General features: G+C 70.3%; 46 protein-coding genes (2 of these 46 cut by a window edge). 25 read left to right on the plus strand and 21 right to left on the minus strand.

Features of this window, described 5'->3' with window-relative positions; all coding sequences use genetic code 11:
* The 3 genes from D457_RS0122560 to D457_RS0122570 form a co-directional block, all read right to left on the minus strand.
* Nucleotides 1-314: the 5' portion of a TetR/AcrR family transcriptional regulator gene (locus D457_RS0122560; protein WP_017582943.1), read on the minus strand. The gene continues 361 nt to the left of window position 1, outside the view; the window shows 314 of its 675 coding nt (coding positions 1-314); its start codon is at nucleotides 312-314; its stop codon lies beyond the left edge, outside the window.
* A gap of 43 nt (nucleotides 315-357) precedes the next feature.
* Complete coding sequence (locus D457_RS0122565; protein ID WP_017582944.1) at nucleotides 358-1,203, minus strand: hypothetical protein; 846 nt, start codon at nucleotides 1,201-1,203, stop codon at nucleotides 358-360.
* A gap of 79 nt (nucleotides 1,204-1,282) precedes the next feature.
* Entirely contained in the window at nucleotides 1,283-1,804 is a 522-nt protein-coding gene (locus D457_RS0122570) for an HAD domain-containing protein (RefSeq protein WP_039831753.1), read from the minus strand.
* Nucleotides 1,805-2,021: 217 nt separating this feature from the next.
* Between D457_RS0122570 and D457_RS0122575 the strand changes: the two genes are divergently transcribed.
* From D457_RS0122575 to D457_RS37740, 7 genes are all read left to right on the plus strand, one after another.
* Entirely contained in the window at nucleotides 2,022-2,510 is a 489-nt protein-coding gene (locus D457_RS0122575; protein WP_017582946.1) for a hypothetical protein, read from the plus strand.
* Nucleotides 2,507-2,926, plus strand: coding sequence for a hypothetical protein (locus tag D457_RS0122580; protein ID WP_017582947.1), 420 nt, complete (start codon nucleotides 2,507-2,509; stop codon nucleotides 2,924-2,926). The genes D457_RS0122575 and D457_RS0122580 overlap by 4 nt, the downstream gene beginning before the upstream one ends.
* Before the next feature lie 461 nt (nucleotides 2,927-3,387).
* Nucleotides 3,388-5,115: an ABC transporter family substrate-binding protein gene (locus D457_RS0122585; RefSeq protein WP_017582948.1), complete on the plus strand. Its 1,728-nt coding sequence runs from the start codon at nucleotides 3,388-3,390 to the stop codon at nucleotides 5,113-5,115.
* 149 nt (nucleotides 5,116-5,264) lie between these two features.
* Complete coding sequence (locus tag D457_RS0122590) at nucleotides 5,265-6,776, plus strand: ABC transporter permease (RefSeq protein ID WP_017582949.1); 1,512 nt, start codon at nucleotides 5,265-5,267, stop codon at nucleotides 6,774-6,776.
* A 16-nt stretch (nucleotides 6,777-6,792) separates the two neighbouring features.
* The gene (locus D457_RS0122595; RefSeq protein WP_017582950.1) at nucleotides 6,793-7,830 is read left to right on the plus strand and encodes an ABC transporter permease; all 1,038 of its coding nucleotides are present in this window, start codon (nucleotides 6,793-6,795) and stop codon (nucleotides 7,828-7,830) included.
* Nucleotides 7,830-9,032: an oligopeptide/dipeptide ABC transporter ATP-binding protein gene (locus D457_RS37735; RefSeq protein ID WP_017582951.1), complete on the plus strand. Its 1,203-nt coding sequence runs from the start codon at nucleotides 7,830-7,832 to the stop codon at nucleotides 9,030-9,032. Before D457_RS0122595 ends, D457_RS37735 begins: the two co-directional genes overlap by 1 nt.
* Nucleotides 9,029-10,042 carry an oligopeptide/dipeptide ABC transporter ATP-binding protein gene (locus D457_RS37740; protein WP_017582952.1) on the plus strand — a complete coding sequence of 338 codons (1,014 nt, stop codon included), beginning with the start codon at nucleotides 9,029-9,031 and terminating at the stop codon, nucleotides 10,040-10,042. Before D457_RS37735 ends, D457_RS37740 begins: the two co-directional genes overlap by 4 nt.
* Before the next feature lie 100 nt (nucleotides 10,043-10,142).
* Here D457_RS37740 and D457_RS0122610 read toward each other — a convergent pair whose 3' ends face one another.
* From D457_RS0122610 to D457_RS0122625, 4 genes are all read right to left on the minus strand, one after another.
* Nucleotides 10,143-11,129, minus strand: coding sequence for a hypothetical protein (locus D457_RS0122610; protein WP_239646187.1), 987 nt, complete (start codon nucleotides 11,127-11,129; stop codon nucleotides 10,143-10,145).
* Nucleotides 11,130-11,390: 261 nt separating this feature from the next.
* A complete protein-coding gene (locus tag D457_RS0122615; RefSeq protein ID WP_017582954.1) occupies nucleotides 11,391-12,620 on the minus strand; it encodes an acyl-CoA dehydrogenase family protein in 1,230 nt (409 codons plus the stop codon).
* A 101-nt stretch (nucleotides 12,621-12,721) separates the two neighbouring features.
* A complete protein-coding gene (locus D457_RS37575) occupies nucleotides 12,722-13,681 on the minus strand; it encodes a helix-turn-helix domain-containing protein (RefSeq protein ID WP_275041016.1) in 960 nt (319 codons plus the stop codon).
* A 283-nt stretch (nucleotides 13,682-13,964) separates the two neighbouring features.
* On the minus strand, nucleotides 13,965-16,589 hold the full coding sequence (locus tag D457_RS0122625) for a S8 family serine peptidase (RefSeq protein WP_017582956.1): 2,625 nt from the start codon (nucleotides 16,587-16,589) through the stop codon (nucleotides 13,965-13,967).
* 223 nt (nucleotides 16,590-16,812) lie between these two features.
* Here D457_RS0122625 and D457_RS0122630 point away from each other — a divergent pair, with 223 nt between their 5' ends.
* From D457_RS0122630 to D457_RS0122640, 3 genes are all read left to right on the plus strand, one after another.
* Nucleotides 16,813-17,454: a TetR/AcrR family transcriptional regulator gene (locus D457_RS0122630; protein ID WP_017582957.1), complete on the plus strand. Its 642-nt coding sequence runs from the start codon at nucleotides 16,813-16,815 to the stop codon at nucleotides 17,452-17,454.
* A 61-nt stretch (nucleotides 17,455-17,515) separates the two neighbouring features.
* Complete coding sequence (locus tag D457_RS0122635) at nucleotides 17,516-18,676, plus strand: alpha-hydroxy-acid oxidizing protein (protein WP_017582958.1); 1,161 nt, start codon at nucleotides 17,516-17,518, stop codon at nucleotides 18,674-18,676.
* A 98-nt stretch (nucleotides 18,677-18,774) separates the two neighbouring features.
* The gene (locus D457_RS0122640; RefSeq protein ID WP_017582959.1) at nucleotides 18,775-19,335 is read left to right on the plus strand and encodes a hypothetical protein; all 561 of its coding nucleotides are present in this window, start codon (nucleotides 18,775-18,777) and stop codon (nucleotides 19,333-19,335) included.
* A 109-nt stretch (nucleotides 19,336-19,444) separates the two neighbouring features.
* On the opposite strand, the gene D457_RS0122645 is transcribed toward D457_RS0122640, so the two are convergent.
* The gene (locus D457_RS0122645) at nucleotides 19,445-20,899 is read right to left on the minus strand and encodes a helix-turn-helix domain-containing protein (RefSeq protein ID WP_026116919.1); all 1,455 of its coding nucleotides are present in this window, start codon (nucleotides 20,897-20,899) and stop codon (nucleotides 19,445-19,447) included.
* Between the two features lie 217 nt (nucleotides 20,900-21,116).
* Here D457_RS0122645 and aceA point away from each other — a divergent pair, with 217 nt between their 5' ends.
* The 3 genes from aceA to D457_RS0122660 all read left to right on the plus strand — a co-directional run bounded on the left by aceA (nucleotide 21,117) and on the right by D457_RS0122660 (nucleotide 24,142).
* Complete coding sequence (gene aceA / locus D457_RS0122650) at nucleotides 21,117-22,415, plus strand: isocitrate lyase (protein ID WP_017582961.1); 1,299 nt, start codon at nucleotides 21,117-21,119, stop codon at nucleotides 22,413-22,415.
* 543 nt (nucleotides 22,416-22,958) lie between these two features.
* On the plus strand, nucleotides 22,959-23,180 hold the full coding sequence (locus D457_RS0122655) for a hypothetical protein (RefSeq protein ID WP_017582962.1): 222 nt from the start codon (nucleotides 22,959-22,961) through the stop codon (nucleotides 23,178-23,180).
* A 95-nt stretch (nucleotides 23,181-23,275) separates the two neighbouring features.
* On the plus strand, nucleotides 23,276-24,142 hold the full coding sequence (locus D457_RS0122660) for a CPBP family intramembrane glutamic endopeptidase (protein ID WP_017582963.1): 867 nt from the start codon (nucleotides 23,276-23,278) through the stop codon (nucleotides 24,140-24,142).
* A gap of 65 nt (nucleotides 24,143-24,207) precedes the next feature.
* Here the strand turns inward: D457_RS0122660 and D457_RS0122665 are convergent, their stop codons facing one another.
* Complete coding sequence (locus D457_RS0122665) at nucleotides 24,208-25,476, minus strand: CynX/NimT family MFS transporter (RefSeq protein WP_026116920.1); 1,269 nt, start codon at nucleotides 25,474-25,476, stop codon at nucleotides 24,208-24,210.
* Nucleotides 25,477-25,644: 168 nt separating this feature from the next.
* Between D457_RS0122665 and D457_RS0122670 the strand changes: the two genes are divergently transcribed.
* Nucleotides 25,645-26,346, plus strand: coding sequence for a FadR/GntR family transcriptional regulator (locus tag D457_RS0122670; RefSeq protein ID WP_017582965.1), 702 nt, complete (start codon nucleotides 25,645-25,647; stop codon nucleotides 26,344-26,346).
* Between the two features lie 136 nt (nucleotides 26,347-26,482).
* On the opposite strand, the gene D457_RS0122675 is transcribed toward D457_RS0122670, so the two are convergent.
* The 3 genes from D457_RS0122675 to D457_RS0122685 all read right to left on the minus strand — a co-directional run bounded on the left by D457_RS0122675 (nucleotide 26,483) and on the right by D457_RS0122685 (nucleotide 29,303).
* Entirely contained in the window at nucleotides 26,483-27,226 is a 744-nt protein-coding gene (locus tag D457_RS0122675) for an RraA family protein (protein ID WP_017582966.1), read from the minus strand.
* Between the two features lie 174 nt (nucleotides 27,227-27,400).
* Nucleotides 27,401-28,294 carry a dihydropteroate synthase gene (gene folP, locus D457_RS0122680; RefSeq protein ID WP_017582967.1) on the minus strand — a complete coding sequence of 298 codons (894 nt, stop codon included), beginning with the start codon at nucleotides 28,292-28,294 and terminating at the stop codon, nucleotides 27,401-27,403.
* Nucleotides 28,295-28,394: 100 nt separating this feature from the next.
* The gene (locus tag D457_RS0122685; protein ID WP_017582968.1) at nucleotides 28,395-29,303 is read right to left on the minus strand and encodes an Lrp/AsnC family transcriptional regulator; all 909 of its coding nucleotides are present in this window, start codon (nucleotides 29,301-29,303) and stop codon (nucleotides 28,395-28,397) included.
* Between the two features lie 504 nt (nucleotides 29,304-29,807).
* On the opposite strand from D457_RS0122685, the gene D457_RS0122690 reads away from it, so the two are divergent.
* From D457_RS0122690 to D457_RS0122700, 3 genes are all read left to right on the plus strand, one after another.
* The gene (locus D457_RS0122690) at nucleotides 29,808-31,376 is read left to right on the plus strand and encodes an LCP family protein (protein ID WP_017582969.1); all 1,569 of its coding nucleotides are present in this window, start codon (nucleotides 29,808-29,810) and stop codon (nucleotides 31,374-31,376) included.
* A 199-nt stretch (nucleotides 31,377-31,575) separates the two neighbouring features.
* Nucleotides 31,576-32,379 (plus strand): hypothetical protein, encoded by an 804-nt coding sequence (locus D457_RS0122695; RefSeq protein WP_026116922.1) that lies wholly within the window; start codon nucleotides 31,576-31,578, stop codon nucleotides 32,377-32,379.
* 180 nt (nucleotides 32,380-32,559) lie between these two features.
* A complete protein-coding gene (locus D457_RS0122700) occupies nucleotides 32,560-33,354 on the plus strand; it encodes a hypothetical protein (RefSeq protein WP_017582971.1) in 795 nt (264 codons plus the stop codon).
* A 115-nt stretch (nucleotides 33,355-33,469) separates the two neighbouring features.
* Here D457_RS0122700 and D457_RS0122705 read toward each other — a convergent pair whose 3' ends face one another.
* A complete protein-coding gene (locus D457_RS0122705) occupies nucleotides 33,470-33,679 on the minus strand; it encodes a dodecin (protein ID WP_017582972.1) in 210 nt (69 codons plus the stop codon).
* Nucleotides 33,680-34,227: 548 nt separating this feature from the next.
* Between D457_RS0122705 and D457_RS0122710 the strand changes: the two genes are divergently transcribed.
* The gene (locus D457_RS0122710) at nucleotides 34,228-34,440 is read left to right on the plus strand and encodes a hypothetical protein (protein WP_017582973.1); all 213 of its coding nucleotides are present in this window, start codon (nucleotides 34,228-34,230) and stop codon (nucleotides 34,438-34,440) included.
* A 33-nt stretch (nucleotides 34,441-34,473) separates the two neighbouring features.
* Here the strand turns inward: D457_RS0122710 and D457_RS33165 are convergent, their stop codons facing one another.
* From D457_RS33165 to moaA, 5 genes are all read right to left on the minus strand, one after another.
* On the minus strand, nucleotides 34,474-37,863 hold the full coding sequence (locus tag D457_RS33165; protein ID WP_152514328.1) for a hypothetical protein: 3,390 nt from the start codon (nucleotides 37,861-37,863) through the stop codon (nucleotides 34,474-34,476).
* 86 nt (nucleotides 37,864-37,949) lie between these two features.
* Complete coding sequence (locus D457_RS37580; RefSeq protein WP_026116923.1) at nucleotides 37,950-41,573, minus strand: HEAT repeat domain-containing protein; 3,624 nt, start codon at nucleotides 41,571-41,573, stop codon at nucleotides 37,950-37,952.
* 277 nt (nucleotides 41,574-41,850) lie between these two features.
* Nucleotides 41,851-42,414: a molybdenum cofactor guanylyltransferase gene (gene mobA, locus D457_RS0122725; RefSeq protein ID WP_017582976.1), complete on the minus strand. Its 564-nt coding sequence runs from the start codon at nucleotides 42,412-42,414 to the stop codon at nucleotides 41,851-41,853.
* A 25-nt stretch (nucleotides 42,415-42,439) separates the two neighbouring features.
* Nucleotides 42,440-43,627, minus strand: coding sequence for an RtcB family protein (locus tag D457_RS0122730; RefSeq protein ID WP_017582977.1), 1,188 nt, complete (start codon nucleotides 43,625-43,627; stop codon nucleotides 42,440-42,442).
* 149 nt (nucleotides 43,628-43,776) lie between these two features.
* Nucleotides 43,777-44,784 carry a GTP 3',8-cyclase MoaA gene (gene moaA / locus D457_RS0122735; RefSeq protein WP_017582978.1) on the minus strand — a complete coding sequence of 336 codons (1,008 nt, stop codon included), beginning with the start codon at nucleotides 44,782-44,784 and terminating at the stop codon, nucleotides 43,777-43,779.
* Between the two features lie 310 nt (nucleotides 44,785-45,094).
* Here moaA and D457_RS0122740 point away from each other — a divergent pair, with 310 nt between their 5' ends.
* The gene (locus D457_RS0122740; protein ID WP_017582979.1) at nucleotides 45,095-45,916 is read left to right on the plus strand and encodes an alpha/beta hydrolase; all 822 of its coding nucleotides are present in this window, start codon (nucleotides 45,095-45,097) and stop codon (nucleotides 45,914-45,916) included.
* A 108-nt stretch (nucleotides 45,917-46,024) separates the two neighbouring features.
* On the opposite strand, the gene yczR is transcribed toward D457_RS0122740, so the two are convergent.
* On the minus strand, nucleotides 46,025-47,485 hold the full coding sequence (yczR, locus tag D457_RS0122745; protein ID WP_017582980.1) for a MocR-like transcription factor YczR: 1,461 nt from the start codon (nucleotides 47,483-47,485) through the stop codon (nucleotides 46,025-46,027).
* Between the two features lie 173 nt (nucleotides 47,486-47,658).
* On the opposite strand from yczR, the gene yczE reads away from it, so the two are divergent.
* The 5 genes from yczE (at nucleotide 47,659) to D457_RS0122770 (ending at nucleotide 54,915) form a co-directional block, all read left to right on the plus strand.
* Complete coding sequence (gene yczE / locus D457_RS0122750) at nucleotides 47,659-48,339, plus strand: membrane protein YczE (protein WP_017582981.1); 681 nt, start codon at nucleotides 47,659-47,661, stop codon at nucleotides 48,337-48,339.
* A gap of 418 nt (nucleotides 48,340-48,757) precedes the next feature.
* Nucleotides 48,758-50,563, plus strand: a complete 1,806-nt coding sequence (locus tag D457_RS0122755; protein ID WP_239646189.1) for a glycoside hydrolase family 15 protein — start codon at nucleotides 48,758-48,760, stop codon at nucleotides 50,561-50,563.
* A gap of 101 nt (nucleotides 50,564-50,664) precedes the next feature.
* Complete coding sequence (locus D457_RS35010) at nucleotides 50,665-50,832, plus strand: excisionase family DNA-binding protein (protein ID WP_017582983.1); 168 nt, start codon at nucleotides 50,665-50,667, stop codon at nucleotides 50,830-50,832.
* Nucleotides 50,833-50,895: 63 nt separating this feature from the next.
* A complete protein-coding gene (locus D457_RS0122765) occupies nucleotides 50,896-51,570 on the plus strand; it encodes a uracil-DNA glycosylase (protein WP_017582984.1) in 675 nt (224 codons plus the stop codon).
* Between the two features lie 117 nt (nucleotides 51,571-51,687).
* The gene (locus tag D457_RS0122770) at nucleotides 51,688-54,915 is read left to right on the plus strand and encodes an NACHT domain-containing protein (RefSeq protein WP_017582985.1); all 3,228 of its coding nucleotides are present in this window, start codon (nucleotides 51,688-51,690) and stop codon (nucleotides 54,913-54,915) included.
* A 397-nt stretch (nucleotides 54,916-55,312) separates the two neighbouring features.
* On the opposite strand, the gene D457_RS0122780 is transcribed toward D457_RS0122770, so the two are convergent.
* On the minus strand, nucleotides 55,313-56,110 hold the full coding sequence (locus tag D457_RS0122780; RefSeq protein WP_017582986.1) for an SIR2 family NAD-dependent protein deacylase: 798 nt from the start codon (nucleotides 56,108-56,110) through the stop codon (nucleotides 55,313-55,315).
* Between the two features lie 166 nt (nucleotides 56,111-56,276).
* On the opposite strand from D457_RS0122780, the gene D457_RS0122785 reads away from it, so the two are divergent.
* Nucleotides 56,277-57,161, plus strand: coding sequence for a sulfotransferase family protein (locus D457_RS0122785; RefSeq protein WP_017582987.1), 885 nt, complete (start codon nucleotides 56,277-56,279; stop codon nucleotides 57,159-57,161).
* 9 nt (nucleotides 57,162-57,170) lie between these two features.
* Here D457_RS0122785 and D457_RS0122790 read toward each other — a convergent pair whose 3' ends face one another.
* On the minus strand, nucleotides 57,171-57,671 hold the 3' portion of the coding sequence (locus D457_RS0122790) for a TetR/AcrR family transcriptional regulator (RefSeq protein WP_017582988.1). Its footprint extends 90 nt past the window's final position; 501 of the gene's 591 nt are visible here — the last part of the coding sequence; the start codon falls outside the window, past its right edge; it ends in the stop codon at nucleotides 57,171-57,173.

A 57,671-nucleotide genomic window follows, 5' to 3' on the forward strand; every position in this document is an offset into this window, starting at 1 on the left:
AGCTCGGCGCGGATGACCTCGATGAGCGGGTCCACGTGGCGCTTGGCCAGCGCCTGGTAGAGGCCGCTCTTGTCACCGAAGTGCCGGTAGAGGATCGGTTTGCTGATCCCCGCCTCGGTGGCGATGGCGAGCATGGAGGCGTCGGGACCGTCGCGCTGGATCACCCGGTCGGCGGCGTCCAGGATGGTCCGCCGCCGTTCGGGGTCGCGTCCGCGCCCGCTCCGTCCCCGCCGAGGCCCCGGGGTCTGGGCGGCGGGCTCGGCGGAGGCGCCGTTGTCGTTCGGCGCGGTCTGCTGTGTGTTTTCGAAGGCCACAAGGGTTCACCGTACTGGAGGGGCAGGCAGGTCGGTCCGCTCCTCAGCGGCGGATCGCGATCCAGGTCGCCCGGGCCAACGCGAGCAGTCCGCCGTCCTGGTCGTAAAGGGCGCTGCCGGTGTGCACCTTGCGGCCGTCGACCGCCTCCAGGTGACCCATGACGACCTGGGTGGAGCCGACCGGCGGGGCCGCGAGGACCTGGGCGGTCATCCGACCCAGGACGATCGGACGGCCGGAGATGTCACTCGACCAGCCGCCGGGGCAGTCGAGCGCGGCCCAGACCTGGGCGAGGGCGGCCGTGCCGTCGCCGCCGTCCACCGCCGGGAGCACGTCCCAGGTGCAGGCAACGGTGTTGCCGACTCCGTCGGGGCCCTGCCCGGGGCGGACCGATCCCGGGAACAGCAGCAGGCCGTCGCCCTCGGCGCGTTCGGGGCCACAGCTGTAGCAGCGCGGGAAGGGGTGCTGGTCCAGGCCCGCGTAGCGCTTGCGGGCGGCCTCGGCCTCGCCGACGCCGACCGGGCCGCCGGGGATCACCGCGAGCCCACGGGGTTCGGCGCCGGCAGCCGGTCCGGCAGCGGATCCGTTACCGGATTCGGTGTCGAGAGGGCCAGTGATCACGGCTTCGGCGACCAGGCGGGCGGAGTCCTCAGCGGCGGGATCGCTCAGCCGGAGCCCCTCCCCCGGGGTGCCCTCCACCGTCAGCGGCCGGTCCAGCGGCGGCGGGGTGCGCAGGGTGACCTGGACGGCCGGACCTCCCGGGTCGGTGAGCCACCCGGCGAGCAACCCCGCACTGTAGCCGCCGTTGCCGGAGCCGTCGGGGCCGTTGAAGGCCCCCGGGATGGTGAGGGTGGTGGCGCCGTTGCCCGACCCCCCGAGTCCTGGTGTCATGGGTCACAGGGTAGCGGGAGTGGCCTGAGGGGTTTCGCCCGCCCCGTCCCGTTGACCGGAGCCGCTCCCTGGCGGAGCGTCAGTGGGGGAAGTCGACGGCGGCCAGGGCCGGGGGCCAGTCGGCGAGCAGGTCGAAGTCCTTCTCCCGCAGCCCCACCGCGGGGTCGATCCGGCGCGGGAGGACGTCGGCGATGTGGTTGCGGGCCAGCCACACCCGGTCCTGTTCGGTGATCCCGTCGTCGATCCACGCGAAGGGGCGGCCCTGGGCGTACTCGGCGAGGACGGGCGTCTTGAAGAACAGCCCGTGGCGGGCGTCGAGCGGGCCGGGGAGCTTGACCACGGGGAGCTCGGGCAGTCCCAGGACCGGACCGATCATCGTGTTGGCCTCGTCCTCCCAGGTGGTGGCCCACACCAGTTCGTAGGGCAGGGCGAGCAGTTCCTCGCCGTGGTCCGGGTTGAGCCACACGTCCAGGGGCCGGGCCGGGGGTTCCCAGCCGGTGGGGCGCATGCGGTGGACGGTGTGGCCCTCCAGATCCGAGGGCCCGGCGCGGAACGGGTTCAGGGGGCCGTCGACGTCGATGAACAACAAGGGTCGGGGCACAGCGGGCTCTCCTCCGGGGGTGGGTCCCACAGACTAGGGCGCTCCTGGGCAGCGGTCCACGGATCATCCCCTCAACCCTTCGGAAGCGGAGCCGGATCGAGGCGGCCGAGCCGGTTGGGGGCTCGGGCGAACACGGGCGCGGCCACCGGCCCACCCCGCCGAACCACAGCGGGCACTATGGCATCGACACATGTACAGCCCCAGCCGGAAGGTGCTCATGGATCAGTCCGAGTTCGAGTGGATCGGCCCCTCAGGGCCGATCGTGCGCGCCGTCTGCCGCCCGCAGCTGGAGTGGCTGCTGGAGTCGCTGCGCGAAGGTGAGCGCCCGGTCGCCGCCGCGTACGAGGACCCCCAGACCGAGGAGGGTTACTCCTACCTGCACCTGTTGACCGGGGAGCGGCTGTTCAGCTGCCTCAACACACACCCCGGCAACGAGGTGCGCTCGTGGGAGCTGGCGGAGATCGAGGCGGTGGAGGTGACCAGGAAGCGGTTCGGGCTGGGCGCCGCCGAGCTCACGGTCACCGCGCGGGAGACCTCCTGGGCCGGGCGTTCCCACACGTTCTCCTTCGCGCGGGGACGCAGGGAAGCCGACCGCTTCGCCGGGCTCCTGGAGTCCCTGCGTTCCCCGTCTCCCCTCGGTTCCACCGACAAACCCACCGCCGGGATCGCCGACGAATCCCCCGACTCCCCCGACGGAGCATCGTGACCACAGATCCCAAGCCCGTGTCCTGGGTGAACCCGCCGTCCCGGTGGGTGGCCGGACCACACCACGCGCAGTCGCTGGACTGGTTGGAGCAGGCCGTCCACCCCGGGGAGGAACGGATCGCCGGGCTCTTCACCCACCCCAAGGGGACCGGGATGCTCGTGGCGCTGACCGACCGGCGCCTGTTCGTGCTCAACACCCTGGCCACCCCGCCGAACATGACGTGGGTGTGGCGGTGGGAGGAACTCGCCGCGGTGCGGCTGCGCAGGGGCGTCATGCAGCGGCCGCAGGTGGTGGTCGACCCGGTCGCGCCGAGCCGTCCCCGTCTGCCCGCGTTGACCGTCCTCGCCTCCCGTCAGCAGGTGGAGAGGTTCGTCGGGATCGCTCAGGGGCTGGTGGAGGTCCACCCGGGCGGCTGATCCGCGGCTCGGGAGGGCCACGGAAAGAATTACGGAGAGTCACCGGACTTCCCGTTTTTAGGGTGCCCTTCATTCTTGCGGTTCTTTTTCGGAGCCTTTACGACAGAGTGAAGAACCCCAGGCCCTCCCGGGCTTCCACGCAAAAGAAAAGTAGTAAACGCCGATTACCTCCGAATATCCACTCATAGGATGTTCGGATGTTTGTCCGCGAGAACCCGGCACCAGCGGCACCACCTGTCACTCCGCCAGCAACGGAGTCAAGATCGGACCCTACGACCTCAAGAGTCGATCTGTCATGTTTTTGCCCTCTTAGTTCTGTTTTTGGCTAGATTTAGGCACCAAGTACGTATCAGGTGTGCAACACCCCCCAATCGCCTATTGCCCAAACTTTGAACCATGCCCAGAATCCGTTCTATTCCGTACCACGGACACAATCCCCTGATCGGTAGAGGAAACCCTCTGTGACTAAGACCAGAACCATCACCAAGGCCACAGCCGTGGTCGCCGCGGGAGCGCTGGTGCTCTCCGCGTGCTCGAGCAACGGCGGTGACGGCGATGCGAGCAGCGCCGGCGACAGCACCACCATCACCCTGGCCTGGGACCAGGAGTACGACAGCTACAACAACACCACCGCCGGAGCCAACTCCAGCAAGAACGCCATCGTCAACCACGGCGTGACCAGCGGTTTCTGGTACTTCGGCGAAGGCGGGGCGGTCACCGCCAACCCCGAGTTCGGCAGCTACGAGCTGGTCTCCGAGGACCCGCAGATCGTCGAGTACTCGATCAACCCGGACGCCGTCTGGTCCGACGGCGAGGAGATCGACTGCGCCGACGTGATGCTGTGGTGGGCGCAGCAGACCGGCAGGTACGACTTCTCCGTCATCGGCACCGGCGGTATCGAGGACACCGTCATGCCCGAGTGCGAACTCGGCGACAAGGACTTCGCCCTCGAGTACGAGGTGCCCTACGCCGACTGGGCCAGCAACGGCCCCAGCCAGGGCAACGCCACCCTGATGCCCGCGCACGTGGTGGCGGAGCAGGGCGGCCTGACCACCGAGGAACTGGTCGAGGCCATCCGCGACGAGGACACCGACGCGCTCGCCGACGCCGCCGAGTTCTTCAACGACGGCTGGACCATCAGCGGTGCGCTGCCCGACGAGGAGCTCATCCCCTCCTCCGGCCCCTACAAGCTCGCCAACTACGACGCCGGGCAGTCACTGACCCTGGAGCCGAACGAGAACTGGTGGGGTGAGGAGCCGGCCACCGACAACATCGTCATCCGCTGGATCGCCTCCGACGAGCAGACCCAGGCGCTGGAGAACCTCGAGATCAACATCATGCGGCCGCAGCCCTCGGTCGACCTGATCAACCAGCTCGACGGCCTCGCCGGGGTCGAGTACGAGGTCTACGACGAGTACATCTACGAGCACCTCGACTTCAACTTCGACTCCAGCCCCTTCGAGGACTACGAGCTGCGCGAGGCCTTCGCGCACTGCGTGCCCCGGCAGCTGATCGTGGACAACCTGATCAAGCCGGTCCAAGAGGACGCCGAGACCATGGACGTGCGCAACATCTCGCCGTTCGACCCGGGCTATGACGAGGCCGTCGCGGCCAGCGGCGGCGACCAGTGGGCCGAGGTGGACCTGGACCGCTCCAGCGAGATCCTCGAAGAGGCCGACGCGGTCGGCCAGGAGGTGCGCCTGGGCTTCATCGGCGGCAACCCCCGCCGCCTGCAGACCGCCGAGCTGATCAAGGACTCCTGTGACGAGGCCGGCTTCGACGTGCAGATCAACGCCGAGGACACCTTCTTCGACACCGACGGCGGCCTGTCGCAGAACACCTACGACGTCGCCATGTTCGCCTGGTCCGGTTCGGCCGAGGTGAGCGGCTGGAACTCCACCTACCGCACCCCCGCCGAGTGCACCGCCGACGGCAAGGGCAACAACAACGGCTGCTACTCCAACGACGAGATGGACGAGCTGCTCAGCGACCTCCTGCAGGAGTTCGACACCGACGCCCAGCTGGAGATCATCAACGAGATCGAGACGATCCTGTGGGACGACCTGGTGACCATCCCGCTCTTCAGCCACCCGGGCACCGCCGCCTGGACTGACAACCTGGAGAACGTGGTCCCCAACCCCGCGCAGACCGACATCGTCTGGAACATGTGGGAGTGGACGGCCCAGTAGGCCGCACCACCCCGTTCACGCAGAACCGACCGCGCTGACCGATGGGACCCACCGGTCAGCGCGCTCCGACCAGGGACCGGAGGCGAACACGTCCTCCGGTCCCTTCGTCTGCGCGTGAACGTTCCCCTGAACTTCAGGAGTCAGCACTCGTGCTCGTCTTCATCGCACGAAGACTGGTCGTCTCGGCCTTCGTGCTCTTCGCAGCAAGCTTCGTGATGTTCGCGCTCGCGGCCAACGTCGGTGACCCCCTGGCTGACCTCAGGGAACTCCCGGAGGACGCCCAGGAGTCCGCGATGGCCGAGCGGATCGAACGCATGCACCTCGATCTACCCGTCTACGCCCGCTACTTCCTGTGGCTGGGCGCGGCCTTCACCGGCGACCTGGGGACGAACCGCCAGGGGCAGGACGTCAACATCCTGCTCGCGGACGCGATCTCGGCCACCATGCAGCTCGTGGTGGCGGCGACCGTCCTGGCGATCGTCATCGGCATCGCCATCGGCATCATCTCGGCGCTGCGCCAGTACAGCGGCTTCGACCACTCCGTGACCTTCGGCGCGTTCGTCGCCTTCTCCCTGCCCATCTTCTGGGTCGGTGTGCTCCTCAAGCAGTACGGCGCGATCGAGTTCAACAACTGGCTGGCGCAGCCAGTCATCCCTCCCCTGGTCATCGGCGTGGTCGCGCTGCTCGCCGGCTTGGCCTGGAGCTCGCTGATGGTGGGTGACCGACGCACCCGGCTGATCGCCTTCGCCGGGGCCACAGCCGTCACCGGAGCGCTGCTGGCGTTCATCTCGCTCACCCGGTGGTTCGCCGACCCCGGACTGGGTCCGGTCACGGTCGCGATCAGCGCCCTGGGCGCCGCCGTCGGCTTCTCCGTGCTGATCTCCGGACCCAAACCGAACCGGCCGATGTACGCGGCGCTGACCGCGGCCGGGGTCGGCACGGTGATGTACTTCGTGCTCTCACCGGTCCTGGACGCACCCAACCTGGCGATCATCGCAGGGCTGGCCCTGACGACGGTGGTCGTGTGCGTGGCGATCGGCTACGGCGTCGGCGGCGTACTGCACCGGCGCAACGCGATCGCGACGGCGGTGTGGACGGGCCTGTTCACCGGCGGCGTGATCTTCGTGGACCGCATGCTCCAGTCCTTCGCCTCCTACAGCAGCTCGGTGCAGGGCCGCCCCATCTCCACCGTCGGGGCGAGCACCCCCAACTACGAGGGCACCTTCTGGGAACTGTCACTGGACTCGGCAGGCCACCTGGCACTGCCGACCATGGCGCTGATCCTGGTCTCCCTGGCCACCTACACCCGGTACAGCCGCGCCAGCATGCTGGAGGTGATGAACCAGGACTACGTGCGCACGGCGCGTGCCAAGGGACTGCCCGAACGCACGGTCATGACCCGGCACGCCTTCCGCAACGGGCTCATCCCCATCACCACCCTGGCCGCCTACGACTTCGGCACCGTGATCGGCGGTGCCGTGGTCACCGAGACGGTCTTCGGCTGGCGGGCCATGGGCCACCTGCTGATCACCGGGCTGAACGAGGCCGACCCGACCCCGGTGATGGCGTTCTTCGTGGTCGCGAGCGGCGCGATCGTCATCTTCAACATGATCGCCGACATCACCTACGCCTACCTCGACCCGCGGATCCGGCTGTCGTGACGGAGGGAGAATCACCATGAGCACAAACGAGAACACTCCGTCCGGGGCGACCGGCCCCGAACACGAGGACGATCCGAACCGGATCGGGACCGCTGATCCCGCGGCCTCCGACGCGGCCCAGGGCATGAACATCGCCGCCCGCACCCAGTGGCAGCTGGTCCGGGCCCGCTTCTTCCGGCACCGGGCCGCCCTGGTCGGCATGTTCATGCTGATCAGCGTCATCCTGCTGGCCTTCACCTCGATCGGGTACGGCCCCATCCCGGGCTGGTGGGACAAGTCGCCCACCGCGACCGGGCCGCTCAGCGAGGGCGGCAACCCCACCCTCAGCCTGGTCCCGCAGTTCCTCGGCGGCTCCGGCCTGGCCCTGGGCGAACACCCCTTCGGCCAGGACAACGTCGGCAAGGACTACTTCGCTCTGACCATGCAGGGCACCCAGGTGTCCCTGATCATCGCCTTCGTGGTGGGGATCGTGGCCACCGTCGTGGGTACGGTGCTCGGCGCCTGCGCGGGGTACTTCCGTGGCTGGACCGAGAGCACCCTCATGCGGGTCACCGACGTCCTCATCGCGATCCCGCTGCTGGCCATCGCCGCGGCGGCGGCCAAGATCGCCGGTCAGGCGGGCATCTTCTACCTCGGCATGGTCCTGGGCCTGGTCACCTGGACCCAGACGGCCCGCCTGGTGCGCAGCTCCGTGCTGTCGCTGCGCGAGAAGGAGTTCGTCGAGGCCGCCAGATCCGTGGGCACCTCCTCGGCCCGCATCATCTTCAAGCACATCCTGCCGAACACGGTGGGGGTGATCATCGTCAGCGTCACCCTGGCCATCGCGGCGGCGGTTCTGCTGGAGTCCGCGCTGTCCTTCCTGGGGATGGGCGTGCAACCGCCCGACACCTCGCTGGGACGGCTCATCACCGACTACCGGAGTGCGATGAGCACCCGGCCCTGGCTCTTCTACTGGCCCGGGCTGTTCATCATCCTGATCGCGCTCTCGGTGAACTTCATCGGCGACGGCCTGCGTGACGCCTTCGACCCACGACAGAACAGGGTGCGTGACTGATGACGCAATCCTCCAACATCCCACCGCCCTCGGCCGCGGTGCCGGGGCAGGGCCTCGACGGCGGCGTCTCGGTCACCGAAGCCACCGGTGAGGTGCACACCGCCAAGACCCTCGAGGACACCAAGGGCCCCACCGAGAACGAGATCCTGCGCGTCGAGAACCTGACCGTGGAGTTCCCCACCGACGACGGTGCGGTCAAGGCCGTGCGCGACGTCTCCTACTCCCTGCGCGAGCGCGAGGTGCTCAGCATCGTCGGGGAGTCGGGGTCGGGCAAGTCGGTCTCGTCCATGGCGTTGCTGGGGCTGCTCCCGCGCAGCGCCCGGGTGAGCGGCAAGGTCCTCTACCGGGGCCAGGACCTGCTGGCCATGCGCCAGAAGGACCTGCGGTCCCTGCGCGGGCGCAAGATCTCGATGATCTTCCAGGACCCGATGACCGCCCTGAACCCGGTGCACACCGTCGGGGACCAGCTGGCCGAGGCGGTGCTGGCGCACGAGCTGGTCCCGCCCAAGCACGCGCTCGAACGCGCCCGGGAGATGCTCGACCTCGTGGGCATCCCCCAGGCGGGGCAGCGGCTGCGCAGCTATCCGCACGAGTTCTCCGGCGGTATGCGCCAGCGGGTGATGATCGCGATGGCGATCATCAACAACCCCGACGTGATCATCGCCGACGAACCCACCACGGCGCTGGACGTCACCGTGCAGGCGCAGATCCTGGAGAAACTGCTGGAGGTCAAGGACGCGGTCAACTCCGCGATCCTGCTGATCACCCACGACCTGGGCGTGGTCGCGGGGCTGGCCCACCGGGTCCTGGTGATGTACGCGGGCCGCCCGGTGGAGATCGGCGCGACCGACGACGTGTTCTACCGGACCCGGATGCCCTACACCGCCGGCCTGCTCGGGTCGATCCCGTCGATGACCTCCGCGCACGGGGAGCGGCTGCGCCCCATCAAGGGAACCCCGCCCTCGCTGATCAACCTGCCCCGGGGGTGTCCGTTCTCGCCGCGGTGCCCGCTGGCCGACGACACCTGCCGCTCCGCCGAGCCGCCGCTGGTCCCGGCCAACGGTTCCGAAGGGCCGGAAATCAGCGAGGCCTCGGACAGCGCACAGTTCGGCACACATCTGGCCGCCTGCCACCACTGGGAGCGGTTGGCCGCGGCCGACGACCCGACGGCGTTCTTCCGGAACGGAGGGATCACCCCATGACAACGCCACAGCAAGAGCTGGACCGGCAGACCGACCCCGCGGCCCCGCTTCTGGAGGTCGAGGACCTGGAGGTGCGGTTCCCCGTGCACGGCGCCGGTTTCCTGCGCCGGGTAGTGGGGCACGTGCACGCCGTCAGCGGGGTGTCCCTGCAGCTGTCGGAGCGGGAGACCCTGGGCGTGGTCGGGGAGTCGGGCTGCGGAAAGTCCACCACCGGCCGGGCCATCCTGCAGCTGGTCAAGCCCACTGCGGGTTCGGTGCGTTTCCAGGGCCAGGAACTGACCAAGGCGTCCTCGTCGGCGATGCAGAAGGTGCGGCGAGAGGCGGGCATGGTCTTCCAGGACCCGTACGCCTCGCTCAACCCCAAGCTCCCGGTGAACGACATCATCGCCGAGCCCCTCAAGGTCCACAAGCGCTGGCGCGACGGCGGCCCGGAGCGGGTGGCCGAGCTGCTGCGGCTGGTGGGGCTGAGCCCCGAGCACGGCAACCGGTACCCGCACGAGTTCTCCGGCGGGCAGCGCCAGCGGGTGGGTATCGCCCGGGCGCTGGCGCTGGAACCGCGCATGCTGGTGCTGGACGAGCCGGTCTCGGCGCTGGACGTGTCGGTCCAGGCGGGGGTGGTCAACCTCCTGGCGGAGCTCCAGGAGCGGTTGGGGCTGTCCTACGTCTTCATCGCGCACGACCTGTCGGTGGTGCGGCACATCTCCGACCGGGTGGCCGTGATGTACCTGGGCCGGGTGATGGAGACCGGTACCCGGGAGGACGTCTACGAGCGGGCGTCGCACCCCTACACCCAGGCCCTGCTGTCGGCCGCGCCGTGGGCGGACCCGCGCCAGGAGCGGTCGCGTGAGCGCATCGTCCTGACCGGTGACGTCCCGAGCCCGGTCAACCCGCCCAGCGGCTGCCGGTTCCGGACGCGCTGCTGGAAGGCGCAGGACCTGTGCGCGGAGGAGGCCCCGCAGCTCGTCGACCGCGGCGCCGGGCATCCGGTGGCCTGCCACTTCCCCGGGTAGGTCCGCCCGGCCCCGGAGACGGAGAAGGGCGGGTGCGCGGGGTTCTCCCCCGCGCACCCGTCCTTCGTCTTGCCGTCCCACCGGCCCCGCTGGTCCCGGCCTACCAGCCCAGGACGGTCCGGGCGGCGGCCAGCTCCGCGTTCAGCTGTTCCTTGCGCTCCTGGAGTTCGGCGCGGTGCTCTTCCACCATGGCCTCCTGGGCCCGCGTCTCGGCGGTGACGAAGGCGTCCAGGTAGCCGGAGGTGTCCGCGCACTCGGCGCTGAGCACGGCGTCCCCCGTCACCTCGGAGGCGCCGCCGGGGCCCACGGTGTATCCGGACAGACCCGCGCACTCCTTCCAGGCCTCGTTGGCTTCCGCCACGGCGGGGTCCTCCAGTCCGGCGAGGTAGGACTCGCCGAGCAGGTCGTCGACCCGGCTGTGCAGGCCAGGGGTGTCGGGCATGAGTTCGCCCTCCCCTGCCGTCCAGTAGCCGTCCTCGCCCGGGGGCGGTGAGTCCGGGTTGAGGCCCAGGTTGGCCTGGTGCTTGCAGCCGCCCTCTGGGACAGGGTCCCCGGAGGGGGTCTCGATCTCGCCGCCGGTGTGGGAGTAGCCCATGTACGCGTCACCGGCCGCCTCCTCCTGGGAGCCGTCGGCGACCACCCAGGGGTTGCCGAGGTCGTCGCCCTCCGGGATCCCGAAGCCGTACTCCTCGGCGAGGGCCGTGCTGGACACCCCGTAGCGGCGGTAGGAGTGGTGCGGGCCGAAGTGGGTCAGCAGCTCCTCGAGGGAGTCCGTCTCCCAGCTGACCGAGGCCTCGAAACCGAGTTCGGCGAGGCACTGCACCGTCAGGACGTCCTGGGCCCGGCGGATGGTCCACTGCTCGTACTCGTCGAGGCCGTAGTCGTACAGCGGGAGGTGCAGCCGCTCGGTGAGTTCGGGGTCGGTGAGCGCGTAGGGGTCCCCGGGCTCCTCGAAGTCCCCGGTCTCTGCCTCCACCGAACCCTGCTCGGTGTCGGGGTCCGCGGCCGGTTCCTCCGCTTGGGCGGTACAAGCGGTGAGGGCGAGGGCCAGGGCCACCGCGTACACGGCGCTTCGGGGTCCGGGCAAGGGCGACGACGGAAGCGGTAACCGCACTGAGCTCTCCATGAGGGGTGGGGATGGAGGGGCGAGAACACACTGACTGTGCCGGCCGAGCACGGGTACCGGCGTTCGTGATCCTAGCCCGGTCGGGCCCCGGGATCACTCGGGCCCCTGCAGCTCGGGCCCCTGAAACTCGCGGCCCCTGAAACTCGCGGCCCCACCGACACGGGGCGAGCGCGTCGGGAGCCGTCTTCCCCGTCGCGCCCGCCCCGGGCGTGCTCGTGTGCGTTACCGGATCGGCAGGCCAGTGATGGTGCGGCCGATGATGAGCTTCTGGATCTCGCTGGCGCCCTCGAAGATGGTGAAGATGGTGGCGTCGCGGTGCCAGCGCTCCACGGGGCACTCGCGGGTGTAGCCGTTGCCGCCCAGGATGCGCAGGGCGTTCTGGGTGACGAAGGTGGCGGTCTCCGAGGCGTAGAGCTTGCTCATGGAGCCTTCGGCGTTGGTGAAGTCCTTGCCGTTGCGGGCCATCCAGGCGGCGCGCCAGACCAGCAGGCGGGCGGCGTCGATGCGGGTGACCATGTCGGCGAGCAGGAAGGCCACACCCTGGTTGTCGCCGATGGGCTTGCCGAACTGCTCGCGCTGGATCGAGTAGTCGCGGGCGTACTCATAGGCGGCGCGGGCACAGCCCACGGCCATGACGCCAACGCTCGGGCGGGAGGCCTCGAAGGTCTTCATCGCGGCCTGGCCCTTGGAGCGCTTGCCCTCGCGGGCGCGGGCGAGGCGCTCGTCGAGCTTGTCCTTGCCGCCCAGGAGGCAGGAGCCCGGTACGCGCACGTTGTCCAGGACGACCTCGGCGGTGTGCGAGGCGCGGATGCCGTGCTTCTTGAACTTCTGGCCCTGGGACAGGCCGGGGGTGTTCGGCGGGATGATGAAGGAGGCCTGGCCGCGGGAGCCGAACTCGGGCTCCACACTGGCCACCACCACGTGCACGTCGGCGATACCGCCGTTGGTGGCCCAGGTCTTGACGCCGTTGATGACCCACTCGTCCTTGGCCTGGTCGTAGACAGCGCGGGTCTTGATGGCGGAGACGTCGGAACCGGCGCCCGGCTCGGAGGAGCAGAACGCGCCCAGCTTGATGTCGTCGGCGCTGCCGAACATCTGCGGCACCCACTCGAAGAGCTGTTCCTGGGTGCCGTTGGAGGCGACGGAGACGGCGGCCAGGCCGGTGCCGGTGATGGCCAGGGCGATGCCCGGGTCACCCCAGTAGAGCTCCTCGAAGGCGACGGGGATGCCGAGACCGGTGGGCTCCAGCCACTGGTTGGCGAAGAAGTCGAGCGAGTAGAGCCCGATCTTGGCGGCCTCCTGGATGATCGGCCAGGGGGTCTCCTCCCGCTCGTCCCACTCGGCGGCGGCGGGGCGGATGACGTCGGCGGCGAACCCGTGGGCCCAGTCCCGGACGTCGCGAACATCCTCGCTCAGTTCCAGGCTGAAGGCGGGCGCGGTGGCCTCACTCATGCGCTTACATCCTTTGTTGGACCCTCCGGGGGGAGGGAAGATCGACAAGTGTTACCCATGGTAACAGTCAACCTGGTCAGCGACAATCACCCCCGGAAGGCTCACAGCCACCCGCGTTTGGTAGCCCTCCAGACCAGCTGCAACCGGGTCCGCGCACCCACCAGGTCGGCCAGTCCGCCGACCCTGCGCTGCACGGTCCGCTCGCTGACCCCCAGCTGTTTGGCCATCGAGGCGTCCGTACCACCCGCGAGCATGAGCGACAGCAGCCTGCGCTCGTCCTCGTCCGGCCCCTCCCCCTCTCCGTCGGCAGCCGGATAGGGCACCGCGGAACGCCAGACCGTCTCGAACACCCACACCAGCGCGTCGAACAGCCCGCTCTCGCGAACGATGATCGCCGAGGGCTCCTCCACCGGATCGGTCACCGTCGGCAGGAACGCCACCCGGTCGTCCACGACGGTGAGCTTCATGGGGATGCCGTCGCAGATACGAATCTGCTCGCCCATCCCCCGCCAGGTCTCCAACCGAACCGGCCGTTCCCCGTCCTCCACGAGCGCGCGATCGTAGACCACCCGGTACGGTATGCCCGCCGCCATGGCCTCGGCGGCCACGTGGTTGTCCTCCGAGCTCACCGCCAGCACCGGCCCCGTGACCAGGGAACACACCTCCTTGACTGCCCAGGACTGCACCTCCAGGAAGCGGGCGGCGACCTCCTCCCGGCCGTTGACCACCTCCACCACCGCCTCGGAGTCGTGCAGGACCGCCCGGTTGCGGTACTCCTCCACGATCTGGGCCACCGCGCCCTGGGCCCGCTGCAACCGGGTCTGGTGCCGAAGCAGCAGGGCACCCAGGGACACGTCCGGCGGGACCACCCGCAGCCCCCGGCCGGCGTCCCGGCGGACCAGCCCCCGCTCCTCCAGCAGCGCCAGCGCCCCCGCCGCCTCCTCGGAACCGATACCGAGCCGTTCGGCCAGTTCGACCCGGCTCCGGGCGGGCGTACGCAGCAGGGACAGGTACGCCTCCTCCTCGACCGGGCCCAGACCCACCGCTTCCAGCAACGCCACCACGCGCCCTCTCCGTGTGGAACCACCGTGCGCGAACGGATTCCCCGTTTCGCGCACGCGCCCGCGAACTCCCCGGACCGCAGGGATCTACCCGCTCGCCCCGGTTCCCAACGGGCCCGACCGTCACACGGTCCGGCATACCGCCGCCGAGCACACTCCGAACACACAGCGCACGCTCCCGAAAACAGGAAAGGCCCCCGCCCCGGTGAAGGTCAGGGGCGGAGGCGGGGGTTTCCCGGCACCGTGGGGAGCGGTGAGGCTCCCCGGGGACGGCTGGGGGAAACTACGGGGCCGCGGTCAGTTCGGCCTCCAGGCGGTACGGATTCTCCGCAGCGGGTGAGCTGCGGGCGGTCTCCACCACCAGGTGCCAGATCCCGGGCACCGGATTCGTGTAGGTGCGTGAGAGCGGATCGCAGGGGTCACCGTCGATGTTGGTGTAGCACTGACCCGTCGTGGACTCCCCCAGCGGGCCGAGAGGGCTGAACGCCCTCCAGCGGACACGGCTGTCGTCGGCGACCCCGGACAGGTCCACGGTCATCGCGGCGGTGCCCGCGGGCACGGCCACGAAAACATCCTCGGTCACGGCCCGGCCCAGCGAGCCCTCCGTGGTGACAGCGCCCTCCTCAGCGGTGACCGCGGTCAGCATCACGGCCTGCTCCAGGGCCCGGGTGCGCGGGTTGTCCACCTTCAGGACCGCGTTGTGCACGCCCGCCGCCTCCGGCGAGGCCTTGACGGTCACGATGACCTCCTCGCCCTTGGGCAGGTCCACGTGGCGGGGCGCGGAGAAGGTGCCCTCGTCGTCACCCTCGATCTTCAGGCGGTACACCTGGGTGCCCTCGACGCCGCTCGTGCGGGTCAGGGAGATCTCATACTCCTCGGTCTCTCCCGCCGCGATACCGCCCTCCCCGGGCAGGCAGCGGATGTACAGGCCGGTCCCGAAACCGGGCTCGGCCAGGAGGTCGGACTGCTCGGTGCAGACCGGGGCCTTGGCGTCGACCGCGTCCACGGACGCGCCCTGGTTCAGCAGGGTCCAGGCGGCCGGTACGTCCATCTGACCGTGTCCCTGTTCGGCCGCGTCCCACCCGGGGTGGAACTCGGCACTGGTACGCAGGGCGGCACGCAGATCCCCGGGGGGAACGTCCACTCCCTCCTGTCCGGCCTTGGAGAGCAGCAGCGCGGCACCGCCCGCGGCCTGCGGGGAGGACATCGACGTGCCGTTGAGCATGCCGTAGCCGGGCGGCAGGTCGTACCCGGCCTCGGGGACGGGGTTGCCGGGCATAAAGGTCGGCAGGGTGCTGACCGCCGCACCGGGCGCGGTGATCTGCGGCTTGAACCCGCCGTCCTCGCGCGGGCCGCGGGAGGAGAAGCCGAACACGCCGTGGTCGTAGTCGACCTCGGCGCCGTAGTTGGCCAGCCAGGTGTCCCCAGAGACCGCGGCGCCGACGCTAATGACGTCGGTGGCATCCGAGGGAGACCCCTGGGTGCTCAGGCCCGCGCCGGAGTTGCCGGCGGAGATGAACATCTGCACGCCGGTCTCCTCGATGAGCCGGTCGTAGAGCAGCGCACGCGCGCTCTGGCCGTCGTTGAGCGAGGGCGTACCGCCGATGGACATGTTAATCACGTCCACGTCGAACTCGGTGGCCAGGTCGACCATGCCGTCGGTCAGCGCGGCCGAGGAGCAGCCCAGGTCGTGGCAGGCGCGGCTGGAGACGACCTCGGCGCCGGGAGCGACGCCGTTCATCGCCCCCTCGAACAGTCCATGACCGGCGGCGATACCCGCCACATGGGTACCGTGGCCATTGGTGTCCAGGCCGATGTGCACCATCCCGTCGAGGGTGTCCATCCCGGTGGCGACGAACCCGTGCGCCTCGTTGATCGGGGTCTCGGGGTCGTCCTCACCGAAGTACCGGACGTCCCGGTCCCCGGCGAAGTCCCCGATGGGCGTCTCGTCGGTGAGGTCGCGGTCCTGGTTCAGGTCGACCAGGACCGTGCCGTCCTCGGGGGCGAAGAGCACGCCCCAGGAGTCGTCGTCGGATCCGGCCACGGCGTAGGTGAAGCGGCCGAACCGCCAGTCGCCCTCGGGGGCGGTCCACTCGGTCCCGCTGTGTTCGAACGTCGGCCCGCTGACGTCGCTCATCAGCACGAAGCTGGGGTCGAAGAGCAGGTCGATGAGGTTGGTGGGGTCGGTGGCGTTGACCCAGTCGACGAGCTTGTCGTCACCGGTGGTCGTCGTCGCCAGCGCCGGGTGGGTGGGGTCGACCCCGGTGTCGAGGACACCGATGCGCACGCCCCGGCCGTCGGCGTCGGAGTGCTGCTCGCGGAAGTCGACGGCGCCAATCTCGCCGCTCGGCATATAGGGGTTGGCGTCGGGGGTGTCCGGGCCCGGAGCGGGCTGGGCGGCCGTGGCGGGGGCCTGCCCCGCGGCACTCGCGGCCTGCGCGTCGATCGGCGCGACCTCCGGCAGCGGCAGGAGTTCGTCGACGTCGATGGCGGTGACGGCGTCGACCTGCTCGACCCGCTCGACGTCGTCGAAGGCCACGTTGACTCTGAGGTAGCCGATCTCCTCGTGCTCGGAGGTGATGTCCGCGAAGCCCTCCAGGGCCTGGCGCGCCTCGGCGGTGCTCCCCTCCGCGGTGGCCACGATCAGCGTCACGAAGTCGATGACCGGGGGTTCGACCCCCTCGTCGGGGAGGTCCTCGGGGCCGGGGGCGGAGAAGGTGCGGGCGCCGGAGGCGTTCTGGGCGGCCTCGTCGGCGGTGCGGCCCTCGAAGAGCTCCTGGTACTCGGCCAGCAGAGCGCGGTGGTGGTCGCCGATCTTGTCGGCGGTATCCGCGGCCGCCGCGGGGGCTCCGGCGACCAGGCCGCCGGTGATCATCAGGGCTGCGGAGGCCACAGCGGCGCCGCGCACGGCCGCCCTCCGGGAACGGGGGGACGCGGTACCCGCGGAGCCCTCGGCAGGGGGAAGGGGGGAGGGAAGTCTCAATTCACACCCGATTCGTGTGGCTTGGGGGGATTTCGGTAACGCCACGGTGGCAGGGAGTGAGCTCGGGTGACAGGGGCGCCGGGTGACGGGATGGCGCCATGTCGGGAACCCGACACGGGCCCGCGGAGCACTCCTCTAGCGTGGGCGCATGAGTGAACCACGCGTCGAACTGGTCCGGCCCTGGCGGGGGATGTCGCCGCACGAGCGGCAGGAGGCCCGCAGGCGACGGCTGCTCGACGCCGGGCTGGAGGTCTTCGGCACCGACGGGTTCCGGGCCGCGACGGTCAGCCGGATCTGCCGGGAGGCCGGGCTGACCAACCGGTACTTCTACGAGCACTTCGCCGACCGCGAGGCCTGCCTGCGCGCGGTCTACGACGCTTTGGTCACCGAGGCGCAGCAGCGGCTGACCGAGGCGATCCGCTCCCCCGAGGCGGAGCTGGAGGAGCGGGTGAGCGCCGCCGTGGACGCGTATGTGGGCTTCTCGCTGGAGGACCCGCGGCGGCCGCGGGTGATCGCGGTGGAGAGCGTGGGGGTCAGCCCTTCGATGGAGGAGCGGCGCCGCGCGGTGCGGCACGAGATCGCGGCCCTGTTCACCGCCGAGTACGAGCGCGACGTGCGGGCGGGTTCGGCGGTGGACCGGCCCTTCGGCAAGCAGGCGCTGGCCCTGGTGGGCGCCGCCAACGAGCTGGTCATCGACTGGGTACTGGGCGACCGCTCGCGAACGCCGCAGGAACTGTCGGCGGACATCGCCGGGGTGTTCGTGCCGGTGCTGCGCTCGCGCAGATCTTGACACGCTCATGTGTCAACTCAGATGATGCGGGTCACACCCACCCCCTCATCCGGAGGCGTCCATGGCTTCGCGTTACGGCGACTACCAGCTGGAGATCTACCTCAACGGCCTCACCGGCGTCGTGCCCTCCCACCCCATGACCTTCGCCGAGCTGGAACGGCGGGCCGCCGATTCCCTGCCGCCGTGGATCTGGTCCTACGTCGCGGGCGGAGCGGGCGACGAGCACACCCAGGACGCCAACGCCACCGCCTTCCGGCGCTGGGGCCTGTACCCCCGCATGTTCGTGGGCGCCGCCGAACGCGACACCGGCGTCGACCTGTGCGGCGTTCAACTGCCCTCGCCGCTGATGATGGCTCCGGTCGGGGTGGTGGGCCTGTGTTCGCAGGACCGGCACGGCGACCTGACCACGGCCGAGGCTGCGGCGCGGACCGGCGTGCCGATGATCGCCTCCACCCTGTCCCAGGACCCCATGGAGGAGGTCGCCGCGCGGTTCGGCGACACCCCCGGTTTCTTCCAGCTGTACACACCCACCGACCGCGAGCTCGCGGCCAGCCTGGTCCGGCGCGCCGAGGCGGCCGGATTCAAGGGGATCGTGGTCACCCTGGACACCTGGGTCACCGGCTGGCGGCCGCGCGACTTGGCCACCGCGAACTTCCCCCAGCTGCGGGGCCACTGCCTGGCCAACTACACCTCCGACCCCGTCTTCCAGGAACGCGTGGGTAAGGACGCCTCCCCCGAGGCCGTGGTGGCGCACTGGGCCGGGATCTTCGGAAACCCGCTGACGTGGGACGACCTCCCGTGGTTGCGTTCGCTGACGGACCTGCCGCTGATCGTCAAGGGCGTCTGCCACGCCGACGACGCCCGCCGCGCCGCCGACGGGGGCGTGGACGGCATCTACGTGTCCAACCACGGCGGCCGCCAGGCCAATGGCGGGATCCCGGCGCTGGAGTGCCTGCCGGACGTGGCCGCCGCCACCGACCTGCCGATCATCTTCGACTCGGGGGTGCGGTCGGGTTCGGACGCGGTCAAGGCCCTGGCGCTGGGTGCGACGACGGTCGCGATCGGCCGCCCCTACGTCTACGGGCTGGCCCTGGGCGGGGTGGAGGGGCTCGTGCACGTCCTGCGGACGATGCTGGCCGAAGCCGACCTGCTGATGGCGGTGGACGGCTACCCGTCGCTGGCCGACCTCACCCCGGCGGCGCTCAAGGACCTGCGGGCCTGAGCCCCCGCGCAGCCGCCCCGGATCCGTGAACCGATCCGCGTCCCGGTCTCCAGTGTGTCCTCGGGGCCGAGGCGGCCGGTGGGGCTAGCGTTGGTGGGGTGGAAGTGTTCACCTTGGTGTTCTCCCTGGTCGCGGCGACCGCGGGCATCGTCCTGTGGAGGTTGGAGTGGCTGAAGACCTCGCAACAGGTCTGGCGGGTGCGCCGCCATCTGGTCCCGCCGGTGCCGGTCAGCGACACCGGCCCAGCCCAGCCCGGTCGGGTGGACGTGCAGGTGCACCCCGAGGGCCGTGAGGCCGTGTACAGCGTGGTGTGCACGCTGCGGGGCGCGTCGGTGGCGGGCGGGCGACGGCCCAGAGCCCGTCGGAACCGGTGCACCCCGGATTCCGAACCGCTGCACCTGGCGCTCGTCTTGCCCCAGCCCGATCCGGCCGACCTGTGGGTGGAGGTCACCTGGGTGACGTTCCGGCCGAGCCTGCACCACGGCGAGCGGATCAACGTGCACACCGGCGAGTTCCTGCGCTGGCGCTGGTCCTGGTGGTCGCTGCGGTTGGGTCGGCGGCCGGGTGAGGGGTGGAGCAGCGTCCGCCCGTATCGGACCAAGGGCCGCTGGATCCACCACTCCGCGCGGCCGATGGCGCTGATCCCCGACCGGACGTGACGGGGCTCGGGCCGAACCCGGTTCGGACATGACGAAGGGCCGGCGCGCGGGCGCCGGCCCTCAGCGTCATCGAGGTGCGGAAGACCTTCGGGTCACTGCCGTTCGCGGGTCAGTCCCCGCTCTGGTTCTCCAGACTGTGCTTCTCCAGGAACGTGTACACGTCGTGCTCGTCCACGCCGGGGAAGGTCCCGGAGGGCAGGGCGGAGAGCACGTGGGAGTGGGCGCGGGCCGAGGGCCACACGTTCCCCTCCCAGCGGGAAGCCAACTCGGCGGGCGGGCGCACACAGCACTCGCCGTTGGGGCAGTTGGACTTGGTGCGGTTGGTGGTCTCCCGGCCGCGGAACCAGCGGGACTCCTTGTAGGGCACGCCCAGGGTGATCGCGAAGTTGCGCTCCCGGCTGGGGTCCACGTGGGCCACACACCAGTGGGTGCCGTTGGGCTTGTCCGTGTACTGGTAGTAGATCGAGTACCGGTCCGGCGACTGGAAGACCTGACGGCCCGACCACTGGCGACACATCCGCTGGCCCTCGATCGCGCCGGTGTCGTCGGTGGGGAAGACCAGCCCGTCGTTCTCGTAGGCCTTGTAGATGATGCCGGTCTCGTCGTTGCGGATGAAGTGGCAGACCAGGTCCAGGTGGCGGTGGGCCAGGTTGGTGAATCGGTGCGCGGCCATCTCGTAGGAGACGGAGTAGACGTCGCGCAGGTCCTCCACGGACAGGTCGCGGGCCTTCTTGGCCTCCTGGAGGTAGGTGACCGCGGTGCTCTCGGGGATGAGGACGGCCGCCGCGAAGTAGTTGGCCTCCACCCGCTGGCGCAGGAAGTCGCCGAAGTCCTTGGGCTGGTCGTGGCCGAGGATCACGTGGCCCAGGGTCTGGAGCAGGATCGTGCGCGGGCTGTGCATGCCCAGCGTGGTCTCGCGCTTGAGGTAGATGCGCCGGTTGACGTGGTCGGTCAGGGAGCGCACCGAGCGGGGCAGGTCCTGCACGTACTTCAGAGAGAACCCGTGGTGGGTGGCGATCGCGAGGATCTGCCCCTGGGAGAGGGGACCCGCGGTGTAGTTGACCGCTTCCAGGGTCTCGGTGGCCGCGGACTCGATGTTCTCGAAGTAGTTGCCGCGCTCGCGCATCTGGCGGCGCAGGTCGGCGTTGGCCCGCCGGGCCTCCTCCGGGGTGGCGGTCGGTTTGGCGTGGCGCCGCTTGAGCTCGTCGTACAGGCCCACGATGTGTTCGAGGACGTCGTTGGGAACCCGCTTGCCCACCTTCAAGTGCGGGAGGTTGAGGCCTTGGTAGAGGGAGTCGCGCTGGGCCTCCTCCACCGAGATCTCCAGCTGCGCGCGGCGGCTCGGCGGCTGTTTCGACAGAAGTTCTTCGATGGAGACCCCGAGGGCGGAAGCCAGGGACGTGAGCAAGGAGAGCTTGGGCTCACGTTTTCCGTTCTCCAGCAGGGAGAGCTGCGAGGGCGCCCTCCCCACGCGTTCGCCCAGGTCAGACAGGGTCATCCCGCGCGCCTTGCGGAGATGACGGAGCCGCTGACCAAAGGTGACGAGATCCAGGTCACCTGTCAAAGACGGTATTTCTTCAGCACCAAAGTACGCCATGCGTTCATCTTACGGAAAGAAACGACGATCTTCACCAGATTTTGAGTGGAAAACCCTTGGATCTTGCCTAAGAATCATAGTTACCGGCGGGGAACTTACCGCTCAGGGCTCACCCCCTGGCCCTGGAAGGCCTCCCTCGACCGGTGTGAACACCTTGGGGACTACACGTAAGGCGGGAACGAACATGAGCACCAGCGCTCGACGTCAAGAAGCCAGCGCCGCACTCCAGCGCGACTGGGAGACCAACCCCCGGTGGGCCGGTATCGAGCGGACCTACTCCGCTGACGACGTCGTCAAGCTGCGCGGTTCGGTCACCGAGGAGCACACTCTGGCCCGCCGCGGCGCCGAGCGCCTGTGGGACCTGCTCCACACCGAGGACTACGTCAACAGCCTCGGTGCCCTGACCGGTAACCAGGCGGTGCAGCAGATCCGCGCCGGCCTCAAGGCCATCTACCTCTCCGGGTGGCAGGTCGCGGCCGACGCCAACCTCTCCGGCAGCACCTACCCGGACCAGAGCCTCTACCCGGCCAACTCGGTCCCGGCCGTCGTCCGCCGCATCAACAACGCGCTCCTGCGCGCCGACCAGATCACCTGGTCCGAGGGTGACGACAGCGCCCCCGAGTGGCTGGCCCCGATCGTGGCCGACGCCGAGGCCGGCTTCGGTGGCGTCCTGAACGCCTACGAGCTCATGAAGGGCATGATCGCCTCGGGCGCCGCGGGCGTCCACTGGGAGGACCAGCTCGCCTCCGAGAAGAAGTGCGGTCACCTGGGCGGCAAGGTCCTCATCCCGACCAGCCAGCACGTCAAGACCCTGAACGCCGCCCGCCTCGCCGCGGACGTCGCCGGTGTCCCCTCCCTGGTCATCGCGCGGACCGACGCTCAGGCCGCGACCCTGATCACCAGCGACATCGACGAGCGCGACCAGGCCTTCACCACCGGTGAGCGCACCGCCGAGGGCTTCTACCGCTTCCGCAACGGCGTCGAGGCCTGCGTGGCCCGCGGCCTGGCCTACGCCCCGCACTCCGACCTGCTCTGGATGGAGACCGCGACGCCGGACCTCGAGGTCGCCCGCGACTTCGCCGAGCGCATCAAGGCCGAGTACCCGGACCAGATGCTGGCCTACAACTGCTCGCCCTCCTTCAACTGGAAGCGTCACCTCGACGACGCCACCATCGCGAAGTTCCAGCGCGAGCTGGGCCACATGGGCTACAAGTTCCAGTTCATCACCCTGGCCGGCTTCCACTCGCTCAACCACTCGATGTTCAACCTGGCCAAGGGCTACGCCGAGAACGGCATGACGTCCTACGTCGAGCTCCAGGAGGCCGAGTTCGCGTCCGAGGCCGACGGCTACACCGCCACCCGCCACCAGCGCGAGGTCGGCACCGGCTACTTCGACGCGATCAGCACGACCATCGCTCCCGAGGCCAGCACCACTGCCCTCACCGGCTCCACCGAAGAAGACCAGTTCTCAGCGGCTCACTGACCCTGGTCTTCGTTCCCACAGAGGTCGTCCCACCCCGCTTTCGTGGCTGGGGCGGGGCGGGACGACCTCTCCCCCCTAGCCGTCGGCCATGCGCGGTCCGTGTCACACGCGCATGGCCGACGGCTTCTCCGCGTCTTCTCCGCGTTTTCTCGGTGCTTTCTGCACTCAAGAGACAGGGCCCGCGCACGATTTGCCCCGTGTGCGGGCTTTTGTATTCGCGTCGCATTACATGGATTAATACACAGACTCCACACTGCCTTAACACGCCGATCGCACGTTGATAAAGGCCTTCCGAGCAACCAGGCGAGCAAGGGTTCCCAGATCACAGGGGTTAAACAGAGTTTACTGGCCGGATTCGGCCAGACACGGACACCCGACCCCCTGTTCACATCAGCAAAACACCAATATGGTGTTCCATGCATGGGTCACAGAACAATAACGCCCGGTTCGCTCTGTCCTTTACCGGACGGGAGCAGCGAGACGTCCTACACGCGTCCCGTCGGGCGGACCCGTAGCCAACATCCCCGATCACATGGAGTCACTGTGAAGCTCGAGGACATCAGCAAGGAAGCACTCTCCACCACCCGTCGCGTCCTCGCCGGAGGAGCGATCGCCGCGGTCGCCGTGTTCGGTGTCGCCGCCTGTGAGGACACGGGCGCCGACCCGGGCGTCGAGGACCCGGCCGAGCCGGGCATGGACGACGGCATCGACGACGGCCTCGACGACGGCATGGACGACGGCATGGACGACGAGGGCGACGAGTAAACGGGTAACCCGCAGGCCCCACGGCCGGGGCGGTGGTCGCGTACCACCGCCCCGGCCGTCATCTTTTCGTGAGCGGTTGCACGTAGATTCGACGGGTGACCGACAGAATCCAGCAGAACCCGCGCGAGTCGGACCCCTCCCCCGCCGAAGGCCCCGTCAAAGGCACAGCGGAGGGCACGCGCGCGAAGACCACCACCGTCCCGAACCTTCTCCCCGGCCGCACCCTGCTGCGCTGGGAGATCCTGTGCGTGCTCGCCCTCTCCCTGGGCGCCGCCGCGGTGTCGGCGACCATCTCCTTCCTCGGCGTGCTCACCGCGCCCGAGTCCATGGCCGACCAGACCGCCAGCCTCATCCGGTCCCGCGCGGAGGACCGCCCCTGGCTCGACCTGTCCTTCCAGCTGTACGCGGTGGTCTTCGCGCTCGCCCCGGTCGCGCTGGTGGTCTACCTGCTGCACCGGAGCGGGGAGTCCGCGCGCACCATCGGGTTCGACGCGAAGCGGCCCGGTTTCGACGCCTGGACGGGGGCGGGTCTGGCCGCGCTGATCGGCGCGGGCGGGTTGGTCGTGTACGTGGTCTCCTGGCAGCTGGGCCTGACCCGCACCATCGTGCCGAGCACGCTGGACGGCAACTGGTGGGACACTCTGGTCCTGGTGCTCCAGGCGCTGAAGAACGGTCTCCTGGAGGAGGTGATCGTGGTCGGCTACCTGCTGCACCGGTTGGGGCAGCTGGGGTGGTCGCCGTGGAAGGCGGTGCTGGCCAGTTCGGTGCTGCGCGCCTTCTACCACCTGTACCAGGGCGTGGGGATGTTCTTCGGCAACCTGGTCATGGGAGTGGTGTTCGGCTGGTTCTACGTGCGCTACGGCCGGGTGATGCCGCTGGTGGTGGCGCACACGGTGATCGACATCGTGGCGTTCGTGGGCGCGGTGTACCTCATCGGCCGGGTCGACTGGCTGCCCGTCTGAGGCGTCCGGAACGGGTGCCGACCGAGCGCCCCGCCGCCCCCGGTGCTTCTGAGGCGCTCAGGCGTTCAGGCGCGGCTGGCGGCCTTCGCGGCGATGGCGTCCTCCAGATAGCGGGGACGGCCGAGCAGGAGCCCCACGACGAGGTTGAGGAGCACCAGCCCCATCACCATGGCCATCGGGGCGTGCCAGCCGTCGCTGAGCTCGTGCAGAAGCCCGAACAGGAACGGTCCGGCCCCGCCGAGCAGGTAGCCCAGGCTCTGGCTGGAGGCGGACATCGCCGCGGTGCCCTCGGCGGTGCGGGTGCGCACCGCGAAGATGGTGAGCGCCATGACGAAGCTGCCCAAGCCGATACCGACGAAGGTGGTCCACAGCCAGGTGCCGTCGAGCGGAGCGACCCACAGGCCGGTGAAGCCGACCAGGTAGGCGGCGACGAAGAGCAGGACGAAGGGCCGCTGGTCACGCACGCGGACGATGAGCGAGGGCAGGATCAGCGACATCGGGATGCCCAGGGCGGTGAGGTAGGCCAGCATCACCCCAGCGGACTGGGCGTCCAGGCCCTGGTCGCGCAGCATCTGCGCGAACCAGCCGAACATGATGTAGGCGATGGAGGACTGGGTGCCGAAATACAGGACGCCCTGCCAGCCGATCCCGGTGCCCAGCACCTGGCGCACGCTCAGCGCCTCGCGGGCGTCGCCGGGAGCGGGTTCGTGGCGCAGGGCCAACAGCCACGGCAGGGCGGCGACCAGGCCGAAGAGGGCATAGGAGCCCAGGGCGATCCGCCACTCGCCGGTGGCCTGCTCCAGCGGCACGGTGGCGGCGGCCGCGATCGCGGTCCCCACGGCCAGCCCGGTGGTATAGACCGTGGTCATCAGACCCACGCGGTGGGGGAAGTGCTGCTTCACCAGAGCCGGGAGGATGACATTACCGATCGCGCCACCGGAGAGTGCCACGACGCTCAGAGCAAGGAACAGCCACGGCTCGGAGGCCAGGGCGCGGGCGATCAGGCCGACGGTGAGGGCGGTCAGCGCGTAGACGAGCAGGTGGTGTGAGCCCAGTCGGCGGCTGAGCATGGGGGTGAGCCCGCCGAAGACCGCGAAGCACAGGACCGGCAGGGTGGTGAGCATTCCGGCACCCACCGCGGTCATGCCCAACCCCTGGGTGACCTCGCCCAGGACCGGCCCCACGCTGGTGATCGCGGTGCGCAGGTTCAGCGCCGCCAGGGCGATGGCCACAGCGATGAGGACAAGGGCCCCACGCGAAGGGACCGCGGCCCGTACGGGCCCGGTCAGGGAGGGGTTCTGCGGGGTTTTCTGTCGCGTGGGGGTTGCGCTCATAGGACTTGACTCACATATTCGTAGGATGACCCTATGTACTTCATGAGGATAACGCATTGCCGTTCGGGGCCTATTCCGGTCCGCAACTGGTCTAAGCTCCGGCCTTAACCGATCCGTACCTGTGCGCTGGCCCTGTCATCCGGCGACCCGCCCCTAGGAGGTATACGCGTGCCCCTCGCCTCGACACGCCGGACCGGTCTCGTCGACCAGGTCATCAGTCAGTTAAGAGCCCAGATCGACTCGGGCGAGTGGGGCGTGGGCGACCGCATCCCCACCGAGTCGGAGCTCTCCGACCAGCTCGAGGTCGGCCGCAACACCGTCCGCGAGGCCGTTCGAGCCCTGGCCCACGCGGGGCTGCTGGAGATCCGTCAGGGGGCGGGCACCTTCGTCCGCGCCTCCAGCGAACTCGGCGGGGCCCTGCGCCGCCGCCTGGAGCGCTCCCGCCTGCGGGAGAACCTCGAGGTCCGCCGCGCCCTGGAGGTCGAGGCCGCGCGCCTGGCCGCGCTGCGCCACAGCGAGGAGGACATGGCCGACATCGACCGCGCCATGGCCCTGCGCGAGGAGGCCTGGCGGACCAAGGACATGGGCGCGTTCGTGGAGGCCGACTTCACGTTCCACCGCTCGGTGGTCAACGCCACCCACAACACGCTGCTCATCGACCTCTACGACGACATCGCCCAGGTCGTCTACGCCAGCATCGCGCACACCGCGTACGAGCAGAGCGACGAGGCCTCAGAGCAGCCCTCCTCCGCCACCGACGGGATCGACCACAGCGGTCTGACCGAGGCCATCCGGGAGGCGGACCCGGTTCTCGCCGCCCGTGAGGCCACCTGCTACATCGACGAGCTGCTCTCCCTCACCGAGGAGTGAGCACCCGCGACGGGCGCCCTCGGTGAGCGCCTGACACCGTGTTCGCCTGAAACACACGGACGGGCCCGGAACCATCCCCCTGGTTCCGGGCCCGTCCGCTTTCACCTTCGCGTCGAGGCGGGTCAGTCGAGGCGGGTCAGTCGCCGCCGTAGACGTCGCCCACGGCGGAGCGCGGACCCAGTCTCGGGCGGGGGTGCCCTTCCGCCGTGCGGCCCTCGCGGCGGGCGTTCAGTGAGCGCGGCCGCCCGCACCGCCCGGCCTGGTCGGCACCGCCGTCCCAGCCGGTCACCCTGGACGGGTCCAAGCCCAGCAGGTCCAAGGTGCTCTCCCCGGCGCAGACCGCGTCGATGATCTCCCGCTCGCGGGTGACGTTGTCCATGGTCTCGGCGATGATCGCGCTCACCTGCCCCCGGGGCAGGCAGACCACGCCGTCGTCGTCGGCCACGATCCAGTCACCCCGACGCACCGGCAGCGGGGCGGGACCGCTCGCGTCCATGTTGATCTGCTGGCCCACGGAGCCGCCCGCGTCGTGCCCGGCCTCGCGGACAGCCACCCCGGCGCCGAAGACCGGGAGCTCGCAGTGGGCGATGGCGGCGATGTCGCGCACGCAGCCGTCCAGGATGATCCCGGCCACGCCCTTGGTGCGCGCCGCCACCGCGAGGATCTCGTCCACATAGCCGTACTCGGGCTCGCCGGAGACGTCCACCACCAGGGCGGACCCCGGCGGGGCCTGGGCCACGGCGACGTGCAGCGCCAGGTTGTCCCCCGGCGAGCAGCGGACCGGGAAGGCGGTCGCGGCGAACGCGGCCCCCGGCCAGACGGAGAAGAGGTGAGTCCCGAACGGACGCCCTCCGCAGCGGGCCAGTGCCACCGTTCCCACAGCCGTCAACGTCTTCGCAAGCGCCACGTCAGCCTCCATTACACCCGCGCCCGGTGCGGCCGGCTCGAACCGACCCCCTCTATACTCGCCGGTAACTTAAGCGTGACGCAAGCCATATCAGCCCGAAACACGCAAAAACTGCTACCGATGGTTACACAGGAACTCGAAACAGACTCAGCCGACCGCCGCCACCACGTCAAGGGCGGCTCGGGCAGCGGCGACGTCGTGCACGCGAAAGACCCGGGCCCCTTCACGGGCGGAGACGGCCAGGGTCGCCAGAGTCCCGTCACCGCGCTCGGTGACCCCGGCCTGGAGGGTCTCCCCCACGAAGTCCTTGTTGGAGACCGCCACCAGCACCGGCCAGCCGGTGGCCGACAGCTCGCTGAGGCGACGCGTGAGTTCGAGTGAGTGGTAGGTGTTCTTGCCGAAGTCGTGGGTGGGGTCGATCATCACCCCGTCCGAGCGCACACCCACCGACACCGCGCGTTCGGCCAGGGCGCACACACCGGACACGACATCGGCCACCACGTCGTCATAGCGGACGCGGTGGGGGTCGGTGCGCGGGGCCAGTCCCCCGCTGTGGCTGCACACCAGCCCGGTGCCGTACTCCGCGGCCACTCGGGCCAGGTCCGGGTCGGCACCGGCCCAGGTGTCGTTGATCATGTCCGCCCCGGCCTCGGCGACGGCGCGGCCCACCTCGGCCCGCCAGGTGTCCACCGAGATCACCACCCCGGGGTGGCGGTCGCGCAGCTCGCGCACGAACGGCACCGTGCGGCGGATCTCCTCGGCCTCGTCCACGTGGGCGCCGTAACCGGCCTTGACCCCGCCGACGTCGATGATGTCCACCCCCGCCGCCACGGCGTGGTCGGCCGAGGCCAGCGCGGCCTCCAGGGCGTAGGTGGCACCCCGGTCGTAGAAGGAGTCCGGGGTCCGGTTGATCACCCCCATCACCGCGTAGCGGCGGCCCGCGAACGTCTGCCCGCGCAGCCTCAGTGTGCCCGCCGGGGGTTGTGTGTCCGCCAGGGGCCGTGTTCCTGCCTCGTCCGGCACAGCCGGTTCCGTCACCATGGCTCCATCCTGGGGCATGAGGACGAGCCCGGGACATGAGGGCGGGCGGTCGCCCGGCCCCATGCCCCAGGTTCGGACGGGCGCCTCAGGTAGGCACTTCTCAGGCGGGCACCCAACCGACGGAGCGTTCACCGCCCCGGCGCTCCTTGCGCACCTGGAGGTGGTCCCACGTCTCCACGTGGGCCACCCCCGCCGTCCCCCGGATCCGCTCCAGGGCCTCCACCAGCTGGCAGCGGTCCGGAGCGGTCAGGGTGCCGATCACGTCGTAACGACCGAAACCGCTGGCCAGGAACGAGATCCGGCCCATGTTGGCCATGGCGGTCCCCAGCGCGTCGGCGTCACCGCGACAGCGCAGGCCGAAGCCCAGCTGCTCGTTGGCGCCCACCGCCGAGGGCTCCACCAGCGCGGTCACGTGGACCACGCCCGAGTTGAGCAGCCGCACCACCCGGGAGCGGGCCGCGGCCTGTGAGAGCCCCACCTGGCGGGCCAGGTCGGCGTACGAGGCGCGTCCGTCCTTGAGCAGTTTTCGCACCAGACGCCAGTCCAGCGCGTCCAACTCGATGTCGCGTAGTTCACGCACACTGCTGTGGGCGTCCTTGTACACGGCGTTGGCGCGGAAGACCTCCGCTCCGTCCACGCCCGGCAGTGAGCGCAGGTCGGCGAGCTCCTTGGTGAGAGCCGCGTCGTCGGCCACCCGGACCTGCGCGATGGCCGGGAACCTCCCAGCCGACTGCGCCGCGAAGGTCACGGCCTCGCGTTCCCCCAGCGCTTCCAGCAGCGGACCGACCGGTCCGCTGACCCGGAACGACACGTGGCCGAGGACCTCCATGCCCACCACACCGGCGTGCAATACTCCGACGATTCTGATCGCCCCCGACTGCACGAGCTGGCGCACTCTGGCGCGTACCGCAGTCCGGGACAGGCCCACTCCGTCGGCCAGGGCCTGGAACGTCGCTCTGCCGTCCCCCTGCAACGCCCGCATGAGCGCGGCGTCAACCGCATCGAGCACGATGGTTGCCTTTCGTTCCCATGACGCCGCCCTTACCCCCGGACGACGCCCCCTCCTCCGGGCAGATCATCGCAGTTGTGGCGCCTCTTCACTACCGATCGCGAAAGAAATCGGTTGATTCACCCCTTTGACCGGCCCGAGAGCGTCGTTCAATGCCCCAACCGGACCCTCTCGACCACATAACAGACTTGTATAGAACACCCCTGATGAGGTGACCACTGTGCACACAACCCCCGCAAAGCGCCACACTGATCTCACGGACCCGTGCGACGCCCCCGGGGGCACCTCCGGCGCACTGTGAGGGGGCGGCTTCACGCCCCACCGGTGCCGACGCGGGCACCGGGAGATCCGGAACCCTGGGAACCAACGGGTCGTTCCCGTACGTGTACCTGGGAAAGGGCATAACAACAGGAGAAGTGACCGCCACCCGGCGACCGTGGCGAGTGCACAGGAGTACCAGAACGGGGCAGTCGTGATCGCCCCGCGGCTTGAGAGGAATCGCTGGTGGCAGCGGAGGACGAGCGGCCGGAGAAGGCGCCCGCGCGCCCGGGCACGGGAGGGGCGCTGCTGTGGACCGCCGCGTCGCTGCCCCTTCCCGGTGCAGCGCACCTGCGCATGGGGCGCAGGGGTGCCGGGATCGTGATCCTCGGCGCCTACTTGCTGGGTATCGCGGCTCTGGCCCTCTGGCTGGTCCGGCTCGGCGCGCACGAGGCGGGCGCCGCGACGGTACTGACAGGGATGGCTGTGCAGGACCGCTGGCTGCTCGGCGCGATGGGCGCCGTGTTCGTGATCGCGGTGCTGTGGCTGACCGTGATCGTGCACTCGTGGACGATCACCCGACCCGAGGGCGCGAAGTTCGGCCAGCGGCTCCTGGGCGGCGTCGTGGTCCTGCTCCTGTGCGCGACCGTGGGCGCTCCGGCGGCCTGGGCCCTGCACGGCGGGTACACGGCCTACGAGACGCTGGGCTCGGTCTTCGACGCCCCCGAGCGCGACGACCTGCCGCCGCACGACGCCGCCGACCCCTGGAACGGTGCGGACCGGGTCAACGTAATGCTGATCGGCTCGGACTCCGCGGACGACCGTTACGGGGTGCGCACCGACACCATGATGGTGGCCAGCCTGGACACCGAGACCGGTGACGCGGTGCTGGTGGGTCTGCCCCGCAACCTGGAGAACATCCAGTTCCCCGAGGGCAGCGAGCTCGCCGAGCGCTACCCGGAGCCGTACGGCTTCGACCTGCTGCTCAACGACGTCTATCAGACGGTCGCCGAGGAGCCCGACGAACTGGCACTCGACCCGCTCTCCTCCGACCCTGCCGCCGACACCCTCAAGAAGGTGATCGGGTACAACGTCGGCCTGGACGTCGAGTACTACGCGATGGTCGACATGATGGGCTTCCGCGACCTGATCGACGCCGTGGGCGGAGTGCGGGTGCGCATCGAGGAACCCATCCCGTACGGGGTGCACGGCGGGGTACTGGAGCCCGGATACCAGCTCCTGGACGGCCACGAGGCGCTCTGGTACGGCCGTTCCCGGATCGGTTCGGACGACTACGGGCGGATGGGCCGCCAGGGCTGCCTGGTCAAGTACGTGGCGGAGCAGGTCGACCCGACCACCGTGCTGACCAGCTACCGGCAGTTGGCCGGGGCCACCAAGCGGACACTGAGCACCGACATCCCGCAGACGAAGGTGCCCGCCTTCATCGAGCTGGCCGACCTGCTGACCGACAACGGCGACATGAGCGCACTCCAGCTGTCCCCGCCGCAGGTGTCCACCGGCAACCCGGACTGGGACGAGATCAAGGAACTGGTCCGTGAGGCGATCGGCGCCAGCGAGGAGCAGGGCGACGACCTGTCCTCGGAGCCCTCCCCCTCGGCTTCCGGCGACGGCGCCGAGGAGGGCGTCGAGGGTCCCGAGGAGATCGAGGACCCGACCCTCGAGGAATGGCAGGAGTGGGAGGAGGACGAGCGGACCGAGTGGCAGCGCTACACCGGTCTGGACGAGCCCTCCCCCGCCGACCCGGGCCGCCAGGTCGGCTCGGAGGCCACCGACCTCAACGCCATCTGCCCATAGCCCCGCCCCCTCCGCCGTGATCTTGCTACCAGAAGCAAGTTCGGCGCCTTGGGTTTCGGTGGTACCGCGCTCCTGGTAGCAAGATCACGGGTGACACCCCCTGGGGGTTCCGGCAAACCCCGGAGCCCCCGGGTGACCGGTGTCGGTCAGCTGGCCGCCGACCGTTGTCACCCCCGGTCGGTCGTGTGACGCTGGCGCGGTGACCACAGCACAGCTCTGGACTCTCGTCGCCTTGGGCGCCTTCCACGGGCTACACCCCGGCATGGGGTGGTTGCTCGCCGTCAGCAGGGGGTTGCAGGAGGGCGGTCGCCGCCAGGTCCTGCGGGCCCTGCCCGCGATCGCCGTGGGGCACGCGGTCAGTGTCGCGGTGGCGGCGGTGGCGATCACCGTCACGGGTTCGGCCACAGCCTCGGTCCTGTTCCCAGTGCTCGGCGGGGGCGTGATCGTGCTGGTGGGGCTGGTGATGCTGCTGTCGCGGCGGCACTTCCACTGGCGCGAGGTGCGACTGCCCCTGTGGCAGCTGACCGCCTGGTCCTTCCTGATGTCCTCGGCGCACGGTGCCGGGTTGATGCTGATGCCGGTCCTGGCCGGTCAGCTCCACCACACGCACGTGGACGGCGGCGGGCACGGGGGTCATACGGGAGGAAGCCAGGGGACGGCGGCCGAGACCGTGGCCGCGGCGGAGGGGTCCGCGGCAGTGGGCCCGGGGGCGGGTGGTGCGGGTTCGGGTGAAACCGCTGGCGCCTCCGGGGCCGGTGGGGCGATGGAGGCCGGAGAAGTCACCTGGAGCCTGTGGGACGCCACGGTGCTCGGGCTCGCCGCCACCGGGGTGCACACCCTGGCCATGCTGGCAGCGGCCGGAGTGGCGGCGCTGATCGCCTACGACTTCCTCGGGGTGCACGCGCTGCGCTGGAAGGGCGTGACCCTGGACCGGATCTGGGCGCTGACGCTAGTCCTGGGCGGGGTCTTCGTCCTCTGGTCGGTGCTGTGGCCGGCCCTGTGACCGGCCCCACCTCCGGTTTCGTTTACGGCTTCTGACTTGATTCCGGTCACAGTCGGGAATGTGAGCTGAGTCCGATGTGTCCAATAGACGGAGCATCCCGCAGGGAGCCGTAAAGACACTGGTGCCCGGGACGTCGACGGCGGCGCGGCCGCCCGTCCCCGGCGTGGAGGGGCAGAGTCCATGACACACAGATCCACCGGGTCCGCCATGGTGCACCGCCGATGGCACGGGCTCATCCTGTCCGTGGCGATCCTGGCCGTCCTGGCCACGATCGGCGTGCTGGGCACCCGATGGGTGGTGGAGAACCAGGAGCGGATCTTCCCCGTCTCCGCACCGTGGGGGCCCGAGTGCTCGGTGTGGACCGGCGAGGAACAGATCAAGCTCGACCGCGACCAGGCTCAGCGGGCCAGTACCGCCGCGGCCGTGATCAACCAGGGGGACAGCGCCCCCGTCGAGCAGCCCGATGTTGACGACATCCCCGACGAGATCATGGACGCCCTCGTCAACGGCCCCGAGGACGACGCGGGGCCGTCCATGAGCTGCCGCTACTCGGGCGAGGATGTCGAGTTCGAGGAGGAACTGCCCTCGGGCATGACCCCGCGCAACGAGGCCATGAAGGCGGGCATCGAGGCACACTTCGCCGACACCAGCATCGGCGGATACGTGCCCGGCGGATACGACAGCGGCCACGGTGAGGGTTCGGCCCACTACGAGGGCCGCGCGCTCGACATCTTCTACCGGCCGGTCAACGAGGACAACCGCCGTGAGGGATGGCTGCTCGCGCACTGGCTGATCGCGCACGCCCCCGAGTACAAGATCGACGTCATCATCTTCGACGACAAGATCTGGAGCACGCGGTACCCGTCGATGGGCTGGCGCCACTACGACGCCGATCCGGACAACGAGATCCTGCGCCACCTGGACCACGTCCACGTGGACGTGCTGCGCGGAACAGACCCCAGCGCCGGCGCCTGAGGGCGTGGCCCCGGGTGACCGAGGCACCCCAGGATTCACCCTGACAGCGACGGGCCCGGACCACGACGGTCCGGGCCCTGCTCGTGTGCCCTGGCGGGCGGCTGTGGGCGGACGGTCAGTCGTCCAGTCGGAAGCCGACCTTGAGCCCCACCTGGAAGTGGGCGACGGCGCCGTCCTCGATGTGCCCGCGGACCTGGGTGACCTCGAACCAGTCGAGCCCGCGCAACGTGGCCGAGGCCCGCTGGATGCCGTTACGGATGGCCTGGTCGACACCCTCGGTCGAGGTGCCGACGATCTCCGTGACGCGATAGGTGTGGTCGGTCATGGTTGACCCCCTGCTGAGTCGGTGGTGGTGCTGCCGGGCGAAACCCGTTGAACCCGGCCCCGTTCCCTGCCTCCCCGCAATCCCCGTCCGCCACACGGGCCCCCTGATTTTCTCCGCCCCCTTTCCGGAGAACGGATCGGAGCACTTTGCCGATTCTTTTCGAGGACTTTGGTCCCGGTTGGGACGCGCTTGACCCCGGAGGCAGGTGTTGCGGGGATCGAATAGCGAGACGAAGGGGAAGCGGGAGTGCCAGATAAGTCCTGAGCTGGGACTTAGGCCCCTCCCCCGAGGGACTCTCCCGAGACAACGTCGTAACTGACTCTTGACGTACCCCGGGGGGCAGCGGTGTACATTGGGTCCTAGCGCTTCGGTCCCCCGTCGAAGCGCGGGACGATGTTTCGAGCCCCCGTCGAAACATCGCTGCGACGCCGGGTGGTTTGCCCCCGTAACCACCCGGCGTCGCCTTTTGTCCACACCCGGTCGGCGTGAATACCCGTCCGTGGCCGGGGCTTGACCACCGAATCCGCTTTGTCTCCTGGGGATCAGCATTGGGTAATACCGCACCGGACGCACACTGCTCACGCAAGAGCTGCAAGGCGCCCGCCGAGTGGGCCCTGGTATGGAACAACCCCAAGCTGCACACCCCCGACCGCCGCAAGGTCTGGGTGGCCTGCGACGAGCATCGCGACTATCTCGCTAACTTCCTGGACCTGCGCGGCTTCCTGCGCGAGACCGTCCCCATGGCCGAGTTCGAGGGCTAGCTCCGGGACGCTGACAGCCCGCACCCGAACCCCTCACCCCAGGGCGACCGTGCGGGCCAGTTCACGTACCTGGTCGTGACCGCACTCCCCCGCCGCCACCAGTGACTTCGACCAGCGCCGGGCCCAGCCGGAACGGTTGCCGAACTCCTCGGCGACCAGCACCGCGAACAGCCCCGCCGCCGCTCCTTCGGGACCCGGGACGCGCCGCGCCCGCTCCAGGAGCAGCCCCGTCAGAGTGAGGGCCTCGCCGTCACCGCTCCCGCGCGCCCTGAGCCCGGACACCACCGGGCGCACCAGGTTCCGCAGCCAGCCGAGCAGGGACAGCGGGTGGCGGGCGAGCTGTTCCAGCACAGTGGCGAACACGGCCACCAGTTCCGCGGGGGCAGCTCCTTCCCCCGCCCGCGCCTGGAAGAGGGCGTCGGTGAGCCGGACCGCCTCCGCCAGGTGCTGGGGGTGTTCTCCCAACAGCCGCACCAGTCGCACGGCGAGATCGGCGGGCACGGCGCCGTTCGGTTGGATCAGCCCGGCGCAGGCTCGCGCCACCGAGCGCAGCCGCGCGACAGGACGGATCGAGGTCTCCCCGTCGCTCAGGCGCAGCGGGACCCCGGCGGGTTGACCGGCCAGCAGGCGACCGAAGACCTCCTCCACCCTGTCCAGGGCCCGACCGTCGCGCAGCAGCTGCATGAAGGGGCCCACTGCGGTGTCATCGGGGACGGCCGGGTCGCACACCGCCGTGATGATCCGTTCCGGCCCGTCGGGGAGGTGCGGCAGCCAAGTGGCCCTGAGCCACATCAGGTGAGGGAAGCCGGTAGGGGGTTCGGGGAGGCTGTCGACCACGCGGGCGAAGTCGGTGCGGACGGCGGGCGGGCACAGGTACGGCGCGAGCGCGGACAGGGCTCCCTGGAGTTCGGGGGCGGCCAGAGACGGTGCGTGGGCGCGCAGCGCGGGTAGGACGGCGGAATCGTCGAGGAAGTGCGTGAGGGCCCCGAGGGCGGCCGCCCGCACGTCACGCTGTTCGCGCTCACCTTCCAGGGCGCGGAGCAAGGCTGTGACGGCACCGGGCGGGCGGTGCCGGATGAGGAGGCGGGCGGCCTCCTTGCGCACGCTCACCCCGGCCACGGTGTCCTCGGACTTCGGATCGGTCGATCCGTCCAGGACCGAGGCCAGGAACGGGCCCAGCCGGGAGGGCCGGACGTGACCGGCGCAGCGGGCCATGACCGCCGCGATCAGGGGCTGGTCGGGGCCGCCCAGGCGCGCTGCGAGGAGTTCGAGGACCTGCTCGTGCTGGTCCGAGCGGCCGAGTGTGTGCAGGGCGAGCTTGGCGCGCGAGGGTTCGGGGGTGTCCAGGCGGGCCGCCAGATGCGGGGTTGACCCAGGCAGCTCACCCAGCCCTCGGAGCGCCCGCGCAGAGCCGACCGGGTCGGAACCCTCGATCACGGAGTTCAGGTGTGTGACGGCCGCGGCGACGACGGCGGCGGGCCACCGTGCGGTCACCGTCCGCGGGAAGGGCGCAATCGGGGCCGGGCAGGAGCTCGTGTGCTGGGCCAGCAGGCGTTCCAGCACGGGCGGCGGCTGGCGCAGGAGAACCTGCCAGACCTCGTGGCGGTGGATCTTAGCGGGGTCGCGCTCGCAGATTTCCAGGGCGCGGGCCGGTCCGTGGGGGCCGTCGAAGTGGTACAGGTAAGCCGCTGCCCCGGCCCCGGCCAGGATCGCGGTGCGCAGCAGTTCCTGGAGTCCGGTGAGCTCGTGGGCGAGCGGGCCCAGGGTGGCGGCGAAGGCGATCGCCGATGCGTACTCCCCGCGCGCGTGCTCGGATTCGAGGTGGGGAACGAGCCGTTCATACAGGTCTCGGGCGGCGTCCAGGCAGAGCAGGTGTTCCAGCGGGGTCGCCGCGCTCAGGGGCGGGTGTCCGTGGCGCCGGGGCGGGCGGGTCAACCCGGGGGTACGGAGAATAGGCAGCCCGTCCGCCCCGCGGGACCGGACCAGGAGCGCGTAGAGGTCCACCGCCCACTCCCGTACTGCGGGGTCGGCCCTGGTGAGCGGGTGGAACAGCAGGCGAGCGGGCAGCTCTCGCACCGCTCCCACGGTGTTCCAGGAGGTGTCCGGGGCCTGGAGGAGGTGCTCACACAGCTGGGTGAGCTCGGGCAGTGCGGTGGCCAGCAGGCGCGGCGGTGAGGCGGCCAGCGCCCGCAGGAGGAGCGGCTGGGCGGAGTCGCGCTCGCCACGGTGGCGTCGGATCACTTCGCTGACGGCCCCGGTGTACAGGTCCGCGTCGCCGGTACGGGCGGCGGCCTCGATCAGGCGGGTGCGGGCGCGGCAGCGCCGTTGGGGGTCGCCGGAGGTGGCCGCCTCCGTCAAGAGCCGGTGCGCTTCGGGATAGGGCAGGTGTGCGATGGCGCCCAGATCGATGTGAGGGTCCCGGGCGGGTGCGGGGCGGTGGAGCATCCGCCGGGCCTCGGCGACGGCGCGATCCCGGGGCAGCAGCTCCAGGTAGGGCAGCAGTGTGTGGCCCACTCCCCCGTTGTGCTCGGTGACCAAGCGCTCCAGGTGGGCGCGGGCTTCGGCGCGGGGCATGGCCCGCAAGAGCCGCAGAGCCGACTCGGGGTGCGACCGCAGTTCGGTGTCCAGGGCGGCCAGTTCCCTCGAACCGTTGTGCAGGGCGGGGTAGCGGCGAGGGTAGTGCCGGATGTCCTGGCGTTCGAGGAGGAGGCGGGTGCGCGGGAGCCGACCGCGCAGAACCGGTTCGGTGCTGACGAGTTCGACCAGGGCGGCGGGGTCGATGGCGTCGAGTGCTCTGAGGGCGGCGTTCCAGCGAGTGGAGCGGTGCAGGCCCTCACCCTGCCGGGAGAGGAGTGCCAGAAGGGGTCCGGGGTGGCGGCGGGCCAGGCGGTGCCAGGACCGGACCGCGTACACGAGGTCGGGCAGTTGGCCGTTGACGGTTTCGGGGGTGCAGGCGGGGAGCAGGGCGACGGCTTCGGTGTCCCCGTACTCGGCCCGGACCCGGCCCAACAGGGCGTCGGCGAGCACGGACCGACGGGCCGCATACAGGGTCCGGTACAGGGCGAGGCGCAGGGCGGTGGGGGCGTCGTCCAGCACCGGGACGACCGCTTCGTCCGGGACCGGGAGTGTGCGCACCGCGCGCAGGGCGGCCCGGCGCAGCCGCGGATCGGGGCCGCGCAAGTAGGCGGCGACAGTGTCCAGGTCACGGGCGACCATGGCCAGGTGCAAGGAGAGTCGGCCGTGTCCGTGGGTGTGCAGCTGCTGGACGGTCGCGGCCAGCTCCGGGGTTCCCGCGCGGCTGCGAGCGTAGGCAGCCAGGTGGGCCATGCGCTCCTTGGCGGGCAGGGATTCGGCGGTGTGCAGGAGCCGGAGGGCCGGGGATGCCGGGGATGCCGGGGAGGTTGGTGAGGCTGGAGAGGTCACGGGGACTTTCTGTGTGGGGCGGGGGTGGAGGTTCTGTGGATCCGCTGTGCGGAGCGGCCCGGAGGTTGCGGGCCACCCCGCACGGCTCAGGCCAGGACGAGGTTCCAGCTGGTCAGGCGAATTTCCTCGTGGCGGCTACGACCCGCTTCGGTGAGCAGGTCCGGCAGAGGGTGCTCCCATCCGGTGCCCCGGAGGACGTTCCCGAGCAGGGTGAGGCCGAGTAGTCCGGTCTGGCACCCGAGCGGGCCGCTATCGGCCTCGGCGGCCGCGGCCAGGCGGCGCACCACCTCCACCAGGGTCGTCATGGGGACCTCTGGGCGCCGGTAATTCGAGCACAGGGGGCTGACGATCGCGTTGAAGCGGCTCTGGTCGTGGTTCGGGCGGGTGGTGAGCAGGAGGGCTGCCAGGAACAGATGGTCCAGCACCGCTTCGATGTCGGGGTCGTCCTCGGCCACCCTGACGGTCCGGGCCAGGTCGCGTTCCATCAGCGTGACCGTGCCGTCCAGAAGCTCGGGGCGGGTGGCGAGCAGGGCCCGGACACGGTCCGTCTGTTCGCGAATCACCTGATCCCCGGCGGGTGCGTGCAGCATCAGGGAGTGCAGGAGGTCGAGCACCCGGCGCAGCCGTTGGAAGGCGCCGCTCGCCCGGTCGTGCTCGGTACTGCGCCAATGCGGCGGACGGGCCGGGGCCGGGGAGGGGACCGGGACACCTGATTCGGGGCCGGGGAGCTGGGCCAGAAGGCGTTCGAGGACCTCGGCGAGCCGGTCCCGGCCGCGCCCCCGGACCAGGGTCTGGACGAAGACGGACATCGCCCGTTCCGTGGGCTGGTCGAGGTCGCAGGCGGCCTCGACCACGTCGTCGAGCGTCTGTGAGCCCCACACGTTCCAGCGGGCCCACCAGCCACTCATCCGCCAGTGGGAGCGACGCGGTACCGGCAGCCCGGCGAGCGTTTCGGCGGCCGGTCTACGCAGTGCGGGGGCGAGCCCTTCCGGGTCGACGCCCAGGAGGGCGACCTGGATCTCCTCCTCGGCGAAGTCCGGCACCCGTTCGGTGAGCGCGGCCAGGGCCGCGGGGGCGTCGGACCGGCGCAGCAGGGCGGTCGCGACCGCGGCGAGCACGTCGCGGTGTTCGTCCGGTCGGCGCAGGACACGGGTCAGGGCGGCGATCGCGCCGGGTGGGCGGTGCCGGGCCAGGAGCCGGGCGGCGGTCCGGCGGACGGTGACCTTGCCGGGCCCCTCCAGTACACGGGCCAGGAGCGGCCCGAGACGTGAGGGACGGGTGTGTTCGGCGCAGCGGGACAGTGCCGGTCCGACCGCCCGTGACTGAGGGCCGCCGGAGTGCGCCGCGATCAGTTCCAGCGCGGTTTCGGGCCGGCCGCAGCGGCCGAGCGCGGACAGGGCCGCCTCCCGAAGGACCACCTCGCCGTCGTTCAGGAAGGCGGGCAGGTGGGTGTGGGCGCCGGGCAGCGAGCTCAGGGAACGCAGCGCGGCCTCGCGGTCGGCGGCCGCGAACACGGGTCGACCGATGACATCGAGCAGGTGCGCGCGGAGGCGTTCGCGCAGTTCGGCGGGCCAGGAGCGGGCCAGGTCCCGGCTGACCCGAGGCACCCACACGGGGGCGTTTTCGGCCTGGCCGCCCTGCCCGGCCCCGTTGACGGCCAGGGCGCGCAGCACCACCGATGGCGGGTGGTAGCGGGCGAGCAGGTCCCAGACGCGGGGGACGCGGGCGGTGGCCGGGTCCTCCTCGAACAGGCTCAGCGCCCGGCGGGCCCGTTCGGTCCGGTCCAGATGGGCGGCCAGGTGGAGGGCGGCGGCGCGGTCAGCGGTCACGGAGCCAGGGTCGGCCAGTACGGCGGCCCGCAGGTGGCTGTCCAGTGCGGTGAGGTGACGGCCCCGGCGGCCGAGCTCTGCGGCCAGCGCCACCGCGAGTGCGTGGACACCGCGGCGGCGCGCCCGGGCCAGGAAACCGCTCAGCTGGCCGAAGAGCACGTCCTCCGCTCCGGGCGGCAGAACTTGGTACAGGCGGGGTTCGGGGCCGTGGCGGTGCACGCCGTGCTCCTCGAAGACCCACCAGGGAGCGTTTCCGCGACGCCGGGGCGCCCACCAGGGCGCGTTGTGCCGGGCCCGGTCCGGATCGCCCAGGCCGTCGGCGCCGAAGCGTTCGATGAGCCTTCGGTAGACCTCGATCCCCCAGCGCACGGCCGGTTCGTGGACGCGGGTGTCCGGGTGGCGCAGGAGGCGGGCGGCCAGGTGCCGGAGGACGTCGCGGGTGGTGGCGGAGGTGTCGCGGGCCTGGACGGTGTCGGTCAGCAGCCGGTGCAGGAGCGGCAGGCACGGTACGAGCAAGTTCGGGTCGATGTCGGTCAGGGTGGTCAGGAGGGCACGGCGGACCGGGTCGCGGTCGGCTCGGTGGCGTTCGACGCGTTCGGTGAGGACGGCGGCCAGTAGTTCCCGGTCGCCGGTGCGGGCGGTCGCCTCCACGAGGCGGATCAGGCCCCGGGCGCGGCGGTCGGGGTCGCCGCTGGAGGCGGCCTCCCCCAGCGGCCCGGCCGCTTCGGTGTAGGGAAGGTGAGCGATGGCGTCCAGATCCTGGTCGGGAATCTGGATCCGACTGTTGGTGCGTTGGAAGACGGAGAGCTCCGCCAGGGCCTCGCGGGCCAGTTCCGCGGCCTGTTCGCGGGGCAGCAGGTCCAGGAAGGGCAGGAGACCACCGGGGGTGCGGCGGTGGTTCCACCGTTCGAGGACCCGCTCCAGGAAGGCGGACCGCTCCTGAGGGGGCATCGAGCGCAGGACGCACCGGGCGGTCGCCGGGCGCGTGCGCATCGCCCGGGACAGTTCTCCGTTCAGACGGGAGCCGGTGGAGACCTCCGGGTGCCGAGAGCGGAGCGGGGCGGCTCCGCTCACCCGGCGGGCGTGCGGATAGCCCCGCACGTTGTGAGCGCCCGCAATCTCCAGAACCCGCCCCGGGCGGATCGGATCCAGTGCCGTCAGAGGGCGGTGCCAGCGTGAGAGAGCGGAGCGGTCAGTGGCGGAAGCGGCCAGGAGTTCGGCCAGGTGGTCCCCCAGGGTGTCGGGGTGGCGTCGGGCCAGGCGGCGCCAGGACTGGAACGCGTGGGCGAGCCCGGGCAAGTGCCGGGCGACGGTCTCGGCGGTACAGGCGGGGAGCAATGCGGCGGCCTCGGCGTCGCCGTACTCCGATCGGACCCGCTCCAGTAGGGCGTCGGCGAGTACGGAGCGGCGACCCTGGTACAGGGTCCGGTACAGCGCCCGGCGCAGTGCGGTGGGTGCGTCCTCCAGCACAGGGAGGACCATCGGATCCGGGATCGGCAGGGTGCGCACGGCGCGCAGGGCGGCCCCGCGAAGTTCGGGGTCGGGTCCGGCGAGGTAACCGGCGACGGTGTCGAGGTCCCGGGCGATGATCGCCATGTGCAGGGCCTCGCGGTGGTGGCCGGTCTCGATCAGGCCGCGCAGGATCACGGCCAGGTGGGGTGTGCCGGTGTGGGAGGGGCTGCGCGCGCCAGCGTGTCCGTTGAGGGTGGTGGAGGGTGACGGGCGAGAGGGGCTGCGCGCGCCAGCGTGTCCGTTGAGGGTGGTGGAGGGTGACGGGCGGGCGTGATCGGCCAGCGCAACCATGCGCGAGTGGTGGCTCAGGCCCTCAAGGGAAACAAGGAGTTCGGCGGCCGACCTGAACGTCGGCGCGGTGGGGCTCAACGGCCCGGGCGGATTCCGCCCTTCCTGGTAGTCATGGCGGACATCATGGACCACTCCCCCGGGCCGGGGCAAGCCCCGCCGGTCACGGGGCCCGCCCCGGCCCGGGATCACCGGTGTGCACGCTCACAGGACCGCGGTGCGCCAGGCGGTGCATGCGCCTGCGGCCGGTGGGGGAAGTGACCCGGCGAGCAAACGCCCGCCCGGACCTGGTTCGGGGGTGTCCCGGGACATGCCGTTCGCCCTGGCCGGGGTCCGGTACCGCCCGGATTCACTCCGGTCACTCCAGGGTGCGACGGACGCGTTCCAGGGCTTCGGGGGTGTCCACGTCGAAGTCCGCGGGGGCGTCGGTGAGCGGCACGTGAACGGGGTTCAGCGGGCCGAGCAGCTTGTGGAGCGAGCGTCCGGTGTAGACGGCCAGCGCGGTGCGCAGGGTGTCGGTGTGCCAGATCCCGGTGAGCCACTGCTCCCGGCCGCCTGCGTCCACGAACACGGCGCCCTCGCCTCCCCGGACAGCCGTGGCCAGTGCCGCGAAGTGGCCCGGGTTCAGGTGGGGCAGGTCGGCGGCGAGCAGGGCCACCCAGGGGGCGCTCACATGGGATAGCCCAGCGCGCAGGGCCGGTACGGGGCCGCCCCCGGGTGGGTCCTCGCGGACGTAGCGGGCCGGGGGGCTCTCACGTTCGGGGCCGACCACCGTCACGCCCGCGTTCGGGTCGTGAGCGCGAACAGTGTCGACCACGTGTTCCAGCAGGGTGCGTCCGGCGACGGTCAGGCCGGGTTTGTCGGCGCCGCCCATGCGGGTCGCCGCCCCTCCGGCCAGCACCACGGCGTCCAGGTTCTCCATCACACCAGCATGCACTCCCGAGGGCTCAGCCCTTGACGCACACCACCTGGCGCAGGTGCGCGACCACCTCGACCAGGTCGGTCTGGGCCTCGATCACCGACTCCAGGTCCTTGTAGGCGGCCGGGATCTCGTCCACCACGCCCCGGTCCTTGCGGCACTCCACACCCTTGGTCTGCTCGATCAGGTCGGCCTCGGTGAAGGTCTTACGGGCCTTGTTCCGGCTCATCCGGCGTCCGGCGCCGTGCGAGGCGGAGTTGAAGGAGGCCGGGTTGCCCAGGCCTCGGACGACGTACGTCCCGGTCGCCATACTGCCCGGAATAACCCCCAAATCGCCCGCTCCGGCACGGATCGCCCCCTTGCGGGTGACGAGCACGTCCACGCCGTCGTAGGTCTCCTCCGCCACGTAGTTGTGATGGCAGGAGATGCGCTGTTCGAACGTGGCCCCGGGGATCCGGTTGGCCAGGACCTGGCAGGCCAGGCCCATCATGACGTCGCGGTTGCGGCGGGCGTAGTCCTGCGCCCAGAACAGGTCGCGGCGGTAGGCGTCCATCTCCGGGGTCCCGGTCAGGAACACGGCGAGGTCGCGGTCGGGCAGGTCCTGGTTGTGCGGCAGCGCCTGCGCCTGGGTGATGTGGTGGTCGGCCAGCTCCTTGCCGATGTTGCGGGAGCCGGAGTGCAGGACCAGCCAGACGGCGCCGTCGTCGTCCAGGCACACCTCCAGGAAGTGGTTGCCGCCGCCCAGGGTTCCCATCTGGCGACGGGCGCGCTCGTGGCGGGGGTGCACGGCGGAGGCGAGGTCGTCGAAACCGCCCCAGAAGCCGTCCCAGCCGGTGCCCTTCAGGCCGGTGATCCGGGCGGGGTCGACGGGGATGTCGTGGGAGTTGAAGCCGACCGGGATCGCCGCTTCCAGGGCCGAGCGCAGGGGGCCGAGGTCGTCGGGAAGCCGTTCGGCGGTCAGGCCGGTGCGGACCGCGGTCATCCCGCAGCCGATGTCGACGCCCACGGCCGCCGGGCTGACGGCGTCGCGCATGGCGATCACCGAGCCGACCGTGGCGCCCTTGCCGTAGTGGACGTCGGGCATGACGGCCAGCCCGTGCGTCCAGGGCATCCGGGTGACGTTGCGGAGCTGGTCCATGGCGGCTGACTCGACCTGTGCCGGGTCGGCCCACATGCGGATAGGAACGCGCTCGCCGGGTACTTCGGTGTAGGACATGGGGCCACCTCCCGTTTCTGTTCGAGCCCCGGGGCACCGACGTGTTCTGTGCCCCGGAACATCAAGTCAGAGGGGACCGGGAGGAGGCAACCGGTTTATTGCGGTTTGGCGTGTTTGCGCGCGAGCGCGGCGGGGTCCGGAGCGCGGGATCAGCCGCCGATCGCGGACATCGGGCGGGCTGGTTGGAGGAAGCTCGGGTCGTTGATGCCGTGGCCGGGGAGCTTGGCCATGACCGCGGCCCGCCAGCGGTCGGCGATCTCGTCGTCGGTGGCGCCCTCGCGCAGGGGCGTGCGCAGGTCGGACTCCTCGCGGGCGAAGAGGCAGTTGCGGATCTGGCCGTCGGCGGTGAGCCGGACCCGGTCGCAGGCCCCGCAGAACGGGCGGGTGACCGAGCCGATGACGCCCACGGTGGCGGGCTCGCCGTTGGGGAAGCACTGACCGCGCAGATGGAAGAGCTCCGCGGGCGCACTGCCGCGGGTGTCGGCGTCGGCGGGGTCGAGGTCGAACTCGGCCTCCAGCCGATGGAGGATCTCGTCGGCGGTGATCATGGTGTCGCGGCGCCAGCCGTGCTGGGCGTCCAGGGGCATCTGCTCGATGAAGCGGAGCTCGTAGCCGTGCTCCACGCAGAAGCGGAGGAGTTCGGCGGCCTCGTGGTCGTTGACGTCGCGCATGAGCACGGCGTTGACCTTGACCGGGGTGAGTCCGGCGCGTGCGGCGGCGGCCATCCCCTCCAGGACGTCGTCGAGTCGGCGGCGCCGGGCGAGCTTCTCGAACACGACGGGGTCGAGGGTGTCCAGGGAGACGTTGACCCGGTCCAGTCCGGCCTCGGCCAGGGCGGGCGCCATCCGGGCGAGCCCGATCCCGTTGGTGGTCAGCGCGGTGTGCGGGCGGGGCGTGAGGGCGGTGCTTCCGGCGACGAGGCCCGGCAGACCCCGCCGTAGCAGGGGTTCACCGCCGGTGAAGCGGATCTCCTCGATGCCGAGCTGCGTGGTCCCGATACGGATCAGGCGCAGGAGTTCGTCGTCGGTGAGCAGCTCCGCCTTGGGGAGCCACTCCAACCCTTCCGGGGGCATGCAGTAGGTACATCTGAGGTTGCAGCGATCGGTGAGCGACACGCGCAGGTCTGTTGCCACGCGGCCATAGGAGTCGGCCAGCACGGACGTCACCCTCTCCAGTCTGAGATTGCCGGGTAGGAAGTACACGAAATTGCACCCACCCGAGGGATACCCATACTTAAGCGTAGAAGATCCAGTTTCACGGTGTGTAGCCCTGATCACACCTTTTGGCATATTTCGTTAGCACACACGAGAGTTGGCTGCCCGGCCTGGCCTTTGACCCAAACCCGCACCGCCGATCGTTACTCAGGCGATGCCCTCCGGCTCCCGGACACGATGTTCTAGGGTGACCACTCCGGCGACGACCACCTGATCGTCGCAGACGGAAGCGGCAGCGAGGAGGCAGGACACGGTGATCAGCACACGTGAGTGGGGTCTGGCCGGCGGGCCCGACGGGACCGGGAAACTGGCGGCACGGGCCTGGGCGCCCGCCGAGGGCGAACCGACCTGGCTGGCCGTGCTCGTGCACGGCTACGGCGAACACCTGGGCCGCTACGAGCAGGTCGCCCGGGACCTGTGCGCCGCCGGAGCGGTGGTCTACGGGGCCGACCACCGCGGCCACGGCGGGTCCTCCGGGGAACGGGTCCTGATCGACGACTATGCCGGGGTGATCGAGGACGTGCACCGCGTCGTCACCCAGGCGCGCACCGCCTACCGCAGCCTGCCGCTGGTCCTGATCGGCCACTCCATGGGCGGCATGATCGCCACCCGCTACGCCCAGGTGTATCCGGGTTCGGTGCAGGCGCTGGTGCTGTCCGGGCCGGTCCTGGGCCGGTGGGCCGCGGCCGAACAGCTCGCCGCGGCCGAGGTGATCCCCGACGCCCCCATCGACCCCGCCACCCTCTCCCGGGACCCGGCGGTCGGCGAGGCCTACGTGGCCGACGAGCTGGTCTGGCACGGACCCTTCAAGCGCACCACGGTCAACGCCCTGCTCACCGAGCTGGAGCGGGGCAACACCGCGGGCAGTCTGGGCTCCCTGCCCCTGCTGTGGGTGCACGGGCACCAGGACCAGCTGGTGCCGGTATCCGACACCAAGGTCGGCATCGAGGCGGTGGCGGGCGAGGACGTCACCGCGCGGATCTTCCCCGGCGCCCGGCACGAGGTCTTCAACGAGACCAACCGCGACGAGGTGCTCGGCGAGGTCATCCGCTTCGCCCACCGCTTCTCCCTCTGACCCCAGGCCCCCCTGTTTTCCCCGTGATCTTGCTACCAGTAGCAAGTTCGGCGCCGAACTTGCTACTGGTAGCAAGATCACGGGGTGAGAGGAGGGGCGGGGTGCCGTTCAGACGTAGAGCTGGCCGCGCGGCTGAGTGGGGTGGGCCAGGGTCTCGGCGTAGGCCGCGGCCAACCGCTCCACCGCGTCGGCCAGCACGTCCGGCGGCCGGGTGTAGGCCAAGCGCAGGTACCGCTCCAGGGTCCCGTCCGCGCCGAACAGCGGCCCGGCCGCCGGGTGTACGCCGTGCCGGATCGCGACCTCGGCCAGTGACGTGGCGACCGGGTGCGGCAGGGCCGCCCACAGCACCAGGCCGCCGCCGGGCGTACTGGGCCGCCAATCCGGCAGGCGCTCACGCAGCGCGGCCAGGAGCGCGTCGCGGTTGCGGCGCAGCTGACGGCTGCGCTCGGCGCGGATCCGCAGCACGTCGGCGAGCAGGTGGGTGGCGGTGAGCTGGTCGTGCACCGAACCGGCCAGGTCGAAGCGCTGGCGGATCGCCATGATCCGGGTGACCATCGGCGGGGTCGCGCGCACCCAGCCCACCCGCAACCCGCCCCAGAACAGCTTGGCCACCGAACCCACGGTCAGCACCCGCCCGTCGGTGTCGTGCGCGGCCACCGGGGCGGGCAGGTCACCGGAGTCGATGGCCAGCTCGGCGCCGGACTCGTCGATGATGAGGTGGGTCCCGGCGCGACGGGCCTCCCGGACCAGGATTCGGCGTTCGTCGTCGTCCATGAGCGCGCCGGTGGGGTTCTGGAAGTCCGGGATCATGTAGGCCGCGGAGGGTCTGCGCTGGCGGAAGGCGTCCACCAGGTACTCCATGTCCCAGCCCTGCGGGGTCACCCCGGTGGTGCGGATGCGGGCGCCGTTGCGGCGGGCCGCGTCCAGGCCGTGCGGGTAGGTGGGCGTCTCCATCAGGACCTCGTCGCCCTCCTGCACCAACAGGTCCATGGCCAGGGTGACGCCCTGCTGGGCGCCGCTGGTGACGAAGATCTGCTCCGGGGTGGTGGGCAGCCCCCGCTCGACATAGCGCCGGGCGATGGCGTGGCGGAGTTCGGGCAGGCCGTAGGGGTAGTAGCCGATCCCGCCCACGTGCGCGGCCAGTTGCTCCGAGGCGTGGAAGGAGGCGTCACGCAGCCCGTCGACGGCCGGGGGTGCGGCCACGCCGAGGTCGATCTGTTCGGCGGCGGGCACGAACGGGGCCGGCCCGCGGGTACCGGAGTCGGGCAGGACCGTCCAGCTGCCCGCGCCCTGCCGACTGTCCAGGAAACTGTTGTCGCGCAGCCAGGCGTAGGCGGCGGTGACGGTGTTGCGGCTCACCCCCAGGGCGGTGGCCAGGTCGCGTTCGGCCGGAAGCCGGGTGTGCGTGGGGACGCGGCCGTCCAGGACCAGCCCGCTCACGGCGCGGGCGATCGCCAGGTAGTAGGGGCGTTCGACCGGGGCCTCACCGATCAGCCGGGCGAGCAGCCGGCCGTTGATCCGCCGGGTTCCGCCGCCGGTTCCGGGGCGGTCGGTGCGCTGTCTCACCATGGATCTTCACCTCATCGGGGGCAAATCAGGCCAGTTGGTGGGATTGGCTCTTCAATCCCGGCCCTGTTTGAGCCACGATACCGATGTGGCCCCCTCCATGGATGGTCATCCAATCACCCCACCTTTAACTTCACCGGCCTGGGAACCGGTACGCCCGAAAGCAGAGGTCGAACGTGTCCGAACAGCCCCGGAGCCTGGTCTCCCGCCTGATCCGCCAGTTGCTGATCACCCCGGTACTACCGCGCCCCCGGCTGCGTCGCCTCGCCCAGCTCTACCTCGGCCTGTACATGTTCGGCCTCAGCGGGGCCCTGCTCATCCGCTCCGACCTGGGCGCGATGCCCTGGGACGTGCTGCACCAGGGCCTGTCCCTGCAGACCGGACTGTCGATCGGCACGTGGAGCGTGATCGTCGGCGCCCTGCTGATGCTGCTGTGGATCCCGCTGCGCCAGAAGGCCGGGCTGGGCACGCTGAGCAACGTGGTCATGGTCGGCGTGTCCGTCGACGTGTCCCTGTGGCTGCTGCCCGCGACCGATTCCCTCCCGCTGCGCGTCCTGCTGCTGGTCTCGGGCGTACTGGTCTGCGGGATCGCGAGCGGCTGCTACATCGGGGTCGGACTGGGTCCGGGACCGCGGGACGGACTGATGACCGGACTGGCCGCGCGCGGCCTCTCGATCCGGCTGGCCCGTACCCTCATCGAGGTGACCGTGGCGCTGTCCGGCTTTCTCCTCGGCGGGACCGTGGGGGTGGGGACCGTGGTGTTCATGGTGGCGATCGGACCCCTGGCGCAGGTGTTCCTCCCGATGATGCGGATGCCCGAGGAAACGCCGGAAAGCACTACTCTGTCGGGCCGTTAGCACCCCGGTTCGCCGTCTTGTCATCGTCGGTTGATCACCACGTCATAACTTCTCCCCGCAGAAAGTCACCCATTCCCTGACATACCTCGCGCACGTCCAGATGCACGTGCATTCGTGGGTAGCCAGGCCCGCGCAGAGCGTGGAAGATAGGACCGCGGTAAACGGCACAGGGCCGGGTTCGGACACTTTCCATGACCGTCCTTTACGCCTGCCCTCACCTGGGCACATATCCGGGTATGAGGCAGCGGCGGGCGGTCTGGGGGAGACAGGATCCGAACGGCGCCCCGACCTGGAGGCGGGTCGGGCGGCAGACCCCGACGGGGCGCGCACACGGGCGTGCGCGCGGCGGTTCGCGAAGAAGCGACGCACCCCGTGGCAACGGGGCGACTCGCGCTATCGCAGAAACCATGACGACGTGTTGGGGGTGAGCCGCGTGCCCGGCTGGATTGAAGACTACGCAATGATCGGCGACATGCAGACCGCCGCGCTGGTCGGGCGGGACGGTTCCATCGATTGGGCGTGTCTTCCCGACTTCGACTCCTCTGCCTGTTTCGCCGCCCTCCTCGGCGACGACCAGAACGGCAGCTGGTGTCTGCGCCCCGCCGACGGCGAGCCGCGGGCCGACCGGCGCCACTACCGGGGCGAGACCCTCGTCCTCGAACAGGAGTGGGACACCGAGACCGGGTCCGTTCGGGTCATCGACTTCATGCCCCCGCGCGGCGGGGCCCCGCACATCGTGCGGATCGTGGAAGGGCTGCGCGGCACCGTCCGGATGAGCACCTCCATGCGTATCCGCTTTGACTACGGCCACGTGGTGCCATGGGTGCACCGGTCCGGAACCGAACTGGTGGCCGTTGCCGGCCCCGACGCCATCTGGCTGAGCAGCCCCGTCTTCCTCCAGGGCCACAACTTCACGCACGACGCCACCTTCACCGTCACCGAGGGCCAGCGCGTGCCGTTCGTGATGACCTGGCACCCTTCCCAGGTGGAGGAGTCCGACCACCTGGACGCGGAGAAGGCCCTCTCCCGTACCGAACGCTTCTGGGAGAAGTGGGTGGACCAGTGCACCTACGACGGCCCCTACCGCGACGCGGTGGTGCGCTCCCTCATCACCCTCAAGGGCCTCACCTACCGGCCCACCGGCGGGATCGTGGCCGCGCCGACCACCTCGCTGCCCGAGGAGATCGGCGGGGTCCGCAACTGGGACTACCGCTACTGCTGGCTGCGCGACGCCACCATCACCCTCGAAGCGCTGATCCGCTCCGGGTACACCGACGAGGCCCGGGACTGGCGCGAGTGGCTGGTGCGCTCCGTGGCCGGTGAACCGCAGCTGATGCAGATCATGTACGGCATCCGGGGCGAGCGCCGCCTCACTGAGTGGGAGGCCGAGTGGCTGCCCGGCTACGAGGACTCCAGCCCGGTCCGGATCGGCAACGCCGCGGTGGGCCAGTACCAGCTCGACGTGTACGGCGAGGTCATGGACGTGCTGCACTTGGCCCGGCGCTCGGGCATCCGGGGCGGCGACTACCTGTGGGGTCTCCAGCGCTCCCTGGTCAACTACCTCGAGTGGTGCTGGGACGAGCCCGATGAAGGACTGTGGGAGGTGCGCGGCCCCCGACAGCACTTCGTCCACTCCAAGGTCATGGCGTGGGTGGCCGCCGACCGCGCGGTGCGCAGCATCGAGGAGTTCGGCAAGGAGGGCCCCATCGAACGGTGGAAGGCCCTGCGCGACACCATCCACGCCGAGGTGTGCGAGTACGGCTACGACCCCCAGCGCAACACCTTCACCCAGTACTACGGCAGCAAGGAGCTGGATGCGGCCCTGCTGCTCATCCCCGAGGTCGGCTTCCTGCCCTACGACGACCCGCGCGTGATCGGCACCATCGAGGCGGTCCGCGAGGACCTCATGGTGGACGGCTTCGTCCTGCGTTACCGCACGGACCTGGAGAACTCCGCCGACCAGCTGCCCGGCGACGAGGGCGCCTTCCTGGCGTGCAGCTTCTGGATGGCCAACGCGCTGCTGTCCATCGGCCGCCAGGACGAGGCGAAGGAGCTGTTCGAGCGGCTGCTGGCCCTGCGCAACGACGTCGGGCTGCTCGCCGAGGAGTGGGACCCCAGGGCGGGCCGCCAGGTGGGCAACTTCCCCCAGGCCTTCAGTCACGTCCCGCTGGTGACCACGGCCCTCAACCTCGCCGACCGCCAGGGCGGCTGGCGCGCGGAGTAGCGCGAAGGACACGGAGCGGTCCGAAGGGCTGAGAGGGACGCCCCCGTGGCGGTGCGCGGGGGCGTTCGCCGCCACCGTCGGATCAGGTTCGTATCCTGACCGTGGCCGAGGTGGCCACCATCATGCGGGTCTCGAAGATGACCGTCTACCGCATGGCGCACTCAGGCGTTCTGCCCGCCCTTCGGATCGGCCGTTGCCACCGGGTTCCCGAACAGGCCGTCCGTGGCTACCTGCGTGAGGCCTTCGCCGAACTTCAGGCATCAAGGTGAGATTGTCGCCTCGATCGTCCGAAGCGGTACTGGTTGTCGCTGTCTGGCACTAGTGTTCTGGCCATGCCGAACAGGGACCTGAACGAGATCATGGACAGCGGCTGGGCGAAGGCGCTGGAACCGGTCGCCCCGCAGATCGCCGCGATGGGCGACTTCCTCCGCCAGGAGGTCGCCGAAGGACGCACCTATCTGCCCGCCGGGGACAACGTGCTGCGCGCCTTCCAACAGCCCTTCGAGGACGTGCGCGTGCTCATCGTGGGCCAGGATCCCTACCCGACCCCCGGCAACGCTGTGGGCCTGAGCTTCTCCGTGGCACCGGAGGTTCGCCTGCCCGCGAGCCTGCGCAACATCTACAAGGAGATGGGCGAGGACCTGGGCGTCCCGATGCCCTCCAACGGCGACCTCACGCCGTGGACGGAGCAGGGCGTTCTGCTGCTCAACAGGGTGCTGACGGTGGCCCCCGGCAACGCCGGATCGCACCGCGGCAAGGGCTGGGAGGCCGTCACCGAACAGGCCATCCGGGCCCTGGCCGAGCGCGGCAAGCCGCTCGTGGCCATCCTCTGGGGCCGCGACGCCCGCAACCTGCGCCCGATGATGCCGGGCATCCCCTGCGTGGAGTCCGCCCACCCGAGCCCCCTCTCGGCCCGCAACGGCTTCTTCGGGTCCCGGCCCTTCAGCAAGACCAACGCGATGCTGACCGAACAGGGCGCCGAACCGGTGAACTGGCAGCTGCCGTAAGACATCACAACCCTCATAACCCCTTCTGAACTGCGGACTCGGCATCTCCCCCGATGCCGGGTCCGATCGCGTTCCCGCCCCCTCACACCCCCCCGAACGTGGAAGAGGCCCGACCCGATGGCGAAACGGCTCACCTACAGCGACGCCCTGAAGATCCTCGGCAAGAACGACTCGGAGGTCCTGGACCTCGCGGAGAAGATCGCCGACGGCGGCTTGGGGTTGGTGGGGGTCCCCGACGTGTTCGGGGTTCGGGGCGCCCTGGTGAGCAGGGGCCGCAAGGCGCTGGAGGGCTTGGGCGGCAAGCTCCGGGGCCAGAGCAGGCTGTCCAGGACGGAGAAGATCGAGGCCGCGTACAAGGTCCTGGTGGTCACGACATTCTTCGAAGCGGTCGAAGAGTCGCTGCGTGTCCAGGAGGCGCCCTTCACCCTGGCGGACTTGGAGGTCACCGCCGAGGAGCAGTTCGCGGTCCTCGGTGAACACCTGGACTCGGTCAGCTACATGTCGCCCACGTTCAGGGTGAACCAATCCGAGCCGACCGAGGCAGCAGCCGAGTTCCTCTTCTTCCGCCTGAACGACGCCTTCGTCGAGTTCACCTTGGGGCTGAAGGTGGCGGAGCGGCACGGGCTCACCCCTGAAAAGAACTCATTCCTGGGCAAACTCTATGATTTCGTCCCTCCGCTCGCCCGCAGGGGGCTCGACGCCGCGCTTCTACGGCTCGGAGCGCAGGTCCCCGAGTTCGGCCTGTGGATGCACGTCCAGGAGCATTCGAGGACACGGCGAGAGATCGGAACCGGCCTGACCGGTCTGCACGAAAAGCTCTCGCAGTTCGCTTCGGGGCGCTCGGTCTCACGCCGCAGGCGGGAGCTCACCGCCGCCTACCAGTCGGTCCTGGACCGACCGATACTGCGCTCGAACGATGCCACCGCCGGGCTCGCCCCGCCGACACTGCGGGAGGCGTACGTTCCCCCGCGCGGCCGGGTCGCCTACGTGGACGGTTCCCACGACTCCCCCTCCAGCGCCGACTGGTGGGAGCCCAGACCGGTCCAGAACGACCTGCAACCTTTCACCGCCGCCCTGCTCACCCATCCCGTCGCCACCCGCAAACCAGTGGTGGTCCTCGGCCACCCCGGTGCGGGCAAGTCCAAGTTCACCGAGATGCTCGCGGCGAGACTGCCTCCTGAGGACTTCCTGCCGATCCGGGTGGAACTGCGGGCGGTCAGCCCGAACGCGCCGCTGCACGCCCAGATCGAGGAGGGTCTGGCAGCCGACCTGCACACCTGTGTGTCCTGGCGGGAACTGTCCGACGACACCGAGGGTGCACTGCCGGTGATCATCCTGGACGGCTTCGACGAACTGCTCCAGGCGACCGGAGTGGACCGCTCCGACTACCTGGAGCGGGTCCAGGAATTCCAGGAAAGACAAGAGGGCATGGGCGAACCGGTGGCGGTGATCGTCACCAGCCGGACCCTCGTAGCGGACCGGACACGGTTCCCCACCGGAACCACCGTCATCCGCTTGGAACCCTTCGATGACGGCCAGATCGAGCAGATGCTCCAGGTGTGGAACCAGGCCAACGCCGGTGCCTTCCGAGCCTCCGGGCTGAGCCCGCTCACCCAGGAGGTGGTGCTACGCTACCGCGACCTGGCCGAGCAGCCCCTGTTGCTGATCATGTTGTTGGTCTATGACGCTCACGACAACGCGCTGCTCAGGGCCTCGGGCACGCTCTCGCTCGGAGAACTGTACGAGCGGCTGTTGAAGATGTTCGCCCGACGTGAAGTGGAAAAACACCGGCCTTACCTGGGCGGGAGAGATCTGGAGCGAGCGGCCGAGGACGAACTGCGCCGCCTCGAGGTAGCCGCGATGGCGATGTTCGCCCGGGGCCGTCAGAGCGTGCGCGCCGAGGAGCTGGACAAGGACCTAGCCGTCCTGATGCCCGAAGCGGCCCAGGCTCCGGACGACGCCGACCTGCACGGCCGGATCGCCCCTGCCCATCAGGTGCTGGGCCGCTTCTTCTTCGTCCACCAGGCGCGCTCCAGGTCTACCGGCGGGACCGACAGCGCCTTCGAGTTCCTGCACGCCACCTTCGGCGAGTACCTGGTGGCCCGCATGGTGGTCGCGGCCCTGGAAGAGCTGGCCGAGGACCGCGCCCGGGCCTCCCGCCGCCGGAGCCGGGCTCTGCAACTGGACGACGGCGAGCTCTACGCACTGGCTTCCTTCGCCGCCTACGCGGGCCGGGACAAGGTGGTGGCCTTTCTGGAGGAGTTGCTGGTCCCGCGCTTGGAGGAGGGGCCGGACCTACGCGCGGAGTTCCGGGAGCTACTGCTGGAGCTCTTCCGGGAAGCCCCCTTCCCCGCGCCCAATCGTTCCTTCGCCGAGTACGAACCCGAAAGGCTGCCGGTTACCTCGCGCGAGGCCCGGTACACGGCGAACCTGGTCACTCTGCTGGTGCTGGTGAGCGAAGAACCCATCGCCGTGGAGAGCCTGTACCCCGAAGGCGGCGACCCGTGGCACTCCTGGCGGCGGACGGTGTCGTTGTGGCGGGCGCTGCCCGCGTCCCAGTGGTTCGGGATCCTTGACCTGGTACGGATGCGCCACATCGGTTACTGGGAGGGTGAGCAGTCCTACAGTGCGCTGAGCCGCGAACGGCAGGAGCCCGTGAACCTCGGTGAGTGCGTCGGCTTCGAGCTCCGTGCGGACTCCCCCGGTGCCCCGGCCATCCTCAACCCCTACGAGGTCGAGGTCTCCTACGGGACGGTGGCCTCCCGCCTGCTCAGGTCCACCGCGATGCGCGCCAACGGGACGGCCTCCCGGCTGGCCACGATCCTGACCCCCTACCTGCGCTACGTCTCCGAGGACCTGGGCACCTGGTACGCGGACGAGGACGGCAGCGCCTGGGTGGAGGCTCATGAGGTGCTCCGGCTCCGCCTGGAACCAGTCGGCCAGCTCGACGACGAGCGGGTGGCCGAACGCCTCCAGAGCTACAAGCGCCTGTTGGCCCCCACATCCCTGGGCCGGGTCGAACTGCTCATCCTACGCCAGGTAGCGGAGGACCTGCGGCTGTGGCCCGCCCGGCTCGCCGGCAGGACTCTCCTGGAGAAGGAGGTGGCGGGTTTCCTCAACCGCTGCACGGACGTCATCAGTGCTCCGTATGCTTCCGTGCGCGCTCTGCTGGACCAGCTGCGCCCTCACCTCGAGCACGGGGACCAGTCCCTGCTCTTGCGCTGGGAAGAGCGAGGCCTCCTCAAGACGGACGATCCGTCCGCCTCACTCACGCGGGTCGACCCCTCGGTGCCCTTCAGCCCGGGCAAACCACCCGAGCCTCCCTCGGGTTCGGCCGGCCCCTGATCCGCGCGTGCAGGGGCTGCCCGCTTGCGCCCCGAACCCACGCGGTTTCAGTTCCACTCCGTTGGCGGCGCGCAACCAGCGGCCCAGCCCGAAGAAGCGGATCAGGCCGCCGCTGGAGCCGACCGTGCTCCGGGCGTCCGTCATGTGCACGCCGGGAGCGGCCCCGGCCCGCGCGAGCCGGTCGGGGCCGGGGGTGAGTCGCATGCTCGGACCGCCGATTCAAGACGCTCCACCTCGACCCGCTTCGCTGCGACGGCGGTGAGCGGCCAGCGGGGGTGTGGGAGGCGTGGTCGGCGCCCGACCCCAACCACATCGGCCTTGGACCGACGCCCTCCATCACCGCGACACGCGGCCCGGTTCTCGCCGGGCCTGGTGCCCCGCCCGGAAGAGGGCCCGCCTACCCGGCCAGGGCCCGCTTGACCAGCGCTGGGACGACATCACCGATCGGGTCGTGCAGGACCGCGCTGGCGTAGTCGTCGTAGGGGGTGGGTTCGGCGTTGACGATGAGCAGGGAGGCGCGGGACATCATGGCGACGTCGCACAGGCCCGCGACCGGGTGGACGGTGAGGGAGGTGCCGATGGCCACGAAGGCGTCGCACTCGCGGGCGGCCTGGGCGGCGTGTTCGATGACCTCGGGGTCCAGGCGCTGACCGAAGGAGATGGTGTCGGACTTCTGGATGCCCCCGCAGACCACGCAGCGGGGGTCGGACTCCTCGTCCAGGCGGGCGAGGACGGCGGCGCTGGGGGTGCGCAGGCCGCAGGACATGCACATGACCCGGAGCATGGTGCCGTGGACCTCGACGACCTCGTCCTCGGGAACCCCGGCGCGCTGGTGGAGGCCGTCGATGTTCTGGGTGATGAGCGCGTGCAGGCGTCCGGAGGAGGCCAGGTCGGCCAGGGCGCGGTGGGCGGCGTTGGGTTCGGCCTCCCAGACCTGGTGGGCGCGGCGGGCCAGCCAGGTCTGGCGGCGCACGTCGACGTCGCCCATGTAGCTGTCGATGTCCGACATCGCCTGGGCGTTGGGGTTGGTGGTCCACAGTCCGTGGGGGCCGCGGAAGTCCGGGATACCGGAGTCCGTTGACACTCCGGCCCCGGTCAGAACGGTGATGCGTCGCGCGGACGCCAGCAGCTCGGCAGCCTGTTCGAACCCCTCCGGGTCGGTGAACGGCGCGGTGTCGTCGGTCATCGAGGCCATACCCCATTCTTACAGCGTCTTTGCACGGCTTTCCCCGGCCTTGGTCCCAGGTGGCCCTTTCTGGAGCGTTGGGGGCCTTAACCTCGGGGAACGCGTGGGGCGGGTGGCCGCAAGACCCGGCCGATGCACACGAGAAGGGCAAAGGGTGCAAAAATACGACACAATCATGAAGCAGCCCTCCTACATCCTCGTGGTCAACGGGACCAAGGTCCAGCGCCCGGTGTTCGTGCTCGGCGCTCCCCATTCCGGGGTTCCGGTGATCGCCCGCGCCCTGTCCCGTGCCCCCGGCTTCCATCTGGGCGCGGGGTCCCAGGGCGTGCTCAACGCCGTCTACGCCGTGGCCAGGCGCCCCTCTTTGGCGTTGGAGAAGGTCTCGGGCACCGCGAGCCTTCTTCGTGAGGCCTACGCCGAGATCTGGCACCTTACCCCTCTGACCTGCCCCAAGTGCTCCGCTCAGGGCCTGCGGGTGCCCGCCAACGCTTCTGCTGAACCGTGCCAGCACAGCGCCGACGCGCGCCGTTACGGTGACGCCAGCCCCGACCTGCTGTACTCGGCGAGCGCCCTGCACGCCGCGTTCCCCGACGCGCTGTTCGTCCAGATCATCCGGGACGGCCGTGACGTGGTCGCGGACATGATGGAGGACGAGCGGTCGCTGGCCTGGCTCAAGCCCAGTTTCATGAAGCTGGAGCACGAGTTCCCGAACCACTTCTTCGGCCTGGCGGAGGAGTCGGACCTGGACGACTTCACCGACGGCTCGGTGGCGACCAAGTGCGCGATGCGCTGGCGGGGCGCGGTGCGCATGTCCGCTCGGCTGCGCCAGGAGATCGGCCCGGAGCAGCTGCTGACGCTGCGCTACGAGGACGTGCACGGCCAGGAGGTCGAGATCGCCGAGCGGCTGCTGAAGTTCACCGGCGCCCGGGTTTCGGCCAGTGAGCTGCTGACGGACCGTTCCTGGGGTGTGGGTTCGTGGAAGGAACGGCTGGGCCGCCAGGACCACGGTGACGTGCACGAGGTCGCCCGCAACGAACTTTCGCGGCTGGGCTACCTGTAACCGCCGCCACTACTGCGGGACCCCGTGCGCGGCCATCAGCGTCCGGGCGGCCTCGCGGGCGGTGTGAGCGGCGTCGGCCACCCCGCTGACGTTGCGGGCGACCACGGCTCCCTCGTGCAGCATGTTGAGTACGTCGGCCAGCGGCTCGGGGTCGACGGTCCCGGCCTCGCGGGCGAGTTCCGTGTAGAGCTCCCGCAGCCACAGTTTCTGTTCCCGGGCCACGGCCCGGCCGGGGTGTTCGGGGTCGGAGAGTTCGGCGTAGGCGTTGACCATCGCGCAACCGCGCTGGTTCTCCTGGTCCATCCACTCCCCCAGGGCGTCGAAGGTGGCGAGGAGCCGGTCGCGGGCCGCGGCCCGCGGGTCCAGACGGGCCCCGAGGAAGTCGCGCCAGCGGGTGTCCCGGGCGCGCAGGTAGGCGACGACGAGCTGCTGCTTGGAGCCGAAGCGGTCGTAGATGGTCTTCTTGGTGACACCGGCCCGTTCGGCGACCAGTTCCATGCCCACGGTGTT

This window comes from Nocardiopsis valliformis DSM 45023 (genome assembly GCF_000340985.1).
Classification (GTDB): Bacteria; Actinomycetota; Actinomycetes; order Streptosporangiales; family Streptosporangiaceae; genus Nocardiopsis; species Nocardiopsis exhalans.

Bases quoted from the DNA above. Each gene is read 5' to 3' on its own strand.
- D457_RS0122565 (WP_017582944.1), bottom strand. From the start codon at position 1,203: ATGACACCAGGACTCGGGGGGTCGGGCAACGGCGCCACCACCCTCACC.
- D457_RS0122575 (WP_017582946.1), top strand. From the start codon at position 2,022: ATGGATCAGTCCGAGTTCGAGTGGATCGGCCCCTCAGGGCCGATCGTG.
- D457_RS0122595 (WP_017582950.1), top strand. From the start codon at position 6,793: ATGAGCACAAACGAGAACACTCCGTCCGGGGCGACCGGCCCCGAACAC.
- D457_RS37735 (WP_017582951.1), top strand. From the start codon at position 7,830: ATGACGCAATCCTCCAACATCCCACCGCCCTCGGCCGCGGTGCCGGGG.
- D457_RS37740 (WP_017582952.1), top strand. From the start codon at position 9,029: ATGACAACGCCACAGCAAGAGCTGGACCGGCAGACCGACCCCGCGGCC.
- D457_RS0122615 (WP_017582954.1), bottom strand. From the start codon at position 12,620: ATGAGTGAGGCCACCGCGCCCGCCTTCAGCCTGGAACTGAGCGAGGAT.
- D457_RS0122630 (WP_017582957.1), top strand. From the start codon at position 16,813: ATGAGTGAACCACGCGTCGAACTGGTCCGGCCCTGGCGGGGGATGTCG.
- D457_RS0122635 (WP_017582958.1), top strand. From the start codon at position 17,516: ATGGCTTCGCGTTACGGCGACTACCAGCTGGAGATCTACCTCAACGGC.
- aceA (WP_017582961.1), top strand. From the start codon at position 21,117: ATGAGCACCAGCGCTCGACGTCAAGAAGCCAGCGCCGCACTCCAGCGC.
- D457_RS0122665 (WP_026116920.1), bottom strand. From the start codon at position 25,476: ATGAGCGCAACCCCCACGCGACAGAAAACCCCGCAGAACCCCTCCCTG.
- folP (WP_017582967.1), bottom strand. From the start codon at position 28,294: ATGGTGACGGAACCGGCTGTGCCGGACGAGGCAGGAACACGGCCCCTG.
- D457_RS0122700 (WP_017582971.1), top strand. From the start codon at position 32,560: ATGACACACAGATCCACCGGGTCCGCCATGGTGCACCGCCGATGGCAC.
- D457_RS0122705 (WP_017582972.1), bottom strand. From the start codon at position 33,679: ATGACCGACCACACCTATCGCGTCACGGAGATCGTCGGCACCTCGACC.
- mobA (WP_017582976.1), bottom strand. From the start codon at position 42,414: ATGGAGAACCTGGACGCCGTGGTGCTGGCCGGAGGGGCGGCGACCCGC.
- D457_RS0122730 (WP_017582977.1), bottom strand. From the start codon at position 43,627: ATGTCCTACACCGAAGTACCCGGCGAGCGCGTTCCTATCCGCATGTGG.
- yczR (WP_017582980.1), bottom strand. From the start codon at position 47,485: ATGGTGAGACAGCGCACCGACCGCCCCGGAACCGGCGGCGGAACCCGG.
- D457_RS0122765 (WP_017582984.1), top strand. From the start codon at position 50,896: ATGCCGAACAGGGACCTGAACGAGATCATGGACAGCGGCTGGGCGAAG.
- D457_RS0122770 (WP_017582985.1), top strand. From the start codon at position 51,688: ATGGCGAAACGGCTCACCTACAGCGACGCCCTGAAGATCCTCGGCAAG.
- D457_RS0122780 (WP_017582986.1), bottom strand. From the start codon at position 56,110: ATGGCCTCGATGACCGACGACACCGCGCCGTTCACCGACCCGGAGGGG.
- D457_RS0122785 (WP_017582987.1), top strand. From the start codon at position 56,277: ATGAAGCAGCCCTCCTACATCCTCGTGGTCAACGGGACCAAGGTCCAG.